60 protein-coding genes and 2 pseudogenes (1 of these 62 running past the window's edge) are annotated in these 53810 nt (G+C 73.4%); 26 read left to right on the forward strand and 36 right to left on the reverse strand.

The window, feature by feature from the left end; translation table 11 throughout:
* Positions 1-262: 262 nt before the first annotated feature.
* Positions 263-373, forward strand: a pseudogene (locus tag IF45_RS32200) (integrase); the annotation flags it as partial.
* Between the two features lie 80 nt (positions 374-453).
* Here the strand turns inward: IF45_RS32200 and IF45_RS0109830 are convergent.
* On the reverse strand, positions 454-1215 hold the full coding sequence (locus tag IF45_RS0109830) for a phosphoglyceromutase (protein ID WP_003948988.1): 762 nt from the start codon (positions 1213-1215) through the stop codon (positions 454-456).
* A gap of 145 nt (positions 1216-1360) precedes the next feature.
* On the opposite strand from IF45_RS0109830, the gene IF45_RS0109835 reads away from it, so the two are divergent.
* Positions 1361-2710: an MDR family MFS transporter gene (locus tag IF45_RS0109835; RefSeq protein ID WP_078842861.1), complete on the forward strand. Its 1350-nt coding sequence runs from the start codon at positions 1361-1363 to the stop codon at positions 2708-2710.
* A gap of 67 nt (positions 2711-2777) precedes the next feature.
* Here the strand turns inward: IF45_RS0109835 and IF45_RS0109840 are convergent, their stop codons facing one another.
* Positions 2778-3989, reverse strand: coding sequence for a lactonase family protein (locus IF45_RS0109840; protein WP_030306832.1), 1212 nt, complete (start codon positions 3987-3989; stop codon positions 2778-2780).
* Between the two features lie 317 nt (positions 3990-4306).
* On the opposite strand from IF45_RS0109840, the gene IF45_RS0109845 reads away from it, so the two are divergent.
* Positions 4307-4561 (forward strand): hypothetical protein, encoded by a 255-nt coding sequence (locus tag IF45_RS0109845; protein ID WP_008415401.1) that lies wholly within the window; start codon positions 4307-4309, stop codon positions 4559-4561.
* Between the two features lie 77 nt (positions 4562-4638).
* On the opposite strand, the gene IF45_RS0109850 is transcribed toward IF45_RS0109845, so the two are convergent.
* Positions 4639-5172 carry a type III secretion system chaperone family protein gene (locus IF45_RS0109850; RefSeq protein ID WP_030306834.1) on the reverse strand — a complete coding sequence of 178 codons (534 nt, stop codon included), beginning with the start codon at positions 5170-5172 and terminating at the stop codon, positions 4639-4641.
* Positions 5165-6544 carry a D-inositol-3-phosphate glycosyltransferase gene (gene mshA / locus IF45_RS0109855; RefSeq protein ID WP_008415402.1) on the reverse strand — a complete coding sequence of 460 codons (1380 nt, stop codon included), beginning with the start codon at positions 6542-6544 and terminating at the stop codon, positions 5165-5167. The genes IF45_RS0109850 and mshA overlap by 8 nt, the downstream gene beginning before the upstream one ends.
* Positions 6545-6731: 187 nt before the next feature.
* Here mshA and IF45_RS0109860 point away from each other — a divergent pair, with 187 nt between their 5' ends.
* The 3 genes from IF45_RS0109860 to IF45_RS0109870 all read left to right on the forward strand — a co-directional run bounded on the left by IF45_RS0109860 (position 6732) and on the right by IF45_RS0109870 (position 10674).
* The gene (locus IF45_RS0109860) at positions 6732-7541 is read left to right on the forward strand and encodes a class I SAM-dependent methyltransferase (RefSeq protein WP_003948994.1); all 810 of its coding nucleotides are present in this window, start codon (positions 6732-6734) and stop codon (positions 7539-7541) included.
* Positions 7542-7802: 261 nt separating this feature from the next.
* Entirely contained in the window at positions 7803-8909 is a 1107-nt protein-coding gene (locus IF45_RS0109865; protein ID WP_026048514.1) for a C40 family peptidase, read from the forward strand.
* Positions 8910-9141: 232 nt separating this feature from the next.
* Complete coding sequence (locus IF45_RS0109870) at positions 9142-10674, forward strand: PP2C family protein-serine/threonine phosphatase (protein ID WP_030306837.1); 1533 nt, start codon at positions 9142-9144, stop codon at positions 10672-10674.
* A 114-nt stretch (positions 10675-10788) separates the two neighbouring features.
* Here the strand turns inward: IF45_RS0109870 and IF45_RS0109875 are convergent, their stop codons facing one another.
* The 4 genes from IF45_RS0109875 to IF45_RS0109890 form a co-directional block, all read right to left on the reverse strand.
* Entirely contained in the window at positions 10789-11133 is a 345-nt protein-coding gene (locus IF45_RS0109875; RefSeq protein WP_008415406.1) for a DUF2516 family protein, read from the reverse strand.
* Between the two features lie 268 nt (positions 11134-11401).
* Positions 11402-12061 (reverse strand): hypothetical protein, encoded by a 660-nt coding sequence (locus IF45_RS0109880; protein WP_030306839.1) that lies wholly within the window; start codon positions 12059-12061, stop codon positions 11402-11404.
* 70 nt (positions 12062-12131) lie between these two features.
* Complete coding sequence (locus tag IF45_RS0109885; RefSeq protein ID WP_008415410.1) at positions 12132-12542, reverse strand: helix-turn-helix domain-containing protein; 411 nt, start codon at positions 12540-12542, stop codon at positions 12132-12134.
* Between the two features lie 65 nt (positions 12543-12607).
* The gene (locus IF45_RS0109890) at positions 12608-13222 is read right to left on the reverse strand and encodes a TetR/AcrR family transcriptional regulator (RefSeq protein WP_030306840.1); all 615 of its coding nucleotides are present in this window, start codon (positions 13220-13222) and stop codon (positions 12608-12610) included.
* Between the two features lie 40 nt (positions 13223-13262).
* Here IF45_RS0109890 and IF45_RS33615 point away from each other — a divergent pair, with 40 nt between their 5' ends.
* Both IF45_RS33615 and IF45_RS0109900 read left to right on the forward strand, forming a co-directional pair.
* Entirely contained in the window at positions 13263-13688 is a 426-nt protein-coding gene (locus tag IF45_RS33615; RefSeq protein ID WP_242534325.1) for a hypothetical protein, read from the forward strand.
* Between the two features lie 48 nt (positions 13689-13736).
* Positions 13737-14534 (forward strand): hypothetical protein, encoded by a 798-nt coding sequence (locus tag IF45_RS0109900; RefSeq protein WP_030306844.1) that lies wholly within the window; start codon positions 13737-13739, stop codon positions 14532-14534.
* A 16-nt stretch (positions 14535-14550) separates the two neighbouring features.
* Here the strand turns inward: IF45_RS0109900 and IF45_RS0109905 are convergent, their stop codons facing one another.
* Together IF45_RS0109905 and IF45_RS0109910 are read right to left on the reverse strand one after the other, a co-directional pair.
* The gene (locus IF45_RS0109905; RefSeq protein WP_030306846.1) at positions 14551-15189 is read right to left on the reverse strand and encodes a maleylpyruvate isomerase family mycothiol-dependent enzyme; all 639 of its coding nucleotides are present in this window, start codon (positions 15187-15189) and stop codon (positions 14551-14553) included.
* 87 nt (positions 15190-15276) lie between these two features.
* Positions 15277-15942 carry a class I SAM-dependent methyltransferase gene (locus tag IF45_RS0109910; RefSeq protein ID WP_051720689.1) on the reverse strand — a complete coding sequence of 222 codons (666 nt, stop codon included), beginning with the start codon at positions 15940-15942 and terminating at the stop codon, positions 15277-15279.
* Between the two features lie 94 nt (positions 15943-16036).
* Here IF45_RS0109910 and IF45_RS0109915 point away from each other — a divergent pair, with 94 nt between their 5' ends.
* The gene (locus IF45_RS0109915) at positions 16037-16891 is read left to right on the forward strand and encodes an alpha/beta hydrolase (protein ID WP_030306850.1); all 855 of its coding nucleotides are present in this window, start codon (positions 16037-16039) and stop codon (positions 16889-16891) included.
* A 30-nt stretch (positions 16892-16921) separates the two neighbouring features.
* Here IF45_RS0109915 and rox read toward each other — a convergent pair whose 3' ends face one another.
* Positions 16922-18361 (reverse strand): rifampin monooxygenase, encoded by a 1440-nt coding sequence (rox, locus tag IF45_RS0109920; RefSeq protein WP_030306852.1) that lies wholly within the window; start codon positions 18359-18361, stop codon positions 16922-16924.
* A 227-nt stretch (positions 18362-18588) separates the two neighbouring features.
* Here rox and IF45_RS0109925 point away from each other — a divergent pair, with 227 nt between their 5' ends.
* Positions 18589-19260, forward strand: coding sequence for a haloacid dehalogenase type II (locus IF45_RS0109925; RefSeq protein WP_003949014.1), 672 nt, complete (start codon positions 18589-18591; stop codon positions 19258-19260).
* Positions 19261-19277: 17 nt separating this feature from the next.
* Here IF45_RS0109925 and IF45_RS0109930 read toward each other — a convergent pair whose 3' ends face one another.
* Positions 19278-19637: a VOC family protein gene (locus IF45_RS0109930; protein ID WP_008415433.1), complete on the reverse strand. Its 360-nt coding sequence runs from the start codon at positions 19635-19637 to the stop codon at positions 19278-19280.
* A gap of 116 nt (positions 19638-19753) precedes the next feature.
* Here IF45_RS0109930 and IF45_RS0109935 point away from each other — a divergent pair, with 116 nt between their 5' ends.
* The 3 genes from IF45_RS0109935 (at position 19754) to IF45_RS0109945 (ending at position 22441) form a co-directional block, all read left to right on the forward strand.
* Positions 19754-20782: a helix-turn-helix transcriptional regulator gene (locus IF45_RS0109935; protein ID WP_008415450.1), complete on the forward strand. Its 1029-nt coding sequence runs from the start codon at positions 19754-19756 to the stop codon at positions 20780-20782.
* A complete protein-coding gene (locus IF45_RS0109940; RefSeq protein WP_003949017.1) occupies positions 20779-21504 on the forward strand; it encodes a class I SAM-dependent DNA methyltransferase in 726 nt (241 codons plus the stop codon). Before IF45_RS0109935 ends, IF45_RS0109940 begins: the two co-directional genes overlap by 4 nt.
* Positions 21505-21799: 295 nt before the next feature.
* The gene (locus tag IF45_RS0109945) at positions 21800-22441 is read left to right on the forward strand and encodes a histidine phosphatase family protein (protein WP_008415453.1); all 642 of its coding nucleotides are present in this window, start codon (positions 21800-21802) and stop codon (positions 22439-22441) included.
* Between the two features lie 177 nt (positions 22442-22618).
* Here IF45_RS0109945 and IF45_RS0109950 read toward each other — a convergent pair whose 3' ends face one another.
* Positions 22619-23518, reverse strand: coding sequence for a TetR/AcrR family transcriptional regulator (locus tag IF45_RS0109950; protein ID WP_256671079.1), 900 nt, complete (start codon positions 23516-23518; stop codon positions 22619-22621).
* 105 nt (positions 23519-23623) lie between these two features.
* Here IF45_RS0109950 and IF45_RS0109955 point away from each other — a divergent pair, with 105 nt between their 5' ends.
* The 3 genes from IF45_RS0109955 to IF45_RS0109965 all read left to right on the forward strand — a co-directional run bounded on the left by IF45_RS0109955 (position 23624) and on the right by IF45_RS0109965 (position 26166).
* A complete protein-coding gene (locus IF45_RS0109955) occupies positions 23624-24610 on the forward strand; it encodes a daunorubicin resistance protein DrrA family ABC transporter ATP-binding protein (RefSeq protein WP_030306856.1) in 987 nt (328 codons plus the stop codon).
* Positions 24603-25346, forward strand: coding sequence for an ABC transporter permease (locus tag IF45_RS0109960; RefSeq protein ID WP_008415458.1), 744 nt, complete (start codon positions 24603-24605; stop codon positions 25344-25346). Before IF45_RS0109955 ends, IF45_RS0109960 begins: the two co-directional genes overlap by 8 nt.
* A 610-nt stretch (positions 25347-25956) precedes the next feature.
* Positions 25957-26166: a hypothetical protein gene (locus tag IF45_RS0109965; protein WP_008415459.1), complete on the forward strand. Its 210-nt coding sequence runs from the start codon at positions 25957-25959 to the stop codon at positions 26164-26166.
* Positions 26167-27091: 925 nt separating this feature from the next.
* On the opposite strand, the gene IF45_RS0109975 is transcribed toward IF45_RS0109965, so the two are convergent.
* From IF45_RS0109975 to IF45_RS0109985, 3 genes are all read right to left on the reverse strand, one after another.
* Positions 27092-27382, reverse strand: a complete 291-nt coding sequence (locus IF45_RS0109975; RefSeq protein WP_030306859.1) for a DUF397 domain-containing protein — start codon at positions 27380-27382, stop codon at positions 27092-27094.
* A gap of 153 nt (positions 27383-27535) precedes the next feature.
* Positions 27536-27742, reverse strand: a complete 207-nt coding sequence (locus tag IF45_RS0109980) for a DUF397 domain-containing protein (RefSeq protein ID WP_003949024.1) — start codon at positions 27740-27742, stop codon at positions 27536-27538.
* Positions 27739-28578 (reverse strand): helix-turn-helix domain-containing protein, encoded by an 840-nt coding sequence (locus tag IF45_RS0109985; RefSeq protein WP_008415465.1) that lies wholly within the window; start codon positions 28576-28578, stop codon positions 27739-27741. The genes IF45_RS0109980 and IF45_RS0109985 overlap by 4 nt, the downstream gene beginning before the upstream one ends.
* A gap of 168 nt (positions 28579-28746) precedes the next feature.
* Here IF45_RS0109985 and IF45_RS0109990 point away from each other — a divergent pair, with 168 nt between their 5' ends.
* Together IF45_RS0109990 and IF45_RS0109995 are read left to right on the forward strand one after the other, a co-directional pair.
* Positions 28747-28926 (forward strand): hypothetical protein, encoded by a 180-nt coding sequence (locus IF45_RS0109990; RefSeq protein WP_008415467.1) that lies wholly within the window; start codon positions 28747-28749, stop codon positions 28924-28926.
* Entirely contained in the window at positions 28923-29144 is a 222-nt protein-coding gene (locus IF45_RS0109995) for a hypothetical protein (RefSeq protein ID WP_008415470.1), read from the forward strand. The genes IF45_RS0109990 and IF45_RS0109995 overlap by 4 nt, the downstream gene beginning before the upstream one ends.
* Before the next feature lie 16 nt (positions 29145-29160).
* On the opposite strand, the gene IF45_RS0110000 is transcribed toward IF45_RS0109995, so the two are convergent.
* A complete protein-coding gene (locus tag IF45_RS0110000) occupies positions 29161-29898 on the reverse strand; it encodes an HAD family hydrolase (protein ID WP_008415472.1) in 738 nt (245 codons plus the stop codon).
* Between the two features lie 118 nt (positions 29899-30016).
* Positions 30017-30646, reverse strand: coding sequence for a flavodoxin family protein (locus tag IF45_RS0110005; RefSeq protein WP_030306861.1), 630 nt, complete (start codon positions 30644-30646; stop codon positions 30017-30019).
* Between the two features lie 217 nt (positions 30647-30863).
* Between IF45_RS0110005 and IF45_RS0110010 the strand changes: the two genes are divergently transcribed.
* Positions 30864-31214, forward strand: a complete 351-nt coding sequence (locus tag IF45_RS0110010; protein WP_030306863.1) for a MerR family transcriptional regulator — start codon at positions 30864-30866, stop codon at positions 31212-31214.
* Positions 31215-31236: 22 nt separating this feature from the next.
* On the opposite strand, the gene IF45_RS0110015 is transcribed toward IF45_RS0110010, so the two are convergent.
* Positions 31237-32241, reverse strand: coding sequence for an asparaginase (locus tag IF45_RS0110015; protein ID WP_030306865.1), 1005 nt, complete (start codon positions 32239-32241; stop codon positions 31237-31239).
* A gap of 99 nt (positions 32242-32340) precedes the next feature.
* Positions 32341-33144 carry an RsiG family protein gene (locus tag IF45_RS0110020; protein WP_030306866.1) on the reverse strand — a complete coding sequence of 268 codons (804 nt, stop codon included), beginning with the start codon at positions 33142-33144 and terminating at the stop codon, positions 32341-32343.
* Positions 33145-33336: 192 nt separating this feature from the next.
* On the opposite strand from IF45_RS0110020, the gene dtd reads away from it, so the two are divergent.
* A complete protein-coding gene (dtd, locus tag IF45_RS0110025; RefSeq protein ID WP_003949033.1) occupies positions 33337-33762 on the forward strand; it encodes a D-aminoacyl-tRNA deacylase in 426 nt (141 codons plus the stop codon).
* 207 nt (positions 33763-33969) lie between these two features.
* Here the strand turns inward: dtd and ygfZ are convergent, their stop codons facing one another.
* From ygfZ to IF45_RS0110060, 6 genes are all read right to left on the reverse strand, one after another.
* Positions 33970-34941 carry a CAF17-like 4Fe-4S cluster assembly/insertion protein YgfZ gene (gene ygfZ / locus IF45_RS0110030; RefSeq protein WP_008415477.1) on the reverse strand — a complete coding sequence of 324 codons (972 nt, stop codon included), beginning with the start codon at positions 34939-34941 and terminating at the stop codon, positions 33970-33972.
* A gap of 79 nt (positions 34942-35020) precedes the next feature.
* Positions 35021-35464, reverse strand: coding sequence for a Fur family transcriptional regulator (locus IF45_RS0110035; protein WP_015507630.1), 444 nt, complete (start codon positions 35462-35464; stop codon positions 35021-35023).
* 98 nt (positions 35465-35562) lie between these two features.
* Positions 35563-36135: a heme-binding beta-barrel domain-containing protein gene (locus tag IF45_RS0110040; protein ID WP_003949036.1), complete on the reverse strand. Its 573-nt coding sequence runs from the start codon at positions 36133-36135 to the stop codon at positions 35563-35565.
* Between the two features lie 274 nt (positions 36136-36409).
* Complete coding sequence (locus IF45_RS0110050) at positions 36410-37273, reverse strand: hypothetical protein (protein WP_030306869.1); 864 nt, start codon at positions 37271-37273, stop codon at positions 36410-36412.
* The gene (locus IF45_RS0110055; protein ID WP_051720683.1) at positions 37270-38064 is read right to left on the reverse strand and encodes a hypothetical protein; all 795 of its coding nucleotides are present in this window, start codon (positions 38062-38064) and stop codon (positions 37270-37272) included. Before IF45_RS0110055 ends, IF45_RS0110050 begins: the two co-directional genes overlap by 4 nt.
* Entirely contained in the window at positions 38061-38942 is an 882-nt protein-coding gene (locus IF45_RS0110060; protein ID WP_030306872.1) for a hypothetical protein, read from the reverse strand. The genes IF45_RS0110055 and IF45_RS0110060 overlap by 4 nt, the downstream gene beginning before the upstream one ends.
* A 129-nt stretch (positions 38943-39071) precedes the next feature.
* Between IF45_RS0110060 and IF45_RS0110065 the strand changes: the two genes are divergently transcribed.
* The gene (locus IF45_RS0110065) at positions 39072-39434 is read left to right on the forward strand and encodes a DsrE family protein (RefSeq protein WP_015507628.1); all 363 of its coding nucleotides are present in this window, start codon (positions 39072-39074) and stop codon (positions 39432-39434) included.
* Positions 39435-39470: 36 nt separating this feature from the next.
* Here the strand turns inward: IF45_RS0110065 and IF45_RS31905 are convergent, their stop codons facing one another.
* The 8 genes and pseudogenes from IF45_RS31905 to IF45_RS0110100 form a co-directional block, all read right to left on the reverse strand.
* Positions 39471-40034 (reverse strand): DUF3099 domain-containing protein, encoded by a 564-nt coding sequence (locus IF45_RS31905; RefSeq protein ID WP_107048041.1) that lies wholly within the window; start codon positions 40032-40034, stop codon positions 39471-39473.
* Positions 40035-40256: 222 nt separating this feature from the next.
* A complete protein-coding gene (locus tag IF45_RS0110075) occupies positions 40257-40544 on the reverse strand; it encodes a DUF1416 domain-containing protein (protein WP_003949043.1) in 288 nt (95 codons plus the stop codon).
* 64 nt (positions 40545-40608) lie between these two features.
* Positions 40609-41448, reverse strand: coding sequence for a sulfurtransferase (locus IF45_RS0110080; protein ID WP_003949044.1), 840 nt, complete (start codon positions 41446-41448; stop codon positions 40609-40611).
* A gap of 250 nt (positions 41449-41698) precedes the next feature.
* The gene (locus IF45_RS34395; protein WP_350495130.1) at positions 41699-41779 is read right to left on the reverse strand and encodes a putative leader peptide; all 81 of its coding nucleotides are present in this window, start codon (positions 41777-41779) and stop codon (positions 41699-41701) included.
* Positions 41780-42019: 240 nt separating this feature from the next.
* On the reverse strand, positions 42020-42748 hold the full coding sequence (locus tag IF45_RS0110085) for an LmeA family phospholipid-binding protein (RefSeq protein WP_003949045.1): 729 nt from the start codon (positions 42746-42748) through the stop codon (positions 42020-42022).
* Between the two features lie 229 nt (positions 42749-42977).
* Positions 42978-44481, reverse strand: a pseudogene (locus IF45_RS31910) (hypothetical protein).
* Between the two features lie 11 nt (positions 44482-44492).
* A complete protein-coding gene (locus IF45_RS0110095; protein WP_003949047.1) occupies positions 44493-44747 on the reverse strand; it encodes a MoaD/ThiS family protein in 255 nt (84 codons plus the stop codon).
* A 707-nt stretch (positions 44748-45454) separates the two neighbouring features.
* Positions 45455-46321 (reverse strand): alpha/beta hydrolase, encoded by an 867-nt coding sequence (locus IF45_RS0110100; RefSeq protein ID WP_030306875.1) that lies wholly within the window; start codon positions 46319-46321, stop codon positions 45455-45457.
* A gap of 477 nt (positions 46322-46798) precedes the next feature.
* Here IF45_RS0110100 and IF45_RS0110105 point away from each other — a divergent pair, with 477 nt between their 5' ends.
* The 5 genes from IF45_RS0110105 to IF45_RS0110125 all read left to right on the forward strand — a co-directional run bounded on the left by IF45_RS0110105 (position 46799) and on the right by IF45_RS0110125 (position 52191).
* Positions 46799-47590, forward strand: coding sequence for a response regulator transcription factor (locus IF45_RS0110105; RefSeq protein ID WP_003949049.1), 792 nt, complete (start codon positions 46799-46801; stop codon positions 47588-47590).
* A gap of 151 nt (positions 47591-47741) precedes the next feature.
* Positions 47742-48764, forward strand: coding sequence for a LacI family DNA-binding transcriptional regulator (locus IF45_RS0110110; protein ID WP_003949050.1), 1023 nt, complete (start codon positions 47742-47744; stop codon positions 48762-48764).
* 111 nt (positions 48765-48875) lie between these two features.
* Positions 48876-49892 (forward strand): S1C family serine protease, encoded by a 1017-nt coding sequence (locus tag IF45_RS0110115; protein WP_003949051.1) that lies wholly within the window; start codon positions 48876-48878, stop codon positions 49890-49892.
* Between the two features lie 74 nt (positions 49893-49966).
* Complete coding sequence (locus IF45_RS0110120) at positions 49967-50707, forward strand: response regulator transcription factor (RefSeq protein WP_003949052.1); 741 nt, start codon at positions 49967-49969, stop codon at positions 50705-50707.
* A complete protein-coding gene (locus IF45_RS0110125; protein WP_030306877.1) occupies positions 50704-52191 on the forward strand; it encodes a HAMP domain-containing sensor histidine kinase in 1488 nt (495 codons plus the stop codon). Before IF45_RS0110120 ends, IF45_RS0110125 begins: the two co-directional genes overlap by 4 nt.
* Positions 52192-52215: 24 nt before the next feature.
* Here IF45_RS0110125 and IF45_RS0110130 read toward each other — a convergent pair whose 3' ends face one another.
* Together IF45_RS0110130 and mmsB are read right to left on the reverse strand one after the other, a co-directional pair.
* Positions 52216-53535 carry an LmeA family phospholipid-binding protein gene (locus IF45_RS0110130; protein WP_030306879.1) on the reverse strand — a complete coding sequence of 440 codons (1320 nt, stop codon included), beginning with the start codon at positions 53533-53535 and terminating at the stop codon, positions 52216-52218.
* A 129-nt stretch (positions 53536-53664) separates the two neighbouring features.
* Positions 53665-53810, reverse strand: the final stretch of a protein-coding gene (mmsB, locus tag IF45_RS0110135) for a multiple monosaccharide ABC transporter permease (RefSeq protein WP_010644975.1). It continues 1093 nt past the right edge of the window; only the last 146 of its 1239 coding nucleotides appear in the window; its start codon lies off the right edge, out of view; it ends in the stop codon at positions 53665-53667.

The raw sequence follows: 53810 nt of genomic DNA on the forward strand, positions 1-53810 counted from the left end.
CCGCTGAACGGGGCAATCCAGGACGGCTCCGACGCAGTGATCACACCAGCCACGCCAAGATCATCTCATCTGTGACCAGCAGTTACGGGACAGCCCTTAAAGCCGTGGAGCCGACCGCCCCAGCCACGACGCACCCCCTCTCTGGCATCAGGCGGCTGATTCCTGTACGCGCGGCACGGGCGCCGGCCGGGCTGGAGCGGGGCGGAGACAGGAGCGCAGGCCCGGCCGGGGGCCGGGCCGCGCGCAGGGAGCGGAGCGAGCCGCCTTGACGCTCCGGGTGTACGCGCACCTGATGCCGTCCAGCCAGGAGCGCACCCGCAAGGCGGTGGCCGCCATCTTCGACACGGCCCGGTCGGAGCCGTCCAGCACCTGACGGCCCAGAGACGGCCCAGAGGCAACGACAAGCCCCCTGCTCGCGGAGAAATCGCAGGCAGGGGGCCTACTCGCGTGCGCTTACTTCTTCTTCCCCTGGTTCTTCACAGCCTCGATCGCAGCCGCAGCCGCATCCGGGTCGAGGTACGTTCCGCCCGGGTTGAGGGGGCGGAAGTTTTCGTCGAGTTCGTAGGCGAGGGGGATGCCGGTGGGGATGTTGAGGGCGGAGATGTCGGCGTCGGAGATCTGGTCGAGGTGCTTGACCAGGGCGCGGAGGCTGTTGCCGTGGGCGGCGACGAGGACCGTGCGGCCTTCGAGGAGGTCGGGGACGATGTCGTCGTACCAGTACGGGAGCATGCGCTGGACGACCTGGAGGAGGGCCTCCGTGCGGGGGCGGGCCTCCGGGGGGATGACCGCGTAGCGCGGGTCGTTGAACTGGGACCACTCGGCGTCGGGGGCGAGCGGCGGCGGCGGGGTGTCGTAGGAGCGGCGCCAGAGCATGAACTGCTCCTCGCCGAACTCCTCGAGGGTCTGCGCCTTGTCCTTGCCCTGGAGGGCGCCGTAGTGGCGCTCGTTCAGCCGCCAGGAGCGGTGGACGGGGATCCAGAGGCGGTCGGCGGACTCCAGGGCGAGCTGCGCCGTGCGGATGGCGCGCTTCTGGAGCGAGGTGTGTACGACGTCGGGGAGGAGCCCGGCGGCCGCCAGCAGCTCGCCGCCGCGTACAGCCTCCTTCTCGCCCTTCTCGGTGAGGTTGACGTCCACCCAGCCGGTGAACAGGTTCTTCGCGTTCCACTCGCTCTCGCCGTGGCGGAGGAGGATCAGCTTGTACGGTGCGTCGGCCATGGGCCCGAGCGTAATCCAAGGCCGGGGGGCGGGCGCGGACGGCCCGTATCGCGAAATCGGATGGCTTTCGGCGACCCCGGGGACGTAATATGCGCGAGCTGGATTCACCACTTACGTACCCGTACACCGCAGCGGAGTCGCGATCATGCCCGTCCCGTCCTTGCCGTCGCCGTCGGCGCTCCTTCCGCGAGCGGTCCGGACGGCGGTGCGGCGCAGCGTCTCGGGGTTGCCCCGCGAGTTCTGGTGGCTGTGGACGAGCACGCTCGTCAACCGGCTCGGCGGGTTCGTCGCGACCTTCATGGCGCTGTACCTGACGCTGGAGCGCGGGCACTCCGCCTCGTACGCGGGGCTGGTCGCGGCCCTGCACGGGCTCGGCGGGGTGATCTCCTCGCTGGTCGCGGGGGTGCTGACCGACCGGCTCGGGCGGCGGCCCACCATGCTGATCGCGCAGGTGTCGACGGCCCTGTCGGTGGCGCTGCTCGGCTTCATGACGCACCCGGTGGCGATCGCCGCCGTCGCCTTCCTGGTCGGCGCGTCGATGAACGCGAGCCGGCCGGCGGTGCAGGCGATGATGGCCGACATCGTGCGGCCCGAGGACCGGGTGCGGGCCTTCTCGCTGAACTACTGGGCGATCAACCTGGGGTTCGCCGTGTCCGCGATGGCGGCCGGGTTCATCGCGCAGTACAGCTACCTCGCCGGGTTCCTCGGGGAGGCGGTGATGACGCTGACCTGCGCGATCCTCGTCTTCGTCAAGCTGCCGGAGTCGCGGCCGGAGCGGTCGGCCCAGGAGCAGGGCGCCGAGGACGCGGTGAGCCTCGGGACGGTGCTGCGCGACAGGCGGTTCATGGGCGTGGTCGTGCTGTCGTTCCTGGCCGCCCTCGTCTTCCAGCAGGGTTCGGTGGGGCTGCCGGTGGCGATGGGGCGGGCGGGGTTCAGCCCGGCCGACTACGGCCTGGTCATCGCGGTCAACGGGGTGCTGATCGTGGCGCTGCAGATCCCCGTCACCCGGTTCATCGAGCACCGGGACGCGGGGCGGCTGCTGACCCTCTCCACGCTGCTGGCCGGGTACGGCTTCGGGCTGACCGCCTTCGCCGGGTCGGTGGGGGTCTTCGCGCTGACCGTCTGCGTCTGGACGCTGGCCGAGATCATCAACGCGCCCACCCAGACGAGCCTGGTCGTCCGCCTCTCCCCGGTCCACGGGCGCGGCCGCTACCAGGGCATGTACACGCTCTCCTGGGCGGTCGCGGCGATGGTGGCGCCGCTGATGTCCGGCATCGTCCTGGACCGCTGGGGGGCTGCCTGGCTCTGGGGCGCGTGCGCCGTCATCGGCACGGTCGCGGCCGGCGGGTACTGGCTGCTCGTCCGGAACCTCGGCGAGGAGAGCCGCCCCACGCCCGCCGCCACCGGTTCGGTCCCGCTGACCCCGGAGCCGGTGGTGGAGCTGACGGCGCCGAAGCCGGACGGGGAGCAGGACGCGCTGCGCAAGCTGGTCTGAGCGGGGGCGGGGCGGCGGGTCCCGGAGGGGAGGGGCCCGGACCGGGACCCGGCGTACGGCCGCCCGGTCAGGGCGCCACGATCCCCTCGCCGCCGACCGCGTTCGGCACGGTGACCGCGTCGGTCCGGGTCAGCCCGCCGTCGGGGCCGATGCGGTAGGTCTCCAGGCCGCCCGTCTCACCGGTCTGGACGTAGAGGTAGTCACCGGCCGGGGAGACCGCCAGGTCGGTCGGGCCCGCGCCGGTCGGGGTGCGCCCCGCCGGGGTCAGGCGCCCGGCCTCGTCGACCTCGAAGGCGCTGAGGGAGTCGCTGCCCGCGTTGGAGACGTAGACGGTCGAGCCGTCGCGGGCGATCCAGCAGGTGGCCATCTCGCCGGTGTCGGCGGAGTCGGCGGGCTTCAAGGTGTTGTCCTTCCAGAGGGTGAAGGTGTTGACCTTGTTGGAGGCGTCGGCGACGACGATCCGGCCGCCCTCGTCGGTGACGAAGGAGAAGGGGACGCCGGGCGCCTGGTCGTTGGTGACCGGCTCGGCGGAGAGGAGGCCGTCGTCGTCCACGTCGAAGACCTGCATCGAGCCGTTGGCCTTGGTGGTGACGATGAGGCGGGCGCCGTCGTCGGTGAAGCCGACCTGGCCGGGCGTCTTCACGTACTGGAGGGGGCCCCGGTCGGTGGAGAGGCCCAGTTCGCGGCGGCTGCCCGCGATCGGCTCCAGGCGGGGGCCCTCGATGGTGAAGCCCTGGACGGAGCCGCCGGTTCCGGCGTTCAGGACGTACGCGATGCCGTCGTGCACGGCGATGCTGGCCGGGAAGCCGCCGCCGGACGGGGTGACCTGGCGCAGCGTCAGGCGCGGGCCGTCGACCTCGAAGACGGAGACGGTGCCGCTGCCGGAGTTGGCGGCTATGAGGATGTTCTCGTCCGGGTCGTAGGCGAGGGAGCCCTGCGAGGCCTGGTGGTCGACCTCCGAGCCGTTCAGCCGGCCGCCGTCGCCGCGGGTGGCGTAGCTGCCCGCCTTGACGAGGGTGCCCTCGGCGGTCCGGGTGTAGGCGACGATCGTGTTCCCGTCCTCGGCCGAGGTCTGCACGAAGACCACGTCGTGCGGTCCCTCCGTCCCGCGCGCCGCCTCCTGGTCCCCGGGCGCGCGCTGCTGGACGGCCGGACGGGCGCCGTCGGGGGCGGCCGAGGCGAGGGCGGCCGGGGTCGCGGCGCAGGCGGTCACGGCGGAGAGGGAGACGGCGGCCGCCTTGGCCGCCGCCCGGGCGGGCTTGCTGGTGGGACGGAACATCGGTCGTCCTTCCTACAGGGCCGACAGGACGGTCCCGCCACAGCGGCCGGACCTGCCCTCACCCTTAGTACGCCGCCGGTCACCCGCCACTCGATCGGCCCCGGCGGCGGACCGCCCGGCGCCGCCTCGACCTGCGTGGACGCCGGGCGCGGCACGGGCGACCGGGTGACGGGAGGGGGCGCGGACGGGCCGCGCGGGGGTTGGGCCTGTCGGGTGACGCGGGCGCGGCGCACCGCTCCGCGCGGCCCCGGGCCCGGGGAAACTCGCCCCAGACCGGGTCCGTCGTCGGGTCCGGTCCTCCGACCGAAAGGCCCACCATGCGCAAGCTCCTGAAGGCCGCCGCCCTCGGCGCCCTCCTCGTCCCCGCCGTCCTGGGCGGCGCCGCCACCGCCGTCGCCGACGCGGGCGGCCCGGCCTACGCCGACGGCTCCCGGTACGCGGGCCCCGACGGCGCCTGGACGAAGACGCGCGGCAGCGGCGTCACCGCCGACGGCGAGGTGTACTACTTCGACGTCTTCCGGGTGGCCGGCCCGCACGGCGCCGCCACGGTCACCACGGCCGCCCACTCCTGACCGCCCGGTACGCCTGACGCCCGCCCCGAAGTCCTCGGGGAGCGGGCGTCAGACGTACCGCTGTGGCGCGCCCCGGCTCAGCGCGGCCCGCGCTCGATCAGGTGCTGGAACGCCTCCAGGTTCCGGGTCGGCTCGCCGCGGGCGACGCGCCAGTCGTACTCCTTGCGGATGGCGGAGGCGAAGCCCAGTTCCAGGAGGGTGTTGAAGGCGCCGTCGGAGGCTTCCAGGACGGCGCCGAGGAGGCGGTCGATCTCGTCCGGGGTGACGGCGGCGAGCGGGAGCTTGCCCGCGAGGTAGATGTCGCCGAGCGGGTCGACGGCGTAGGAGACCCCGTACAGCTTGAGGTTCTTCTCCAGCAGCCAGCGGTAGACGGCCTCGTGGTTCTCGTCGGGGCGGCGGACGACGAAGGCGTTCACCGAGAGCGAGTGGCCGCCGAGGATGAACGAGACGGTGGTCCACAGCTTGCGGCTGCCGGGCAGCTTGACCACGTAGTGGCCGGGCCGCGGGCTCTCCCACTCCAGCTCGGCGCTGTCGAACGCGCCTTCCAGGACACGCCGGTGGGCGGACGCGTCCGGGGACGCGGGGGCCTGGTGGGACGGGGTGTCAGCCATGGTGCGAGCGTACGCGACGGCGGTGTTCCTGGACGGCGGCCGTGTAGACGTCGGCGGTGCCGGAGGCGGCCGTGTCCCAGCCGAACGACTGGGCGTGCCGGGCCGCCGCCGCGCCCATCCGGTCGGCGAGCGTGGGGTCGTCGGCGAAGCGGGCCAGGCGGCGCGCGTAGTCGGCCGGGTCGTGGCCCTCGACGAGGAAGCCGGTCACCTCGTCGCGTACGGCGACGGGCAGGCCGCCGACCCGGGCCGCGAGCACCGGGGTGCCGGTGGCCTGCGCCTCGATGGCGACCAGGCCGAAGGACTCGCTGTACGAGGGCATCACCAGCAGCGACGCCGCCCGGAACCAGTCGGCCAGCTGCTCCTGCCCGACCGGCGGCCGGAACCACACCACCTCGGAGATGCCGAGCCGCGCCGCCAGCTTCTGCAACCGCTCCGGCTTGGCCATGCCCGAGCCGGAAGGCCCGCCGACCACCGGCACGACCAGCCGCGAGCGCAGTTCGGGCCGCTCGTCCAGGAGCACGGCGACGGCGCGCAGCAGCACGTCGGGCGCCTTCAGCGGCTGGATGCGCCCGGCGAAGAGCGGGACCAGGGCGTCCTGCGGCACCCCGAGCCGCTGCCTCGCCGCCGCCCGGGACGCGGGGACGGCACGGGGCTCGACGGCGCCGGAGCGGCGCGGGTCGACGCGGAACAGGTCGAGGTTGACGCCCGGGTGGACGACGGCGACCTTGCCGGGGTCGGCGGCGTAGTGGTGGATCAGCTCGTCGGCCTCGCCGGAGGTGTTGGCGATCAGGCGGTCGGCGGCGTCGACGACCTGCGTCTCGCCGATGACGCGGGCGGCCGGCTCGGGGGTGTCGCCCTCGGCCAGGGCGGCGTTCTTGACCTTGGCCATGGTGTGCATGGCGTGGACCAGGGGGACGCCCCAGCGCTCGGCCGCCAGCCAGCCGACGTGGCCGGAGAGCCAGTAGTGAGAGTGGACCAGGTCGTAGTGGCCGGGCCGGTGGCCGGCCCACGCCTGCATCACGCCGTGGGTGAAGGCGCAGAGCTGCGCGGGCAGCTCCTCCTTGGCGAGCCCCTCGTACGGGCCCGCGTCGACGTGGCGGACGAGGACGCCGGGGGCCAGCTCGACGGTGGGCGGGAGGGTGCCGGTGGTGGCCCGGGTGAAGATCTCCACCTCGATGTTGATCGCGGCCAGCCGCTTGGCCAGCTCCACGATGTAGACGTTCATCCCGCCGGCGTCACCGGTGCCCGGCTGGTGCAGCGGCGAGGTGTGCACACTCAGCATCGCCACCCGCCGGGGCCTGCGGCCACCCCCGGGCAGCCGCAGCCTCGGCTGGGCGGCCCGGCGTGAGAGCCGGGACACGTACTGGGTCACCTGGCGATCCTCCTCGCTGCGCCCGCCTCTGGGGGGCGGGAGTCCGTCGGGGCACACGGGTGCCCCGACGGGGAAACAGCACGGAAGGGGCCAGGCTTCCCGTTTTGCCTAAACGTTACGGGGGCCCCGCGTCGGAGCAGGCGCCCCCGCCCGGCTCCGCCACGGCCGTCGCGGCCATACTCGGACCATGCCGCCCCCGCCGCGCCCCGTGGGCACCGCGACCAGGGGCACCACCAACCCGAACCGCCTGCGCCGCATGGACCGCTGGATCACCGCCACCCACGGCGCGGCCCTGCGCAGGGCGGATCACCCCCTGGCGGTCGATCTCGGGTACGGGCACGCGCCCTGGACGGCGGTCGAGCTCCTGGCCCGCCTGCGCACGGCGGCCCCCGAGACCCGGGTGACCGGCATCGAGATCGACCCGGACCGGGTGGCCGCCGCCCAGCCGCACGCCCGCGAGGGCCTCACCTTCGTCCGGGGCGGCTTCGAGCTGCCGGTCCCGGACCGCCCGCACCTGATCCGCGCCGCCAACGTGCTGCGCCAGTACGACGAGGACGAGGTACGCGCCGTCTGGGAACGGCTGACCGCCCGTCTCGCCCCGCCGGACCCGGACGGCCTCGGCGGCGGGCTGCTCGTCGAGGGCACCTGCGACGAGATCGGCCGCCGCCACGTCTGGGTGGCGCTGGGCCCCGAAGGCCCGCGCACGGTCACCTTCGCGACCCGGCTCGGCTCCCTGGACCGCCCCTCCGACCTGGCCGAACGCCTCCCGAAGGCGCTGATCCACCGGAACGTCCCGGGCGAGCCCGTGCACGCCTTCCTCCGCGACTTCGACCGCGCCTGGGCGGCGGCCGCCCCGTACGCCTCGTACGGGGCGCGGCAGCGCTGGCAGCGGGCGGTGCGGGAGCTGGCCGCCGGCTGGCCGGTGGTGGACGGGCCGGCGCGGTGGCGGCAGGGGGAGGTCACGGTGGCGTGGGGGGCGCTGGCGCCACGGGGGTGAGTCCGGAGGCGGCCGGGAGCCGGCCCGGGCGTCGGCCCGTGTCCCCCGCAGGGGTGGAAAACCGGTACAGCCCCCGGAAGTTGGCGAACCACCTGTGGGTGCTTTTCGCCCGAAGCCGCCGGAGGACGGGCAAAGTGACCTGTGCGGCGGGGGTGCCGCCGAGCCGGTCCGGTGTCGGGTCTGTCGTATCTGGGCCGGACATGGCAGCATCCCCGATGTTACTGACGGGAAATAACTTTGTGGGGGCGGAGAGTGACCGGCATGCGAAGGACGACCCTTGCCGCGGTGGCGCTGGTGTGCGGCATCACCTGCGTCGGCGGACTGGCCTCGGCGGGTACGGCGTACGCCGCCCCGGAGCCCGCCCCCACCACCTCGGCACCGGCCACGCCGGGCACCCCGGAAGAGGACGCGGCCGAGGGGGAGCCGGCCACACCGACCGCCCTCGAAGAGGTGCGGAAGAAGATCGAGAAGCTCTACCACCGCGCCTCGGTCGCCACCGACGCCTACAACGCCGCCGAGGAGAAGGCCGAGCGCCAGGCCAAGGAGGTGGCCCGCCTGGAGCGCGCCGTCGCCAGAGGCCAGGACCGCCTGGCCCTGCTGCGCCACCAGGCCGGCGCCACCGCCCGCGAGCAGTACCGCAGCGGCGGCATCCCCGAGGGCGCCCAGTTCCTCCTCTCCGACGACCCCCGCCTCTTCCTGGACAACGCCAACCGCTTCCAGCGCGGCCAGCACGCCGCCAAGGGCCTGATGTCCCAGCTGCGGACCACCCAGGAGCAGCTGGAGAAGGACGAGGCCGCCGCCTCCGCCGAGTACAAGAAGCTGGAGCGGCACCGCGCCTCCAAGGCGAAGGCCAAGAAGGAGATCAAGAAGCAGATCAAGGCGGCCGAGGAGCTGGAGAGCCGGCTCGCCGCCGAGGAGCTGGAGCGGCTGCGGAAGCTGGAGGAGGAGGCGCAGCGCAGGGCGCAGAGCGCCTGGGTCGACTCCGGCATCCTCGACGCGATCTCCGGCAAGGCCTCCGCCGCCGGCAAGAAGGCCCTGGAGTACGCGGCGGAGCAGATCGGCAAGCCGTACTCCTGGGGCGCCGAGGGCCCCGACTCCTACGACTGCTCCGGGCTGACCTCCCAGGCGTGGGCGTCCGCCGGAGTCCCCATCCCGCGCACCTCCCAGGAGCAGTGGCGCCAGCTGGAGCGCGTCCCGATACGGGAGATGCGCCCGGGCGACCTGATCATCTACCACGACGACGCCAGCCATGTCGGCATGTACGTGGGCGACGGCAAGATCGTGCACGCCCCGCGTCCGGGCCGGCACATCACGTTGGCGGGCGCCGGGACGATGACGATCCTCGGGGTGGTCCGCCCGGACGCGTGAGCGGCACGGGCGCGGGTGGGCCAGGTCACCCGCGCCCCGGCCTCAGGGTGAGCTTCGTCATCACCCCTCCCCCACAAAGGCCCCCAATTCCCTTACATGCCACGGCATATGACTCTGGCCACGGACGCCTCGGCATTCCGTTGGAGGGCCGCCAACCGCTATGGTCCCCGTCGGACAGGGCGTCGTTCGTCGCCCTGTCGCGCCCTCGGGGGGAGGGAAGGAAACCAAGACGATGCCCGTACCCATACCGCGGCAGAGAGTCATCCCCGCCGTGGAGAACGGTCACGACGGGGGCGCCGCACCACGGACGGACCGGCCCACGGGGTCGCCCACCGACATCACCCGGGACTCCGCTCCCGGCGGCACCACCGGCCAGGAGGCCGAGCCGGCCTCGACGGCCGGGCAGACCACGACCGACGCCACCGGCGCCCCGCGGACCACGGGCGGGCCGGACGGCACCGGCGCCACCCCGGGCCCGGCGGCCCCCACGGCCGCCGAGGCGGCGGAGGCGCTGGCCCGGATCGCGGCCGGCTCGGCGGCACATCCCGGCTCCGGCCAGACGTCGACCGCGCTCACCCTGCTGGTGATCGAGGACGACCCGGCCGGTTCGCTCAACATCCCGTCGCTGCTGGACTCGGCCGAGCTGACGGTGCGCGTCCGCACCGCCCGCAACCTCACGGAGGCCGAGCGGCTGCTCACCGACGACGTCCACTGCATCCTGCTGGACCTCGCCCTGCCCGCCCCCGGCCCGCGCCCCGCGGAGGCCGGGGACTGCACCGAGGACGAGCTGGCGGTGCTGCGGCACGTCCTGCGCCTGGCCCCGCGCCACGCCGTCCTCGCGCTGACCGGCGCCGAGAACAGCGCACGCGGCCCGGAGGCGGTTCGCGTCGGCGCCCAGGACTTCCTGTACCGCGACGAGCTCGACGGCCGCCTCCTGAGCCGCGCCGTCCGCTACGCCGTGGAGCGCAAGCGGGCCGACCACGCCCAGCGGCAGCTGACCGAGTCGCGGCTGCGCGCCCAGGAGAACGCCCGCCTGGAGCGCGGCCTGCTGCCGACCCCGCTGCTGGAGGGCGCGCCGCTGCGGTTCGCCGCCCGCTACCGGCCGGGCCGCTCCCGCGCCCTGCTCGGCGGCGACTTCTACGACACGGTGCGCACCGCCGACGGCACGGTGCACGCGATGATCGGCGACGTCTGCGGCCACGGCCCGGACGAGGCGGCGCTCGGCGTCGAGCTGCGCATCGCCTGGCGCGCGCTGACCTTCGCCGGGCTCTGCGGCGACCAGCTGCTCTCCACGCTCCAGAAGGTGCTGGAGAACGAACGCCCGGACGACGAGATCTTCGCGACGCTCTGCACGGTCGACATCTCGCCGGACGGCCGCTCGGCCGGGCTCTGCCTGGCCGGACACCCGTCCCCGCTCATCGCCCGCCAGGGCCACCTCGCCGAACTCCTGCCGTACGACGACAACGGCCCGGCGCTCGGTCTGCTCCCGCAGGCCCGCTGGCCCCGGCGCCAGGTCGAGCTGGGCCGTTCCTGGAGCCTGATGCTCTACACCGACGGCCTGATCGAGGGCCGTATCGGCGCGGGCAACCAGCGCCTGGGCCAGGAGGGCATGGTCGCCCTCGTCCGGGGCCTGCTCGCCCAGGGGCTGCGCGGGGACGCCCTCCTGGAGGCCGCCATGACCGAGGTCCGCGCGCTCAACGGCGGCGAGCTGACCGACGACGTGGCCGTCCTCCTGCTGGACCGAATGGTGCCCACCACCCGCTGAGCCCCGGCGGACGGCACGACGGAGAGAGGCCGGGACCGCGTGGAGCGGTCCCGGCCTCTCGCCGTCGTGTCGTCTCGCTGTCGTCGTCTCGCTGCGCGGTCCTGCGCCCTGGGGTCAGCGGCCGCCGTTGTACGGCCCGTACGGGCCGTCGCTGCTCGACCCTCGGGGGCCGCCACGCCGGGGGCCTCCGGAGACCTCCCGGACGGCGGGCCGCACGTCGACCGTGTAGACGATCACGGCGATGAGGCCGATGATCGGCAGGAAGGACATGATCGGGAAGAGCAGGCTCACCGCCAGCGCGATCCCCAGAACGATCAGCCAGAACGGCTTGGACTGCTTGCCGGCGGCCCGGTAGGCGTCCTCGCGGCGCGTCAGCGCGTCGATGAACGCGAAGGCGGCAAAGGCGGTGAACGCCAGTTGCAGCAGCCCCAGCAGGCTGTTGAATCCCTGTATCAGCACTTCTCCACCACCAGTTTCGACATCACGGCACCGCGGTCACCGCGGACGGGCCGCCCGGCTTCCGCGCCGGACGCCTGTCCCCAGTGTCCCGGACGGCCCCCGGAATCACGGTCCGGTGCGGGCACCTCACACGCGCCCGCACCCAGGACAACGTCCCGGCACCCCGGATCCGTGCCCGATTCCCTGAGGAATACGCCACAGCATCCGGAATGCCCGATACCGCCACCCCGGGGGGTACACCTGGACGCCTACCCCCGACAGGCCCCCGTCAGCTGTCGGACGGCGTGTTCTTGCGCGCCGCCGGCTTCCGGGCGGGCGCCTTGCGCGGCGCCACCGGCTTCTTCGGGGCGACGGGCTTCTTGGCCGCCGCACCGGTCCCGGCACCCTTCGCGGTGGAGGACTTCTCGGAGGTGGCCGGCGCGGCCGGAGCCGGCTCCGGCTCGACCTTCTCGGCCACGTCCACCACGCTGTCGGCGGCCTCGTCGACCAGCTCGGCGACCTGGACGACGCCCTCGGCGGTCTCGCCGCGCCAGGTCCGCACCGCCTGCTCACCGTGGTCGGCGACCTTGTCGTACGCCTCCTTGGCCTTCACCGCGTACTCGGCGGCGACGCCCACGGAACGCAGCGCCAGCTCCTGGGCGCTCTCGCCCAGCTTGCGCAGATCGGTGTCGAGCGAGGCGAAGACCTCGTTGACCTTGGTCTGGACGGCCTCCTGCGCCTCCTTGGCGCGGGCGGTGGCCTTGTCCTGCACGGCCTTCGGGTCGGTGTTGCGGACCGCCTCGATGCGCTCGGGCGCCTCGGCCCGCAGCTGCTCGATCAGCTCCGGCACCTTCCGCGCCTGCTGCACGGCGAGGTCGGCGGTGCCGGCCGCGAAGTACAGGGAACGCGACTCACTCAGGGTCTTGCGCAGGTCGTCGGTGATGGCCATGAACGTGATCCTCCCGGTCTTGCGTCGTTCGAGGGTGTGGAACCTGCCGCGCACCGCGCCCGGCAGCTGTTTACGAGGCGTCCGCCGTCCCGGCGGAGGATGTGCCGCCTTCGCCCGCGGGCCCATCGTCGGCCCCGTAGCCGTTCTCCTTGCGGAACGACTCGTAGATCTGGAGCAGTACCTGCTTCTGCCGTTCGTCGAGCGTCGGGTCGGCGAGGATGACGCCGCGCGTCTCCACCTCGCCGCGGTCCCGCTCGTCGAGGATCCCGGCCTGCACGTACAGCGTCTCGGCGGAGATCCGCAGCGCCTTGGCGATCTGCTGGAGGATCTCCGCGCTCGGCTTGCGCAGCCCGCGCTCGATCTGGCTCAGGTACGGGTTCGACACCCCGGCGGCGTCGGCGAGCTGCCGCAACGACAGCTGCGCCGTACGCCGCTGTTCACGCAGATACTCCCCGAGACCACCGACGTTGAGCGATGCCATGCGCCCACCATGCCCCACCCCCGCTAACTTTTGCAAGCGGGCCGCTTGCAAAAGTAGCGAGCGTCTCAGGCACCCTCCCCCACGAGGGACACCCCAGACGCCAGCGCCCGTGCCGCGGCCGCGAAGAACTCCTCGTCGGCGTCGGGGGCGAGGCCGAGAGGTACGCCCTGGCCGAGGCCGGTGAGCAGGGCCCGGAGGGCGGTGGTCAGGTGCCGTGCCTGGTGCGGGCTGACGGTGCCGCCGGGGTGGGGCCTTCCCGTGAACAGGGCGACCAGCTGGTCCTCCTGTTCGCGGACGGAGGTGGCGAGCCGGGCGCCCAGTTCCGGGTCGTGCAGGGCCATGTCGAGCAGGGTGATCTGGAGGGAGAGGGCCGAGCAGGCGTCCGGGGCGTCCAGGCCGCGCCGGTAGTGCCGGGCGAAGACGTCGACCGCCTCCAGCAGGCCGAGCCCTGCGGGGACGGCCTGCCCGATCTCCTCGTAATGGGGCCGCAGATGCTCGTCGGCCAAGGCCACCACCAGGCCGTTCTTGCTCCCGAACAGGGAGTAGACGGCGCCCGTGGTCAGCCCGGCGCGGGCGACGATCTCGTCCAGCCTGGCCCGGTACCCGTCCCGCGACACCACCTCCAGCGCGGCGTCCAGCAGGGCCCGACGGTTGCGCTCCTTGGCCTCGGCCCTCGTCATTCTCATAAGAAGATTATTACCGTAATCTCGTTACGAGAACATGGGCGGGACGCGACGCGTCGCGAGGGGGAAGAACGTGGACGTACGAGTGAGCCGGGGCACGGCGGGGGCCGTCGCCGACGGGGGTTTCAAGATCGCGCTCGCCGTCGGCTACCTGGTGGGCGCCGTCCCGCTCGGCCGGCTGCTGGGGACGCCGGTCTGGCTGATGGCGGTCGCGGGGGTGGTCCTGCTGATCGGCGGCGGCGTCGAGCTGGCGTACACCGGCAGCCGGTCGATGCGGCTGTACACGCGGCTCATGATCGGCTACGACAGCGGCTGGGTGCTGGCGGCGCTGGCCGGGCTGCTGGTGGCCTGGCGGGGCGGCGGCGCGGGGGGCGAGGTGTGGATGGGGTACCAGGTGGTGGCGCAGGCCGCGTTCGCGGGGGTGCTGATCGCCGGCGGCTCCTCGCGGCGGGGTCCGGGCTGAACCGGCGTCGGTCCGCTCGCTGTCGGTCCCCGTTGCGACACTTCCCCCATGTCCCTCTCCGGCCTCAGCCTCTCCCGTTGGCGCTCCCTCGACCCGCCCGCCGCCCGCCGCCTCGCCCGGCAGGCGGCCGACCGGGCCGGAGGGCAGGTGACCACCGTGGAGACCGTGGAGCACCTGGGGGCGCCGCTGCACCGGGTGCGGATCGCGTGCCGGGGGCGGGAGTTCGCGCTGATACCCGGGGCCGAGGTGACGCTCGGCTTCGACGCGGACGGCCGGCGGCTGCCGCCCGGGCTGGAGGCCGGCTACGCGGAGAGTGCGGAGCAGGGGTACGGCTACGGACCTGACCTGCGGAGCCACCTCGCGCAGGTGCTCAGCCCCCGCCGGACCGTCACCGTGCCCACCGTGCTGATGGCGGTCGAGGCCGAGAAGCTGACCGCGCCGCCCGCCGGAACGCCCGGCCTCCTCGCCGCCGAGGGCCTGCGGATGCCCAGCTCCGACGAGTGGGAGCACGCCTGCGGCGCGGGGGCGGACACACTGTTCCGGTGGGGCGACACGTGCCCCCTGGACCGCATCCCGTACGGCGACGACAGCGGCCCGCACCAGCAGCCGAACGCCTTCGGCCTGCGTATCGCCCACGACACCTACGACGCGGAGCTGACGAGCGAGCCCGGCGCGGTCCACGGCGGTGACGGGGGCGAGTCGGTGTGCGGCGGCTACGGGGCCGTACTGGCCTGGCTGCCGCTGGCCACCGCCCAGCGCAATCCGGCCATGGCGGAGTTCGTGTACGGCCCGGACGGCGAGGAGATGTACGAGGAGTTCTCCACCCGGCCCGTCCTCGCCCTCTGACCGCGCGGGGCGTGGCTCACGCCGCGCCCGCCCCGCACCGGGAGCGCAGCAGCTCCACGCCCTCGCCGTCGAGGTCGTCGCAGCACGCGGTCCGCCCGGTCATCGCCATCACCAGGGCGAGGGTGGGGCCCGAGACGAGCGGACCCGTCCCGCTCGTGAACGGGCCGTCGTCCGCGACGAGCCGCAGCCCGGCGACGCGGCTCCGGGCGACGACCACCTGGTCGGAGCCCTGGTAGTAGGCGGCGACCCGGGTGACGGCCTCCACCGGGTGGTCGCGGCGCAGGCCCAGCGGGCGCCGGATGTCCTCGCCGTGGACGAGCGTCTCGCCGAGCATGGCCACGACGGGCAAGGGGGGCTTGGTGGTGCTCGCCACGACGCTCCGGAACCGCTCCAGCGTCTCGGCCGGGGTCGCGCCCAGCTGCTCGGCCAGCCGCACCGCCACCTGCCGGTCGAAGTCGAACCGGCAGCGGATCACCCCCGCCATCCAGCGCACGGCGTTGAGGCTCGCGCTCGCGGTGAGGTGGGCGAGGACTTCCCGCACCGTCAGCCCGGAGCAGAGCGAGGGGGTGGCCCACTGCTCCTCCGTCAGTCCGGCGAGGTCGGCGGCGAGCGCGGCGCGCTTGGCGTGGATCGAGGCCCAGACCGGGTCGGTCATGCGGGAGGTCTCCTGTCGTGGCGGGTGCGGTGCGGCGCCGGGCGAGCACGCACGTTCACCACGGAAGACGGTGTGCGTGGCGCGAAGTCATCGGTCCCGGGCCATTTCGCTGCCTCTACGCGACCGTACCCGCGCCCGTACCCGGAAGCGCAAGGTGGAGTCGGAGGTGAGGACCTGGCCGTCGGCGGCGAAGACGTAGGTCCAGCGGAAGGTCACCAGGGGGCCGCGCACCTCGCGCAGCTCGACCCAGCTCTCGACGGCGCCGGTGCCCGGGATCTCGGTGGTGTGCCGGGAGGCTTCGGGGGTCCACTCCTCCCAGGCGCGGCGGGCCGGGTCGCGGGTCTCGAAGAGCAGGTGGCCGCCCGCGCGCAGGGCGCCGTACGCCCCGCGCAGGGTGGCGCGCCAGGCGTCCGGGCCGGTGATCTCCTGGGCGGCGTTGGCGGTCAGGGTCGCGAGGTCGGCCCGGAGCGGCGGAAGCCCGGTGGCGTCGCCGCAGATCCAGCGCACCCGGTCGGCGCCCGGCTTGGCCCGGGCCACGTCGAGGGAGGCGCGGGCGGGGTCGACGCCGACGACCTCGATCCCGCGTGCCGCCAGCAGCAGCGCGAACACCCCGGTGCCGCACCCGATGTCCAGCACGCGCCGCGCCCCGAACTCCCCCACCGCCCGCACGTAGGCGTCGAGGTCGCCCCGGTCGGGGTCGAGGGCGTCGTAGACCGCGGCGAGCCGTGGGTGCCGGAAACACTCGTCAGCCATGCGGCCGACGGTAGAGCCGTCCCGGCAGCGGCTCAAGAGATCCTCCAGCGGGGTGACTTGCCGGGTGAGCCCACCACCCTGGAAGCTGAGGCGCATGCCCCTCTCTCCGACCTTCGTCCTCGTCCACGGCGCCTTCGCCAACTCGTTCTCCTTCGCGCCGCTCCAGGCCGAACTGGGCCTGCTCGGGCACCGTTCGGTCGCGGTCGACCTTCCGGGACACGGGTTCGAGGCCACCTTCCCCGCGTCCTACCAGGCGCCGCAGGACTTCGCGGCGCTCGCCGCCGAGCCGGGGGCCATCAAGGGCGTCACGCTCGCCGACAACGCCGCCCGCGTGATCGAGGCCCTGGAGCGGGCCCGGCGGAACGGCCCCACCGTCCTGGTCGGTCACAGCCGGGGCGGCGCCACGATCACCGCCGTGGCCAACGCCCGCCCCGACCTCATCGACCGCCTCGTCTACGTCTCCGCCTGGTGCCCGGTCGACCTGCCCGTCGGCGACTACTACGCCGAGCCCGAGATGGCCTCCGTCGACCCGATGGCCTTCGCCCCCTCGCTCCTCGGCAACCCGGCCGAACTCGGCCTGCTGCGCACCAACTTCCGCACCTCGGACCCGGCGGCGCTGGCCACGTTCAAGGAGGCGTTCGGCGCCGATCTCACCGACGACGAGTTCCGGACCTTCCTCAACACCTTCCAGCCCGACGAAAGCCTCGACGCCGGCACCGAGGCCGACCGCGCCCAGGCGGCGACCTGGGGCACCGTCCCGAGGACGTACGTCCGGCTGGCGGACGACACCAGTCTGACGCCCGCCGCGCAGGACCGGATGATCCGCGAGGCCGACGCGCTCACCCCCGGCAACCCCTTCGACGTGCACACCCTGGACGGCAGCCACCTGCGCTGGCTGGTCCACCCGGGGCCGGCCGCCGCCGTCCTCGCGGGGCTGGCGGCGGGCTGACCTACGCCCGCCCGGCTCCCGGCGGCCGGTTCACCCGGCCGCCGGTTCGCCGAACCACCGCTTCAGGGCGGGGGCCAGCTCCTCCTGGTCGTCCCCGACCCAGGCCACGTGCCCGTCGGGGCGCAACAGGGCCGCGGGGACGTCCAGTTCGTCGAGTTCCGGTCCGGTGTCGACGACGTGGTCGACGCGGTCGGCCCAGCCCCCTGCCGAGAGCCGGCCGGCCGGGTCGAGGAGCAGGCCGCGGCCGGCGTGCGTCAGCTCGTAGAGACGGCCGCGCCCGAGTCGTACGTCGCGCAGGCGGCGGCCGACGAGCGGGTGGCCGCCGCCGAGGTCGTAGCGGACCGCGACGGCGGTGATCTTCTCGATGAGGTGGCGGTTGACCTCCTCGAACTCCATGAGTTCCGCCACCAGGCGGCGCAGGGCGCGCTGCCCGGGGCCGGGGTTCATCAGCTCGGTCTGGGCGCGGGTGTTGTCGAGGACGGCGGCGCCGACCGGGTGGCGTTCGGCGTGGTAGCTGTCGAGCAGGCCGTCGGGGGCCCAGCCGTTCACCTCGGCGGCGAGTTTCCAGCCGAGGTTGGAGGCGTCCTGGACGCCGAGGTTGAGGCCCTGGCCGCCGGTCGGCGGGTGGACGTGGGCCGCGTCGCCGGCCAGCAGCACCCGGCCGGTCCGGTACCGCTCGGCCTGGCGGGTGGCGTCGCCGAAGCGGGAGATCCAGCGCGGGTCGTGCGCCCCGAAGTCGGTGCCGCCGACCGCCCGCAGCCGCGCCCGCAGGTGGTCCAGGGTGGGCGGGGCGGCCCGGTCCTCGCTCGCCCCCTCGTCCGGCACGATCACCCGGTACCTGCCCTCCCCCAGCGGCATCGCGCCGTACCGCAGATGCGTCTTGCGCACCTCGGCGGTGACGGCGGCCAGTTCCTCCGGGGTGGCGGTCAGCGCCACGTCGCCGAGGAGGGTGTCGACGCGGCTGGGCTCGCCCGGGAAGGGGGTGCCCAGCAGCTTGCGTACCGTGCTCCGGCCGCCGTCGCAGCCGACCAGGTAGCGGGCGCGCAGCCGGGTGCCGTCGGCCAGCCCGGCCGTCACCCCGTCCGCGTCCTGCTCCAGCCCCGTCAGCGCGCACCCGCGCCGGAACTCGGCGCCGAGCCCGGTGGCGTGCTCGGCGAGCAGCCGCTCGGTCTCGGCCTGCGGAATGGCGAGCACGTACGAGTGGGCGGTGTCCATCCCCTCCGGCCAGGCGGGCCCGAGCCCCGCGAAGAACCCGCCGACCCGGAACTGCCGTCCCCGCGCCAGGAATTGGTCCAGCAGCCCACGCTGGTCCATCACCTCGGTGCTGCGCACGTGCAACCCCTGCGCCCGCGAGTGCCCGGTGGGCTCGGTGTCCTTCTCCACCACGACGGTACGCACACCGTGCAGCCGCAGTTCGGCGGCGAGCATCAGCCCGGTCGGCCCGGCCCCGACCACCAGAACGTCGATCATCGTCACGCTTCCCACCCGTCCCCGTACATCACGACCTATTCCCGCCATCTCCGCCATCTCCGACATCTCTGCCATTTCCGCAGGTAGCGGCTTCGGCGGGTCATTGTGCGGGAAGAGGGGGGCCTTGCCGCAAGGCCCCCCTTCGGCTATACGTTGAGAGTGGCCAGGAGTAGGGGTCGCGGGAGCTTGAGGGAATAGCGCCTCGCACGCGCCCGGTTGGCTCCCACATGAGCCGACGCCCTGATCCCCAGTTCGTCACCTTCGACATGTACGGGACGCTGACCGACTTCCCCGTCGGTGCCGCCGCCGAGAAGACGATCGAGGCCATCTCCTCCCCCGGGCAGCGGGACGTGTTCCGCCGCCGGTTCGCCGCCTACCAGCTCGACGAGTCGATGGGCGACTGGCGCCCCTACGACGAGCTGATCGCGCGGGCCTTCGAACGGGCCTGCCGCAGCGCCGGCATCCCCTTCCGGCCGGCCGACCCCGCCGCCGTCTTCGACCAGATCCCCACCTGGGGCCCGCACCCCGACGTCCCCGGCCCCCTCGCCCGCCTCGCCGCGCGCCACCCCCTCGTCATCCTCTCCAACGCCTCCGACCAGCACGCGAGCCGCAACGCCGCCCTCCTCGGAGCCCCCCTCCACGCGGTGTACACCGCCGAGCAGGCGCGCGCCTACAAACCCCGGCTCGGCGCCTTCGAGTACCTCTACGCACAGCTGGGCTGCCGGCCGGAGGACACGCTGCACGTCTCGGCGAGCCCGCGCTACGACCTCCAGTCGGCGACCGACCTGGGCGTGCGGGAGACGGTATACCTCAACCGGGGGTACGAGCCGTCCGCCCCGCACTGCCACGCGTACGAGGTCACCACCCTCGCCGGGGTGGCCGAACTCCTCGGGGTCTAGAGCCGGACCGGCCGGGCTCAGTCGAGGGGAGCGACGCGGATCAGGTTGCCGTCGGGGTCGGCGGCGACGAAGGTGCGGCCGAAGACCGCGTCGTGCGGCTCCTCGACGATGGTGACGCCCTTCGCCGTCCACTCCTCGTGACGGGCGTCGACCGAGGCCGGGGCGCCGTCGAGGTTGAGGCAGACCTCGGAGGTGCGCGGTCCCGACAGGTCCTCGGCGGCGCCGCTCCACAGGGCGAGCTGGACGCCGCCGCCCAGCTCGAAGGCGATGAAGCGCGGAGCCTCGAAGACGGGTTCCATCGCGAAGAGGTCGCCGTAGAACCGGGCGGACTCCGGCGCGTCGGAGACGTGGACGATGAACATGTTCGGGCGGGTCATGGCGAAGCAGCTCCTGCTCGGTCTCGGTGGTCGTGCGGTACGGGGGGAAGCCTGCCTGCCATACCTGACAGATCCTGGCGTGTTGCCGCGCGGCGGCCGGGTGAGATCGTGGCCGGGTGACCCCGGACCGCTTCTTCGCCCTGCTCCTCGCCCTCCAGACCCGCCGCGACCCGGTCACCACCACCGACCTCGCCGCCGAGACCGGCGTGTCGGTCCGCACCGTCCTGCGCGACCTGCGCTGGCTCCAGGACGCGGGCTTCCCCGTACTCGTCGAACGGGGCAGGTGGGGCGGGGTGACGCTGCTGCCCGGCGGCGCCCTGGACACCGCGCGGCTCACCCCCGCCGAGCGCGACCAGCTCGCCCTGCACGGCCTCGACGACCGGCAGCGGCACCAGCTGGGGGCCGCCGCCGACGGGCGGCGGGCGCGCGAGAAGGTCGCGGCGCGGGCGTCAGGGGCGGCCGGCCCCCCGCTGCCGCTGAGCGCGGTGGTCACCACCGACAGCAGGCCGTGGTTCTGGTCCGGCGCCCAGGGCCTCGAACCGAGCGCCCTGGTCGGCGACGTCCGGCGCGGCGTCCGGCTCCGCATCCGCTACCGGCGCGCGGCGGAGTCTGCCCCTGCCTGGCAACTGGTCGACCCGTACGGCCTGTTGGCCAAGGCAGGCCGCTGGTACCTGGTCGCCGACCGCTCGGGCACCCCCCGCCTCTACTCCCTGGAACGCCTCACCGACTGGCGCCCCACCGCCGCGCCCCGACGCCTGCGCCCCGGAATCTCCCTCGCCGACGCGGTCGCCGAACTGACCACCGGCTGGGAGACCTCGGCCGACCTCCGCATCCACGGCCTGCTCGCCGCCCGCCACGCCGAACGCGCCCAACGCATCCTCGGCTCCCGCGTGACCGTGCACCGCCCCGGCGAAGGCCCCGCCCTCTCCCCCTCCCCCGGCCCGGACCAGGTCGCCCTCACCCTCTCCTGCCGCAACCTGGAAGAGGTCCGCCAACTCCTCCCCTTCGGCGCCGACTTGCTCATCACCGACCCACCCGAGGCCCGCACCCGCCTACGCGAACTCGCTGCGGAGGTCGTGGGGCAGTACGCGGAGCAGGACGAGGGGGACGAGGGGGCCGGCCCCACGTACCCTCGCCCCTCGTGACCGCCCTCAGCGAGCCAACCGAAACCACCGAGACCGCCGACGCCGCCACCCGCGCCTCCTACGACACCGTCGCCACCACCTACGAACAACTCCTCCGCGCCGAACTGGACGCCAGGCCCCTGGAACGCGCCCTGCTCGCCGCCTTCGCCGAACTCGTCCGGGGACCGGAGTCGGGCCCCGTCGCCGACCTCGGCTGCGGCCCCGGACGGATCACGGCCCACCTCGCCGACCTCGGAGTGAACGCCTACGGCATCGACCTCTCCCCCGGGATGGTCGCGGTGGCGCGGGAACGGCATCCGCACCTGCGCTTCGATGAGGGCACGATGGCGGCGCTGAGGCACCGGGACGGAGAGCTGGGCGGCGCGGTCGCCTGGTACTCGACCGTGCACATAGAGCCGGGGCTGCTCCCCGGGGTCTACGCGGAGATCCACCGGGTACTGGCACCCGGCGGGCGGCTGCTCCTCGCGTACAAGGCCGGGGAGCGGGTGCGGCACCTCGACCACGCATACGGGCATCCGCTCTCCCTCGACGTGTACTGGGTGCCGCCCGGCGAGGTGGAGGGGCTGCTGAGGGCTGCCGGGTTCACCGTGGAGGCCACGATGACGCGGCGTCCCGACGCGGGGGACGGACCGCGGGCAGGGGATCAGGGATTCGTCCTGGCGCGAAAGCCGCTCGCCGTCGCGGGGGCGGAGGCGGCGTCCCTGCCGAAGAGCGGGGCGTGAAGGGTTGCGGCGTACGCCCCCGTGCGCGCCGCCACCACCGCGTGCTCCTGTTCGGCAGTCATGGAACGGCGAGGGGGTGGGCAGTCCCTGTGCGGCCTCGTCGCACCTGCGGCGGGGCCACACCTCGGGGCGAACACCGCGACAACCAGAGGGAGTCGGCAGCCACCCGCACGCGCGGAACCGTGCCTTCCCGGGTCGCAGTCCTGACAACCACCGGCCGTACGACCGGCCTACCGGGCGCCCCCACCAGCACATGGCGCGCCGGTCCGCACCACAGATCCGGAGACCCACACCCATGACCTCCACCGCCGCCACCGGGATGGCCTCCCGCACGCTCTACCTGGCCAGGCACGGGGACGCGCCGGGCGAGGGAGGGCTCTCCGCGCAGGGGCGCAGACAGGCCGCCTTCCTCGGCGAGCGGTTGCGCGGGGTGCCGCTCTCCGCCATCCACCACGGGCCGCAGGCGCGGGCCCGCGAGACGGCCGAGATCGTGGCCGCCCAGCGGGACGACGAGGAGCCCGTGCCCCGTGCCTGCGACTCGGCCGGGGACTACGTGCCCTATCTGCCGGAGCGCCGGGAGGTGGCCTCGGGGTTGCCCGAGGCCACGTGGGAGTGGCTGTTGCAGTTGCCCGAGCGGGAGCGGTTGCCCGGGCCTGAGCTGGCCCGGGACGCCTTGCGGAGGTTCACCGGGGCGGTGCCCGGGGGTGTGGCTCGGCATGAGCTGGTCGTCACGCACAACTTCGTGATCGGGTGGCTTGTGCGCGAGGCGCTGGATGCGCCTGACTGGCGGTGGATCGGGCTGCACCATGCCAATGCGGCGCTCAGCATCATCCATTACGCGCCTGAGGGGCCCTCCTCGCTGATCGTCTACAACGACATCCGCCACCTCCCGGAGGAGCTTCGGTGGACCGGGTTCCCGCCGGGGCTTCGGGTCTAGCCTGGCCTCACTTGCCGGCCCGGCTCTGTGGCCTCAAGCGCCGGCCGGGCTGGGGTGTGGCTGCGCCGCGACTGGGGGTGCCGGTTGTTGCCCGTGCCGGTCACTGACTGGCCTCAAGCGCCGGCCGGGCTGGGGTTTGCCGGGCTCCGTCTCGACCGTGCCGGTCACGGACTGGCCTCAAACGCCGGCCGGGCTGTCAGGTTCGCGGTTCCTCCGGCACGGGGGTGGGGCGGGGCCGCGCCGGGGTACCTCCTCACAAACTGCATGGTGCGAGACGGAAGGGCGGGGACGGGTCGGGGTGCCCCCGCAGCAAACTGCACACACGGCCGCCTTCCGGTGCAGCCCCCAGTCGAAGTCAGCGTCAGCGTCATCCCCTTCGCCCAGCACCTGGGAGGCGAGCAGCCGCCGGACCGCGGGGAACGCCTCGGGACCCCGCTGGTCGGCGAGACGGGTCAGGGTGTGGATGTACTGGCGATGCGTGTCCTCGGCCGAGCGCCCGCTGCGGCGCATCGCCTCGGTGAGGTCGGCCATGAGCCCGGCCTGACTGCGGACGTAGCCGCTGATGAGCATCATCACGCCGAGCTTGGTCGCCTCGTCGAGCCCGGTCCCGTCGAGGGCGTCGAGCCCGGCCTCCATCCAGGCGACGGAGTTGGGGGTGGCGGGCGGGGAGCTGATGGGGATGTGGAGGAGCCAGAGGTTGGCCTCCAGGACGCCTCGGTAGGCGTGCCCGAACCAGGCGAGCCGGGCGCGCCAGCCGGCCGAGGGGGGCGGGGCGTCCTCGGGGGGCAGCCCGGTGGCCGCCTCCTGCATGAGGATGAAGAGTTCGTCCTTGGCGGCGACGTAGCGGTACAGGGACATGGTGGAGGCGCCCAGTTCCTTGGCGACCCGGCCCATGGAGACGGCCTGGAGCCCCTCGGTGGCGGCCAGTTTCACGGCGGCGTCGACGATGCGCTCGACCCCGATGCCGGGGCGCGGCCCTTTGGTGGGGCGCCCGCGCAACCCCCAGGCGGCCTCGACGCTGGCGGGCAGCCCCGTCTCGTCCGCGGGATCGCGCCTCTCGGGCGGTGGTGGCGCCATGCCTGCTCCTCCTACCTGGCCTGTTGACGCCATCCTATTTCTGCGTAACCCTTAAACAGTAGCGCGTATGCCATACGCAGAAGCACTCCACCGGGGGAGACCGCCGTGAGACAGCCACCGCACGCCGCCGTAGAGGTCCAGGGCCTCAGCAAGTCCTACGGCGACCACGCCGTACTCCGCTCCGTCGACCTGCGGGTGGAGCAGGGCGGCGTCCTCGCCCTGCTCGGGCCGAACGGCGCGGGCAAGACCACCACCGTCCGCGTGCTGACCACGCTCACCGACCCGGACGCCGGATCGGTCCGGGTCGCCGGGTACGACGTGGTCACCGAGCGGCGCCGGGCGCAGCGGGCGATCAGCCTGACCGGCCAGTTCGCCGCCGTCGACGAGACGCAGACCGGCGCCGAGAACCTCTGGACGACGGCCCGGCTGGCCGGCCTGACCCGGGCGGCGGCCCGCAGGCGCGCCGCCGAACTGCTGGAGCGGTTCGCGCTCACCGACGCCGGGGGCCGTCTCGTCCGTACGTACTCCGGCGGGATGCGGCGCCGGCTCGACCTCGCGGCCGGACTGGTCGGTGAGCCCCGGGTGCTCTTCCTGGACGAGCCGACGACCGGCCTCGACCCGCGCAGCAGGCGGCAGTTGTGGGAGGTGGTGCGGGAACTGGCGGCGGCCGGGACCGCCGTACTGCTGACCACGCAGTACCTGGAGGAGGCCGACCAGCTGGCCGACCGCGTCGCCGTCCTGCACGGCGGGCGGATCGCGGCCGAGGGGACGCCCGAGGAGCTGAAGGCGTCCGCCGGGCAGACCGTGCTGGAGGTGACGGCGGCAGACGCCGCGGCCTTCGCCCGGCTGGAGGCCCGCACCCCGCACCCGGTGGCGCACCGCTCCCCCGAGACGCTGACTCTCTCCTTCCCCACCCGTGGCGACGCCCGCCACCTGCGCACCCTGCTGGACGAACTCGACCCGGGACGCGACGAGATCACCGGCTTCAGCGTGCGCCGCGCCACCCTGGACGACGTGTTCATGGCCCTCACCGGGGCCCCCGCGACGGAGACGACCGGCACGACCGACGCGAAGGAGCCCAGCCATGTCTGAGGCGCTCACCCTGGCCGGCCGCTGCCTGCGGATGAACCGCCGCGATCCGGAAGCCCTGTTCATGGCGATCCTGCTGCCAGTCGCCCTGATGCTGGTCTTCGTCTACTTCTTCGGCGGCGCCATCGACACCGGCAGCGCCTACGTCACGTACGTCGTCCCCGGGCTGCTGGTGCTCTGCGCCGGGTACGGGTCGGCCGGGACGGCGATGCGGGTCACCGAGGACATGCGGACCGGGGTCGTCGACCGCTTCCGGAGCATGGGGGTCACCGGTACGCCGATGCTGGCCGGGCACGTCGCCGCCAGCGTCGTCCGCAACATCCTGGCCACCGCGATGGTGCTCTCGGTCGCCCTGCTGATCGGCTTCCGCCCGGCCGCCGACCCGCTCGCCTGGCTGGCGGCGGCGGGGCTGCTCCTCGCCTACCTGGTCGCCGTCTCCTGGCTGGCGGCCGGCGTCGGACTGCTGGCCAGGACGCCGGAGGGGGCGAGCGGGTTCACCTTCTTCCTCATGTTCCTGCCGTACCCGAGCAGCGCCTTCGTACCGATCGAGACGATGCCGACCTGGCTGCACGGATTCGCCGAGCACCAGCCCGTCACCCCACTCATCGAGTCCCTGCGCGCCCTCCTCCTGGACGAGCCGCTCGGTTCGGCACCCTGGACGGCACTGGCCTGGTGCGGCGGCATCCTGCTGATCGCGGTGGCCGCCTCGAACGCGCTGTTCCGGTTCCGGACGCGCTGAGGGGCTGAGGCGCTGAGCGCGAGCAGCGTCCTCGGGCGACTGCCGAACCGCCCCGTCGCAGCGAGCGGCGGGGCGTTTCGGCGCGTCCCGCCGGGAGGACACGGCGCCCTCGGCCCGGCCGCCACCTCAACAGCCGGTGCCGACACCGGGTTCACCCGAGAACCCGGGGGAACCCTCAACTCCATGACAGCTGACGGCAAGGCGTACTACTACCTCGCCGACGAAACCGGCGCCAAGACCAACACCTACGCCTACAGCCCCCGAGGCGTCACCCACACCACCCACACCACCGAAAAGATCCCCAGCCCTACCTCTACGCCGAAGGCGACCCCGTCACCCCCAGCGGGTTGGCCTGGTACTCGCCAATCGCCTCGGCAGCAAAATCGCTCATCAGAGGGGCGAAGCCCGCGCCCGCATTCTTCGTGGCGTGCTACACGTACAACTCGCTCACGGATGACGGGCCGAAGACGGAACCCCGAAGGAAGAGGACGGAGACCTGTGGGAGTGCACGAATCCGTTTTCAAGGCTCCAAAGGCCATAAGAGTGGAGCCGGCCACAGAGGACGTCAAGTCGCCTATTGGCTTCTGACATCTCCACCTCAAGGAGCGACATGACAACCATAATCCTCCTGCTGGTGATGGGTATCGCCCTCATCCTTTCGAGGAATATTTTCGCGCACTTCGCCAGTTCGCAGAACACGCCCTTCGGGCGGGCTAACGCGAAACACCCGAAGGCCACATCGCTGGGCCCTGCGGCGATAGGTTCCATTATGATCATCGCGGCGATTCTGGGAATCTTCGGCGTCCTCGAACCACACTAGAGTAGAGCACCTAAAGGCGACTTCGCGGTTTCTTCACCGAGGGCTGCCCCCGTGAACGATTGGGGCAGCCCTGGGTAGACGCCCTCCATGCAGGCATGAAGGGTAGACGCCCTCCATGCAGGCATGAAAACTTCTACGGATCGACTCGGCGCGGAGCCGCCACCTCCTAGCGGATTCATCGGGATCGGCGCAGCAGTCGGGTGCATCGCCGCAACTCCGCCAAAGAAGAGAGAAACCTAGAAGATGTCCAAGCGTTTTTTTCTCATCAGCGCGATCATCTGCGTAGCCACAGGGTCGATCCTGGCTATTTCAGGAATATCTACGTGGATGGCGATGGCCATTGGGGTGGCACTGGTCGGGGTAATTGCATTCGCGTACCTGCGCCCCAAGGGCAAAGCTGACCGCTCTCAATGAACGGCCAGGGGTGGCGGGCTCGCAACAGGAACCCTGCGCATAGGCGTCGGAGATTTCGCCGAAAGAGAATTCCAGGCACAGGAAGAGGGGAAGTCTCGCATGATAGGTCCACTATCCCTCGGCGTGGCGGGGGCCGCGTGCATCCTCGTCGGGCTCTACGCGTCCAAAGCTCAAGGGAAAATGGTGTCACGCAGAGCGGGAGGACGAAACGCCTCTGCGGCCCGCAATGCCACGCGGGTTGTATGGATGGCGGTCGGCGTCGGGTTTCTCGCGGTGGCCGTGATTGGCGCAGTAGGAGAAATCTCCAGATCCTAGATCATCGGCAATACCCGGCGAGAAGGTTGACCGAGAAGTGACGGGCGGCAGAGGAACCGATGACCCGCGCCTGTGGGCGGGTGGTCACGGGCGCGCGGGTGCAGGGCGGGCCAGGACGGATGTCCGGAGCGTGCGACGGTGAGCCGGCCGGTGTTCCCGCCGTCATGCGGGCGCGGCAGCCGGGAACCCGTTTCGTTCAGGCGGAGCGGAACTCGCCCGCCTTGATGCCCGCCACGAAGGAGGAGAAGGCGGTGGCCGGGAAGGTCAGGACCGGGCCGGACGGGGTCTTGGAGTCGCGGACCGGGACGAGGTCGTGGGTGGGGAGGAGGTTGGCGGCCACCTCGATGCAGGCGCCGCCGTTGCTGCTGTGCGAGGACTTGAACCAGTCCGGGGAGGCGTCGAGGGCCGGGGGGATGTGGACCTCGACGCAGTCCCCGCCGTTCGAGCTGTACGAGGACTTGCGCCAGTAAGGGGAGTTGGGGGTCATGGGGGTCCCTCTCGTAGCCCTGGGCACGCTTCGGTCTCCCTCGATCGTACGGACGAGGTGGGCGTCGGTCAGGAGGCACGATCCGGACAGCGGGCCGCCCCGCCGCAGGAAGCGACGGGGCGGTTCAGCGGTGGCCCGAGGGGGCCGAATCGTTCAGGCAGAGCGGAGGGTGCCCGCCTTGACCCCTGCCACGAAGGAGGAGAAGGCGGTGGCCGGAACGGTCAGAACGGGGCCGGACTGCACCTTGGAGTCGCGGACGGGGACGATGCCGTGCGGGGCAGCGAGGTTGATGGCGACCTCGACGCAAACACCGCCGTTGTTGCTGTAGGAAGACTTGAACCAGTGGGGTTCGGACGTCACGGGGTGCCCTTTCGTAACTGGCTGATCATGGCCACGGACGCAGCCTGGGAGAGCGCCAGAGCCTGTAGCTGATGGTAGGCCGTGAGCAGGGGAAGAACTGAAGTACTTTCCCTGTCGAGATGACCCCTCTGGGCCGACTCCGCGTACGACATGAGCTGCCGGTCAGGCATGGTCAGGATGTAGATCGGGAGATCGAAGGGACGACGTGCTCCCAGGTCGAAGGGGGCCACCTGAACCATCGTGTTCGGACGATCGGCGAACTCCATCAGGTACTCAAGCTGTGCGTTCATGATGGTGGGCTCGCCGACTGGCCGACGGAGGCAGCTCTCGTCGAGCACGACAAAGACCATCGGAGGCGACCGACGACTCAGAGCCTCTTGCCGGTCAGCGATCATCTGCACGCGCTCGGCTGCCTGTTCCTCGGTGATCGAGCCTCGTAGCACAGCGCCCTCAGCCAGAGTGAGGGCATACTCCGGCGTCTGAAGAAGCCCAGGCACGACGCCGACTTCGTAGAGCCGTATCTCTGCGGAGCGCGCCTCGCATCCCATGTACTCAGGCGCCCCCTCCAGCAAGCTGCCCTGCCGGATCTCCCTCCACTGCCGCTCGAACGAGTCTTCCGTGTTCGCCGTCCCCAGCGCTTGGTCCACCTGACGCGAGAACCGCAAAGTCGGCACTTTGCGACCAGTTTCTACGGATGAGATGTGGCCGCACGTGTATCCCATCGCGCTGCCGAGCTGATCCTGAGTAAGCCCTTGCGCTTCCCTGACCACCCGCAGCTTCGCCCCGAAGGCCGCGTGCGGGCTTGCCTCCGGGTTCAACTCCTTGCGATTGACCACCCCGTGCCCGTCCTTTCTTGCCCACCTGCCACGTTGAAGGCATCTCGACCCTAGGTCACGCTGATGCCCCTTGGTAGCGGAATCGCTACGGAGTGGAGTGAACGCCGGGGCGTATTCACGGGTGTTCACGCCCCCGGGGCGCTTCCCTCGACGAAAGGAGGCATGCCCATGAGTGCTGCCGACTCCCCTCACGGGAAAGGCGCCCAGCCCTGTTCCACCTGCGAGTCGTGGAGGCTGGCCGAGGCGGTCGCCAACGGCCAGCGGGACTACAGCAAGGCCACCGACTGCCGGGTCCTGCTCAAGCGGCACCGGGAGAGCGCCGAGTGCCGGGCGGGTGGGGAGGGATGAGCGCGGGGTACGAGCCGCCGGGGAAGGCGTACCGCGAGTTCGACCCGTTGCGCTTTCCGCCCTGTGCGTGCGAGGGCTGCCGGCGTCGGGCGGCGCTGGAGAGTCAGGCCCCGCCGCCCACCGAACCCGTTCCCGCTCCCGAGCAGCCCCGTTACGTCCGCTGCCCCATGCTCGGCTGCGGGCGGCTGCACCCCGCGCTCCCCGACGACCCCGGGTGAGGGTGCCGTACCGGAATCACCGCCGGGGCAGGTTCAGCTCCCAGACGGCCTGGCGTACGGGTTCGAGGGTGCCGGTGACCAGGGGGGCGCCGGCCGCGCGGAGGCGGTCGTAGGCGGGGAGGTCGCGGGCGTAGCCGAGGAAGGGGGCGCCCGCGTCGCGGGCGGCGCGGAGGTCCTCGGGGGTGGAGCCGAGTACCAGGGCCTCGGCGGGGTCGGCGCCCAGGGCGGACAGGGCGCGCGGCGGGGCGTCGTGGCCCAGGTGGGTGAGGCCGTCGGTGCGGCCGTACACGTGCGGGCCGAAACAGGCGGTGAGGCCGCGTCCGGCGAGGTAGGCGTGGACGGCGTCGGCGGAGTGGCCGGTGGCGACGGCGAGCCGGGTGCCCACCGCCGACCAGGTGCGGACCAGGTTGTCGGCGTAGGGCGCGGGGCGGGCCGTCAGGGTGGCCGCCACCTCGGAGCCGGTCAGCAGCTCGTCCAGGGCTGTGCTGAGCGCGGGGTCGTCGTCGAGGGCGCCCAGGGTCAGGGAGCGGAGCAGGGCGAGCGGGGTGCGGCCGGGTACGTCGCCGGCCGGGACGCCGTGCTCGGCGAGGAGCGCGGTGAGGGAGTCGGCGGCGGTGCGCGCGGTGAGCGGGTCGTAGAGGCGGCAGAGGGGGCCGTCGAAGCCGACGATCACCGTCTTGGCGGCGGCGACCAGGTCGCGGAGGCCCGCGAGTTCGTCGGCGGTCGGCTCGGGAGGGTGCGTGCTGGAGGTCACGAGGGGAGTGTCCGCTTCGCTCGGCGGGGAGACCAGGGGGCGTGCCGGGCAGCGTACCGCCGAGTGGGCCGCCGGGGGAGGTCCCGGCGGCCGGATCTGTGGCGGGTCCCCGGGCGCCTCACGCGGCCTCGGCCGCCTCCTCGTGCGGGAAGCGGGCGAGCGGGGTGGGGCCGGCGAAGAAGGTCTTGGCGCGGCGCTGGGCCCGCTCGTCGACGGCGACCTGGCCGGGGCGGGAGCCGTTGCCGAGGAGGATGCCGCCGTACCCCATCTTCAGGTAGGCCGCGGTGTGGTGGAGGGAGGTGTCGAGGCCGCCGGCGACCACCTCGTCGCGGTCGGCCATGACCGTGACGCCCCAGAGCCTGCGCCCGGCCATACGCGCGGCGAAGTCGGAGCCGGGCAGGGTCAGCCAGCCCGACCAGTAGTCGAGGTAGCGCTTGGTCTGGGCGGAGAAGGAGTACCAGTACAGCGGGGTGGCGATGACGATGTCGGTGGCGGCGACGGTCGCCTCGTGCAGGGTCGCCTCGGCCTCGCCGGGCTGCCAGCGCTCGCCCTCGTGGCGGCCGTCCTGGAAGTCGGGGAGATCGAGGTCGTTGAGGTCGATCCAGCGCCGGCCGTAGGCGGCGGGCAGGTGCTCGGCGGCGGCCCGGGCGAGCTGCGCGGTGTTGCCGTCGGGGCGCGAACTGCCGAGGACGAAGAGGAACGAGCGGTCCTGGTTCTGGTCCGGGGCCTGGGTCGGGAAGGAGGTCACGGCTGCTCCTGCGGTGCGGGGCGGGCGGGCGGACGGCCGGGGGCGCTGCGGTCGGGGCCGCCGCCCCTTCCCCCGTGGACGGGCGGCGGCCCGGGCGGTCCGCCCTCCCCCCGGCGGGGCGGAATGCCGCTCTGGAAAAGGACGTTAAGGCTTCACATCAGTGAGAAGGTCAAGCCGGATCTCTCCCCGGCGGGCCGTGAGGAGACGGGGGCGTCACATGCTGATCGGAGAACTGTCCCGCCGGACCGGCGTCAGCAGGCGGCTGTTGCGCTACTACGAGGACCAGGGCCTGCTCCAGGCCGCACGCGGCACCAACGGCTACCGCTCGTACGGAGAGGACGCGGTCGCCGTGGTGGGCCGGATCAGATTCCTGCTCGACGCGGGGCTGACCACCGAGGTCATCCAGGCCGTGCTGCCCTGTGTCGACCAGGACACCTTCGACAGCGGCATCGACTGGTGCGGCGAGCTGCGCGACCTCCTCGCCGGTGAGCTGGCCGCCCTGGACGAACGCCTCAACTGCCTCCAGGAACGCCGTACTTCGCTTGCGGGCCTGCTCGGCCGGAGCTGACCCGCGCCCCCGTCGGCCGTCCTCAGAAGGCGGCCCGGATCTCCCCGACCCGGACGGCGCCGCCCATCAGCGGCGCGCTGCCGATCCGGGTGGCCGTCTCGCCCGCGTACCCGAGCCGTTCCAGGAGACGGGCGAGGACCGGGCCGAGGGCGCGGGTGGCGCCGTCGTCCACCTTGAAGGCGAGGGCGCGGCCGTCCGGGAGCGCCACCGCCTGGACCGCCTCGGCGCCCATCTTCGACAGGGCGCCGGGGAGGGCGCGCATGAGCCAGGTGTCCGGGCGGCGGGTCCCGGCGACGTACTCGGGGTGGGCGCGCATGGCGTCGGCGACGCGGCGCTCGGGCGTGCCGGGCTCGGCGCGGACGAAGGCGGCGAAGGCGCGGGCCAGGCCCGGCAGGGTGAGGGCCATCAGCGGGGCGCCGCAGCCGTCGGTGCCGAGGGCGGCGACGGGCTCGCCGGCGGCGGCCTCGGCGGTCTCGCGGACCAGGAGCTGGAGCGGGTGAGCGGGGTCGAGGTAGCTGTCGAGCGGCCAGCCGTTGCGGGCGCAGGCGGCGAGCATGGCGGCGTGCTTGCCCGAGCAGTTCATGGTGAGGGGGCGGCGGACCTGGCCGGAGGCGAGGTACTGCTCGGCCTCCACCGGGTCGAGCGGCAGGTCGGGCGGGCACTGGAGGGCGTCGGCGCTCAGGCCGAACTCGGTGAGCATCCGCTCGGCCAGCTCCAGGTGGAAGGGCTCGCCGGAGTGGCTGGCGGCGGCCAGGGCGAGCCGTTCGCCCGCGAGGTCGAGGCCGGCGCGGAGGATCGCGGCGGCCTGCATGGGCTTGTTGGCGGAGCGCGGGAAGACCGGCCGGTCCGGGTCACCGAGGGACCAGGCGACGCTGCCGTCGGCCTCCAGCACCACGACGCTGCCCCGGTGGACGCCCTCGACGAAGCCGGAGCGCACCACCTCGGCGAGGACCGGGGACGGCCCGGCGGGCGGCGGGGCGGGGGCGTCGGCGGCGGGACGGGGCGGGACGGGCTGAGCGGGGGACATCGGGCGGCCTTCCGGAGCTGGGTCCTCCCATTCTCGGCATCCGCGGCCGGACCGCGCGGCCGGGGTGGTCGCGGGGCGGCGCCCGGCCACCGGCCCGGCTCAGGCCAGCAGGTCGTCGACCTGCGCCTCGCCCTCCCGGTACCGGCGGGTGATCTCCGCGCCGCAGGCGTCGGCGGTGCGCTGGAGCTGCGCGCGGCGGCGGGAGACCTGTAGCTCGTAGCGGCCGAGGCGGGCGGTGGCGGTCTCCAGCTCCTCGTCGGTGAGGGCGGAGAGGTCGGAGAGCTCCACCTCGGAGAGCATCTCGGCGGCGAGCCGCCGGGACTCCTCGCCCTGCGGCACGGAGACCGTGACGTGGCGGGCGGAGGCGCGGTGCCGGGTGGGGGCGTCGGCGAGGATCTGCGAGAGGCGCGCCACCACCGGCGCCCCCACGACCAGCCGCCGTCCCGCCCCGGTCAGCCCGGCCCCGAAGCCGAGCGCCAGACCGGAACCGGAACCGGAGACGGTGCCTTCACCGGCGCCGGTGGCCCCGGCCGGGCGCGGGCTGCCCGCCTGGGCAGACCCGGAAGCGGAATCGCTCCCGGCGGCCGCCGTCCGCTCGGCCCTGCGGGTCGCCGCCTCGGCCCGCAGGATGTCCAGGCGGCCCTGGAGGATGCGCCGTACGTAACTCAGGTCGCCCTCGTCGCGCAGGGCCGTACGGCGCACGGTGCGCAGTTCGGCGAGGGAGAGGAGGACGAGGTCGCGGGTGGGCTCCCCGGTGGCCGACAGGCCGGCGCCGGGGGCGGGGCTGTCGGTGCGCTGGGTCGGCGGGCGCGCGCTCCCGTAGACGCCGCCGGAACGTTGCTCCGGGGCCAGTCGTCCGGTGCCTGCCGTGGTCGGCGTACTCGATGTGCTCGACGTGCTCATGTCTCTCGTCCGTCCCCTCGAACCGGCGGCGGGCTGCACCGCGTGGGAGCATCGTGCCACCCCGGATGACCGCAACGTGCCGGAGTGCCCGATTTCGTGCCCGTACGGCGGTACCGTTCCGGCCCGGCGTGGGGCGTGAGGGGCGCGCGGGCGCGTACGCGGCACACGCCGGGCGCACGGCATGATGGGTCCATGCGAGCAGTGGTGCAGCGGGTCGACGGCGCGAGCGTGGTGGTCGACGGCGAGACGGTCGGGGAGATCAGCGGCGAGGGGCTGTGCGTCCTGGTGGGTGTCACCCACGACGACACCGGGGAGAAGGCGGCCCAACTGGCCCGCAAACTCTGGTCCCTGCGCATCCTGAACGAGGAGCGCTCCTGCTCCGACACCGGCGCCCCGCTCCTGGTCATCAGCCAGTTCACGCTCTACGGCGACGCCCGCAAGGGCCGCCGCCCCACCTGGTCGGCGGCGGCTCCCGGCCCGGTCGCCGAGCCCTTGGTCGAGGCGGTCGTGGCGCACCTGCGCGAGCTGGGCGCGACCGTGGCGACGGGCCGGTTCGGCGCCAAGATGCGGGTGGGGCTGACCAACGACGGCCCGTTCACGGTCCTGCTGGAGGTCTGACCGCGCCCGCGCCCCACCGTCCGCCGGCCCCCGCCGGGGACGCGTTCCGCCACCCCGGGCGGGCGCGCCATCGCCACCCCAGGGCGCACCTGGGGGCACGGACGGCGCACGGCGACACACGGGGCGCACCGGCCTCACCGGGCTCCCCTGCGGCCGTACAGAGCCCCAACAGCCCTACGGCTGCCCTACGACTGCCCTGCGACTGTCTTACGGCTCGACCACGACCTCCTGCGCCGCCGCCGTCGACTCCGCGATCAGCTCCGCGTCGACCGGGACGTTCCGCTTGACCAGGGCCAGGGCGATCGGGCCCAGTTCGTGGTGGCGGGCCGAGGTGGTGACGAAGCCCAGCTTCCGCCCGTCCGGCCCGTCGGCGGCCAGCCGGACCGGCGTACCGGGACCCGGCAGGTGCACCTCGCTGCCGTCGAGGTGGAGGAAGACCAGGCGGCGCGGCGGCTTGCCCAGGTTCTGCACGCGGGCCACCGTCTCCTGGCCCCGGTAGCAGCCCTTCTGGAGGTGGACGGCGGTACCGATCCAGCCCAGCTCGTGCGGGATGGTGCGGTGGTCGGTCTCGAAGCCGAGCCGCGGCCGGTGCGCCTCGACGCGCAGCGCCTCGTGGGCGAGGACGCCGACGGCCGGGCCGTGCGCGGCGGCGAACTCCTCCAGCCGCCCGCGCTCCAGGAAGACGTCCCGCCCGTACGGGGTCTCACGGACCGCCGCCGCCTCGCCCTCGGCCAGGCTCACGATGGACCCGGCGGGCAGGTGGACGAGGGCGAACTCCTCGGTCCGGTCGGCGGCCTCGACCCGGTAGAAGAACTTCATGCTCTCCAGGTACGCGAGGAGCGCGCCCTGCGTACCCGGCTCGACGTGCACCCAGGTCGTCGTCCCGTCGTCCACCAGGTAGAGCGCGTGCTCGATGTGGCCGTTGGCGGTGAGCACCAGGGCCTCGGTGGCGCGGCCGGCGGGCAGCTCGCTGACGTGCTGGGTGATCAGCAGGTGGAGCCAGCTCAGCCGGTCGTCGCCGGTGACGGTGAGGACGCCGCGGTGCGAGAGGTCGACGAAGCCCGTGCCGTCGGCGAGGGCACGCTGTTCGCGGAAGAGGTCGCCGTAGTGCGCGGCGACGCCCTCGTCGGGGCCCTCGGCGGGCACGGCACCGGGCAGGGACAGCAGGGGACTCTTCATGGACACACAGCCTAGGACGCCCGGTGGGGCCCTGAATATTCCGCCCGTACGAGCCCGGGTACGAGCCCGGGGGCGCGGGTCAGTCGCGGGCCGCCGCCTCTTCGCGCTTGCGGGTGCACGCCTCGCACCGGCCGAAGATCGCGAAGTGCTTCATGTCGGTGTCGAAGCCGAAGCTCTCGCGGAGCTGGGCGGTGAAGCCCTCCACCACCGAGACGTCGGCCTCGATGACCTCGGAGCAGTCGCGGCAGACCAGGTGGATGTGGTGGTGGCGGTCGGCCAGGTGGTAGGTGGGGGCGCCGTGGCCCAGGTGGGCGTGGCTGACCAGGCCCAGCTCCTCCAGGAGCTCCAGGGTGCGGTAGACCGTGGAGATGTTGACGCCCGCCGCCGTCCTGCGGACCTCGCCGAGGATGTCGTCCGGGGTCGCGTGCTCCAGCTTGTCGACGGCCTCCAGCACCAGCTGACGCTGGGGCGTCAGTCGGTAACCGCGCTGTCGCAGATCGCTCTTCCAGTCGATACTCACCACACGGCCCAGTGTAGAGGGGGCCTCAAGCGCCGGCCGGGCTGTCTATAGCCCGGCCGGCGCTTGAGGCCACGAGCCTGCCCGGCGTTTGAGGCCACCCCTTACTTGAAGAAGGCGATCCCGTCGTCCGGGAGGTCACCGAGGTCCTTGGCCCAGGACTCGACCTCGCCCGGGGTCACGACCTTCTTGAGCTGCGCGGACATGTAGGGCCGCAGCGGCACCTCGGGGGTCTGCTTCTCCCCGACCCACATGAGGTCGCTCTTGACGTACCCGTAGAGCCGCTTCCCGCCGCTGTACGGCCCGGAGGCCGCCGTGCGGGCCACCGCGTCCGTCGCCAGGTCGATCTGCGGCTTCTGGTCGGCCAGCTCGCCGTACCAGACATCGACGACCCCGTCGTCGCGGGTCATGACGACCTCGACCTTGCGGTCCTTGTCGATCCGCCAGAAGCCCGCCTCGGACTCCAGGGGCTTGACCTTGTTGCCCTCTTCGTCGAGGACCCAGGTGTGCGAGTGGTACTCCAGGAAGTCCCGGCCGTCGTGGCTGAAGGACACCTCCTGGCCGAAGTTGCACTTCTCGGCGCCGGGGAAGTCGAAGACGCCCGCGCCCGCCCAGTCGCCGAGGAGGAAGGTCAGCGGCACGAGGTCCGGATGGAGGTCGGACGGAATCTCGATCATGAGCGGCTCACGCGTTTCGTCGCAGGGGTTCGGTTCGGGCGGGGCAGCCGGGTCAGCGCTGGCCCTGGTACAGCTTCTTCACGCTCAGGCCGACGAAGGCGAGAACGCCGACGCAGACCAGGACCAGCAGGGCGGAGAAGAATGCCTCAAGCACGGGGTGCTCCTCGGTGACACGTGGATGAGCGGATACGAAGCCGCCTCCAGCTTAGACGGCCTGGCCCCGGCTCTCTCGGCGAGGGCGGGCCGGGCCCCGTACCCGGCCCCGCCGCACCCCTCAGCTGAGCAGCTGCGTCTGGAGAACGACCGTCTGGTGGAAGGGGACGCGGTCCGCCCCGCCCTTCTTCTCGTGCACCACCATCCCGAGGGTGTCCCCGGCGACGATGTACGCCACCCGGGTCTGGACCTGGTCGTCGCCGTAGGGGGCGGGCTCCTCGTAGGCATAGACGGAGGTGGTGTCGGGGACGCCTCGGCTGGTCCACTGCTTGTCGATCGAGGTCTCCTCGGCGTGAGCCAGCGAGGCACCGGTGGTCGAGCCGAAGTCGAGCCCCTCGTCCCGGTACAGGTCGGTGAGCCCCGACGACGGGAACCGCAGCAGGTGGACGCGGGCCTCGGTGCCGTCCGGCATGGTCCAGGCCCGCGAGGCGGCGTGCCGCAGGGCGAACTCGTGGAGCTTGTTCCCCAGCTCGCGGCGGTCGCCCTTGGCGTACTCGGCGAGGTAGGCCGAGGCGGGCGTCCAGTCGCCGGTCAGCTTCGCGTCCGGCTCGGCGGCGCCGGGGGCGGTGACCAGGAGGTCGCGGAGGTCGGCGTGGTGGATGCCGGCGGCGTTGTCTGCGTGGTCCGGGCGCGGGGCGTCGGCGGGCAGGGCCGGCAGCTTCTGCCGGGGGAAGTCCCAGCGGCCGTCGGAGGCGGTGGCGAGGCCCGGCAGGTCGGTGCGCTCCTGGGAGGTGACGAACGCGGCCGTCCCCACGCCGAGGCCGCCCGCGACCACGACGGCGAGGCTCCAGCGGGCGACGGCGCGCAGTACGCGGCGCTCCCGCAGGGGCTTGCGGGGCGGCTCGGCCGGCGCCGCGAAGGGCCCCGCGGCCGCGGCCGGGGCGGCGGGCTCCTCGGGCGTTCTGGGCAGGGTCTGCTCGGTCATACGTACTCCCCCGGTGAGGCGAGGTGGTCCAGTTGGGCGGCGAACAGCTCGGCGGGCGGCTTCACGGAGCCGTCGCCGGGCAGTTCGGCCGACATGGAGACGAAGTGCTTGCCTTTCGCGGCCGTGCAGTACAGCTCCTGCACGTCCTTCTTCCGCTCGCCCTTGAACCGGAAGCACGCCGCGTCCCGGTGACCCTTGACCTTCGGCCCCTTGTCGACGTCGAGCGACCGGAGCAGGCTGGTCACCCTCCGGTACCGGTCCCGGATGACCTGGGTGTCCTTGACGACGCTGATGTTCATCTCGGCGAAAAAGGTGTCGTTGTCGGTGCGGGCGTAGGTGCGCATGGCGGCGCCCTCGACGCCGCTGCGGTCGAGTTGCTTCTCCATGTCGCGGCGGAGCTTCTGGGGCAGGCCGCGCAGCGTCTCCTTGACGGCGGCGACCGCCTCGGCACCGTCCACCTCGGTGTCGTTGCCCCGCTCGCCGCTGTCCGGCCCGAGAGCGTAGTCCGAGGCGGGCAGCAGGAGCTTGCTCAGCGCGGTGTCGTGGCGGCCCTCGTAAGCCCGCTCGGCGGGGTCCTTGCCGGGCTCGGCCAGCTCGCCCCAGCGTTCCGTCGACACCTTCTTGTCGGCTCTCTCCACCATTCCCGAGACGCCGGTGACCGTGCCGACGCAGGCGCCCGCCACCAGGCCGACCGCCACGATGCGCAGGATCCGGCCGCGTGAGAACCGGGCGGGCTTCTTGCCGGACGCGGGCGCGAGCGCCGTGGTGTCCGGCTTTCCGGAGTCGGTCACAGGCGCTCCAGCTGCTTCAGGGCGAGATCCTTGATCGCCTTCTCGGACAGGGGCTTGGTGTCGCTGAAGTGCAGGTCGAACATGACGTCACCGCGGTAGCCGACGGCGCGGCCCCCGTAGACGGTCAGGTAGCCCGGCTTGGAGTCCGGCTCGTAGACGAAGAAGCCGGCCCCGCTGCCCGCCTTGACCTCACGGCCTTCCTCGTGACCGGAACGCGTGCGGTTCGCGGCGTCCCGACGGCTGCTCTCCGCCTCGGCCTGGGCCTCCGCGACAGCTCCCGGCCGGAACTGCACCAGCCGCACCGCGACGTACTCGTACTCGCCGCGCTGCCAGTTGGCCGCCGCCACCCGCCGGATGCCGTTGCGCACCGAGTCGACCAGCACCTCACCGGGCTCGGTGTACTCAAGGCTGCGCCCACCCGGCGAGAGCCAGCCGTCCTCGACGCCGACCCCGTTGACGAAGTAGCCCGTGGCCTCCCGGAACCCCTTCGGCTTCCCCACCAGCAGCTTCCGCAGATCCCCGTTGGCCTTGACCGCCGTGTCGTGCTTGGCCGGGAGCGGCGCGGGCCGCTTGCTCTCCGGCAGGGCCTTCTTCGGGTAGGCCAGGTCCGCCTGGGAGAGCGGGGGCAGGGGGGTCGGCTCGCGCTCGGCCTGGATCGCGTAGCCGGTGGCGGTGCCGCCGACCACGCCGACCAGGGCCGCACAGGCCACGATGAGCGTGGTGAGGCCGCGCGGGCGTCGGCGTGGGGCCGGGGTCTCGGCCGGTGGTTCGGCCGACACCTCGGACGGCGCCTGGGCCGGCGCCTGGGCGGGCGCCTCGGCGGAGGGTTCGGCCGGGGTGGCTTCCGCCCCCGGTCTGCTCGGGTCTGACGTGTCCAAAGAGGTCCCCCCAGGGTCCGCGAAGTCGAGGATCAGGCTCCGGATGTGTGTGTACGGTGCATGATCAGTTCGCACAGGTGACCGGCCAGGCGGGTCCGGGGTTGCCCCGGGGTTCATTACGATTCGGGCATGGCGAAAAAGCTCGTGATCAAGGTGACGGCCGGGGCGGACTCCCCGGAGCGGTGCTCGCAGGCGTTCACGGTGGCGGCGGTGGCCGTGGCCAGCGGGGTGGAGGTGTCGCTCTGGCTGACCGGTGAGTCGGCGTGGTTCGCGCTGCCGGGGCGGGCGGCCGAGTTCGAACTCCCCCACGCGGCACCGCTGCCGGAGCTGATCGAGGGGATCATGGCGGGCGGCGGGATCACCCTCTGCACGCAGTGCGCCGCCCGCCGGGACATCTCGGAGGGCGACGTCATCGAGGGCGTCCGGATCGCCGGGGCGCAGGTCTTCGTCAGCGAGATCATGGAGGACGGGGTGCAGGCGCTCGTCTACTGAGTCCGCCGAATCCGCCAACTTCCGCGCCCCGCGCGGCTACTCCTCCGGCCAGGGCCCCGGCCGGCGCGGATCGCTGCCGTGTCCGGGCGGGCCGGGCGGGCCGTCCCCGCCGCTGCCCCGCCGGTCAAGTTCCCGCCACCACGCCTCGGACTCGGGGTCGCTGCCCTTGACCCGGTCCTGGTCGGAGAGGGGCCCCCGGCGTCCGGCGTGACCTCCGTGGCCATGGCCGTGTCCGTGCCCGGAGCCGTGCCCGCCGGATATCCCGGTGGAGCCGGACGCGCCCCGCTCGGAGGGCGGCTTCACCGGTGGCGTGCCGGGGCCGTCCCTCGGGTCCTTCTTGCGGACGTGGGTCGGCGGGGTGGGAGAGGCGTCGCCGTCCTGGCCGGGGGCGGAACCGGCGCCGGGGTCGTCGTACCAGCGGTCCTCGGGCCCCTTGCGGTTGGCGACGATCGCGGCGAACGGCGGGATCACCATCGCCACCACGCACATCGCGACGGCGGCCGGTACCGACCACAGGCGCACGACGGCGCACGCCACGACGAAGAGGCTCAGGCAGAGGCCCATCATGGCGAAGTACACATGTCGCCTTCGCGCATACATGGTTCCAGCGTAGGCACGTGGGCCCGCCCCGCACCCCGGCGGACGGCCTCGCGCGAAACTGCCCGAAAAACGCCCCTGACCAGGGGAAACGGCGACGCCGGTGGGTAGCGGTCCGGACACGGACAGGCCGCAGGGCCGCACTCCGTCCCGGTGGCGTCCAACCCCCTGGAGTGCGGCCCCGCGGCCTGCCCGGCGCCCGCCGTCCGAGGACGGCGGGGCGTCTCAGACGGCGATGGCGACCTCGGCGAGGCCGCCCTGCTGGGCGACGACCGTGCGGTCCGCGGAGCCGCCCGGGACCAGGGCGCGCAGCGTCCAGGTGCCCTCGGCGGCGTAGAAGCGGAACTGACCGGTGGCCGAGGTCGGGACCTCGGCGGTGAACTCGCCGGTCGAGTCGAGCAGCCGCACGTAACCGGTGACGGGCTCGCCGTCGCGGGTCACGCTGCCCTGGATGGTGGTCTCACCGGGCTTGATGGTCGAGGCGTCGGGGCCGCCGGCCTTGGCTCCACACATTCCTGCATCCGTCCTTCGCTGGTGCGGTGTGCCCCCGCCGCCGACGGGCGGCGGGGGCGGGGGGTCACTTGTTGGCGCCGAGCTCGATCGGCACGCCGACCAGGGAGCCGTACTCGGTCCACGAGCCGTCGTAGTTCTTGACGTTCTCGACGCCGAGCAGCTCGTGCAGGACGAACCAGGTGAGCGCGGAACGCTCACCGATGCGGCAGTAGGCGATGGTGTCCTTGGCGAGGTCGACCTGCTCGTCGGCGTAGAGCGCCTTCAGTTCCTCGTCGGACTTGAAGGTGCCGTCGTCGTTGGCGTTCTTCGACCACGGGATGTTGCGGGCGCTCGGCACGTGGCCGGGGCGCTGCGACTGCTCCTGCGGGAGGTGGGCCGGGGCGAGCAGCTTGCCGGAGAACTCGTCGGGGGACCGCACGTCGACCAGGTTCTGGTTGCCGATGGCGTTCACGACGTCCTCGCGGAAGGCGCGGATCGCGGTGTTCTGCGGCTTGGCTTTGTACTCGGTGGCCGGGCGCTGGGGGACCTCGGCGACCAGGTCGCGGGAGTCCAGCTCCCACTTCTTGCGGCCGCCGTCGAGGAGCTTGACGTTCTCGTGGCCGTAGAGCTTGAAGTACCAGTACGCGTACGAGGCGAACCAGTTGTTGTTGCCGCCGTAGAGGACGACGAGGGTGTCGTTGGCGATGCCCTTGGCCGAGAGGAGCTTCTCGAAGCCCTCCTGGTCGATGAAGTCGCGGCGGACCGGGTCCTGGAGGTCCTTGGTCCAGTCGATGCGGATCGCGTTGCGGATGTGGTTCTTGTCGTACGCGGACGTGTCCTCGTCGACCTCCACGACGGCGACGTTCGGGTCGTCCAGGTTTTCCTGGACCCAGTCGGCGTCGACCAGGACGTCACTACGGCTCATGGTGCATTCCTCCGGGGCAGTTGCGGGGCTGGTACGGCGGTGCGTGCGTGCGGTGCGGGGCTGTCCGGGGTGCCGGTGCGCGGGGGGCCGCCCGTCTCCGGCCGGTGCGGTCCGGTGGCTGCGGTGTCCGCGATACGGACAGGATGCGGGATCGTGGCGCTCGCGCGGGCTTCCGGGCTTCTCGGCGGGGCGGTAGCGGGCCGGTCCCGTCACGGACGGGGCGGGCCCAGGCGTACGGTCCCCGCGCTGCTCAGCCGCGGCGACAGAGCATGGCGGCGACGCGGCACAGGTCGACTGCCCGCCGCTTCGTGAGGTCCGCCTGTCGCTTCATGGGTCCGATCGTAGGGACGAATCGGCGGCGATGTCACCGACGTTTCACCATCCGAGACGAGATCGTCCGCGATACGGGCATCCGGGTCGGCCCCGGACAGCGCGGAACCGCCCCGGCCCCTCGTGGCGAGGGCTGAGGCGGTCGCGAGCGGCCCGGGCGGCCGGAATCACGGACGAGGGCGTCTCGCTCTGCGGACGGCGCGCGGGCCGGTGGACCCGGATGCGCGCGGCCGTCCCCGTCCTACCCGGCGAGGCGGACCGACGAACCCTCGACGCTGATCTCGACGCCGTCCTTCGCCGGGGTCACCTTCGACAGCTCGATGCCACCGGGCAGACCGCCGACCTTCTGCTGGAAGTCGGTGATCTCGCGGACCTTGTCCTCGGCGACCTTGATGCCGAGGCTGGGCAGCGCGTCGGCCTTCACCCGCACCTCGCCGTCCTGGACGGTCGGCGTGGAGAGGACCTCCAGCGGCTTGGGCAGGGTCGCGCCGAACACCTCCGCCTCGATCTCCACCTTGATCTTGCCGTTGCCGCCGTCGGAGAGGCCGACGACCTTGGCGGTGACACCGGGGGCGACGTCGATCGGGTCGGGCCTGGCCGCCTTCAGCAGGTCGGCGTAACCGATCCGGGCGGTGCCCTCGGCGGTCTTCGCGGTGGCCTGGCTGAAGCCGCCGGAGAACTCGACGCCGCGCAGGTGGGCGTTGAGGCCGGCGATGCGGACGCTCTTGCCGTCGGTGGTGGCGTCGAACTCCTTCACCGAGACCTCGACGTCCTCCAGGCCGCTGCCCACGACCTGGGTGAGGAAGGGGAAGCCGTGGATGGTGACCTCCGGGTCGGTGTTCATCGACCCGCTCGCCTTGAGCCGGTCGGCCACCTCGCCCTCGGCGAAGTTGACCGCGAGGCGGTCGGCGATGACGAAGAGTCCCCCCAGGACCACGACGACGATCAGGAGATTGCGTAGTGCGCGCATCGTTCGGCTTCCCCCACCAGGTGGACTTCGCTCCCGGCACCCCGCTGGGCACCTGGCCGCGAGCGTAACCCGGACGGCCCAACGACCTGATCGTCTGCGCACGAGTGTGTGCGACCTGATACGTCCCGACGACCGGAGGCGACCGGACGCGTTCGTTCACGTACGGAAAGCCACCGCGCCCCCGGCCGGGAGGGGCCGGGGGCGCGGTACGCGTCGCGAGGTGGGCGGGTCAGCCGGTGACCACGCGACCCAGCAGGTAGACGGCCGGGACGGCCGCGGTCAGTGGCAGGGCGACGCCCGCCGTCATGTGCACGAACCGCGACGGGTAGTCGTACGCCGCGACCCGGTGGCCGATCACCGCGCACACCGCCGCGCCCGCGCCGATCAGCGCGGCCTGGGTGCCGAGCCCGGTCAGGGCGCCGCCCACCGCCCCGGCGCCCGCTCCCGCGAGGACGGCGACGGCCATCGAGGCGGCGGCGGGCAGCGGCAGCGAGCGGACGAAGACGGCGACGGCCACGGAGATCCCGCCGACCACGACGGCGTCCGCCTCGGCGGCCAGGTACCCGGCGGCGAGGATCGCCAGCGCCGCCGAGGCAACGGTGGCGAAGAGGCCGTGCAGGCGGTCGTCGGCCGGGGCGTTGCTGCGCAGTTGCAGGACGAGGCAGAGCAGCACCCAGACGCCGAGCGTGCCGACGACGGCGGCCGGGCCGTTCTCCCGCCCGGCGACCAGCAGCACCGCGTCCGCGACGAGCGCGCCCGCGAAGGCGAGGGCGATGCCCTGCCGGGCGGGCCACATCCCGTTCAGCCGGAACCAGCCGGCCGCCGTCAGCCCCTGCAGCACCACCAGCGGCACCAGCAGCCCGAACCAGCCGAGCGCCGCCCCGCCCGCCATCAGCAGGCCGAGCGCGGCGGTGAGCAGCGCGGGCTGCGTCCCCGGGTCGATGATCGGCGAGCGGCCCTCGGCGCGGGCGCGCTGGGCGTCGGTGATCCGGGTGTTGCCGGTGACGGTGGCCGGACCGTAGGCGGGCCCGTCGGCCGCCGGCTCCTCGGCGGCCGGGGCGGCCCGGTGACTGCCGGTCCCGGCGGGCGCGCGGTGCCCGCCCTGCGGCTGGGGATGCGGCTGCGGCTGAGCCGCGGGCATCGGCCCGGCGCCGGTCACCGGCGGGATCAGGGCCGTCTCCTCGTACGGGGCGGGCCCGGCGCCGGTCACCGGCGGGATCAGGGCCGTCTCCTCGTACGGGCGGGCCCGTCGGTGTGCCGCCCGAGGTGGCCTGCGGCATCATCGCCGTCTCCTCGTACGGGGAGGGGGCGGGCCGGCCCGGGGCGCCCGGGGGCGCGGGCGGCGCCGGGGGCGGCCCGGCGGCCGGGGTGGGCGGCATGAGCGCCGTCTCCTCGTAGGGGGAGGGCGCCGCCGGGCCGGGGTACTGGCCCGAGGGCTGGGCCCCGTACCCCTGCGCGGGGTGTCCCTGCGCGGGGTACCCCTGCTGGCCGCCGTACGGCTGGCCGCCGTAGGAGCCCTGCGCCGGGTCCGGGTGGATCGTGGGGTGGCTCTGGCTCTCCCAGGTCTGGCCCTGCCAGGTCTGGGCCTGGCCGCTCTGGTCCTGCGGGGGTTGCGGGGGCTGCTGCTGGTACGGGTCGTGGCCGTACTGCGCGGCGTTCGGGTCGTACGGCTGGCCCTGCGGGGGCTGCTGACCGTACGGGTCGTAGTACGGCTGCTGCGGCTGATTGCTCATGCTGTGGGGAGTCACCCTCCTGCGAACGGCGGGAGCACCTCGACCGTGCCGCCCTCGGCCAGCCGTACGGTCTCATGGGCGCGGGTGCCGACGGGGTCGCCGTCGACCAGGAACGAGCAGCGCTGAAGCACGCGGACCAGCTCGCCGGGGTGGGCGCCGCGAACGCCGTCCAGGGCCTCGGCGAGGGTGGCCGCGTCGTACGGCTCCTCGGCGATCCCGGCGGCGGCCTTGGCGGCCGCCCAGTAGCGGATCGTGCCGGTGGGCATCGGGGGTCCTCCTCGGCCGGGTGCGGGACGCCGGCCCTCCTTGTCGCTCGGCGCGGTCCGCGGGCGCGCCCCGCACGCAAGGTTAGGCCCTCGCGGGGCGGGGGTGACTCTGCGCTGTCCCGGTGCGCGGGGGCGGGGCTCCTTGTGCCCTGTGGCGGGGGCTGGGGGTGCCCTTGCGGGCGGGCGGGGTGGGTTTGGGCTCGGGGCTCGAGCGCCCCTGGGGTGTCCTCAGGCGCCGGACGGGCTTGATCTTGTCCTCAGGCGCCGGACGGGCTGAGGTGTCCTCAAGCGCCGGACAGGCTGAGTGTCCTCAAACGCCGGACGGGCTTGAATCAGCCCGCTGGGCGTCGAAGTCTCTCGGCCGGTCCTCGCGCGAGCTTGGCCAGGTCGGGGCCGGGTCCCCGGCTCAAGCGGTGCGTGCGGGATCTCAGCAGCGTCCGGCAGAGGCTCGACGGGTCCGCGTGGGATCTCAGCCGGTCCGGAGGCACCCCGACCCGGCCCCGCGAGATCTCAACCACGTCCGGGCGCAATCTCAGCCTGTCCGGCGCTTGAGGACACTCAGCCTGTCCGGCGCTTGAGGACACCTAGCCCGTCCGGCGCTTGAGGACACCCAAGCCCGTCCGGCGCCTGAGGACACCCCAGCCCGTCCGGCGCCTGAGGACGCACACGGCCGCAGGCCGGTGTCACGAGGGGCACCCCCAGCCCTCTCACCCGCCCGGCGCCCGCCGGGCCGCCCAGTCGGCGATGCGGGCCAGTAGCGCCTCGTCGGCGGCGTTCTCGGCGTGGCCCATGCCGGGTTCGAGCCAGAGGTCGGCCTGAGGGCCGGCGGCGGTGGCGAGGGCGCGGGGGTGGTCGAGGGGGAAGTACGGGTCGCGGTCGCCGTGGACGAGGAGGAGGGGGGTGGGGGCGATGCGGGCGGCGGCCTCGGCGGGGTCGAGGGGGACGGGGTCCCAGTCGGAGGTGTGGATGCGGGTGCGCAGCCCGTACCGGCCGACCGCACGCCCCAGCGGCCGGGTGACGACCCAGTGGAGGCGGCGCATGGCCGCGGTGCCCCGGTAGTACCAGCGGGCCGGGGCGCTGACCGCGACCACGGCATCGGTGTGAGCCGGGCCGTGCGCGTCGGCGAAGCCGGAGCCGTGCCCCTCAGCGGGACCGGAGCGCCGCCCGTCGGCGTGGCCGGAAGCCTGGGCGTCGGGTCCCCCCGCCGGGTACAGGGCGGCGTGGCGGAGGACGACCGAGCCGCCCATGGAGAAGCCGACCGTCCAGACCGTGCGGTGGCCCAGCCGCCGGGCCCAGGCGACGGCGGCGGCGAGGTCGAGCACCTCTCGGTCGCCGACGGTCGAGCGGCCGCCGGAGGCTCCGTGTCCGCGGAACGAAAAGGTGATCACCGCCCCGTAACGGCGGAAGACGGCCGCGGCCCGGCGGACGTGCGGCCGGCCGGCGCTGCCGGTGAAGCCGTGGGCGACGACGGTGACCGGCACCCGCCCGGCCGCGTCATGGGTCACATCCGCGTCAAAATCGGCGGGCTCGTGGACGGCCTCGATGGCGACCCCGTCGGCCGCCAGCAGCACCACCCGTTCGGCCCCTTCGGCGAAACCGTCCTGACCTGCGGGAAAGGGGGCCGGCCGGGGGCCGCGAGCACCGCCGCCGGGCCCGGGCTCCGGCCCGTCCGCACGGCCCTGCGAGGGCACTCGGGAGGCGGCCGGAGAGGGGTCCGGGCGCACGCCGCGCCCTGCCGTAGGCGTACTCATGTGGGTTATTGTGCTGGGAAGAGGACTCGGGCAGCGACGCCCCCGGGTCCTTTCGTGCTTTCCGGCACGTTGTATACGACCGGGACTCCCGGTCGCGTCCTGCGCTCCGGGAAGCCGGCGGTCCCCAGGGCGCGGGGGTCGTGGACGTATCCGTACGCAGTGCCGCAAGTCCGTCCGGCGCGCCACTCCGGACGGACTCCCTCTCGCAGGGAACCGAGGAGGAACCGACGTCATGGGCGAACGATCCAACCCCCACCATCCGAGCTGCCGAGACTCCCGCCACGGGGCGGGTGAGCGCCGATGAGCTCCCTGCTGCTGCTCACCAACGCCCTCCAGCCCTCCACCGAGGTGCTGCCCGCACTGGGGCTGCTCCTCCACCAGGTCCGCGTCGCCCCCGCCGAGGGCCCCGCCCTCGTCGACACCCCGGGCGCGGACGTCATCCTGATCGACGGCCGCCGCGACCTGCCCCAGGTCCGCAGCCTCTGCCAGCTGCTGCGCTCCACCGGTCCCGGCTGCCCGCTGGTCCTGGTCGTCACCGAGGGCGGCCTCGCCGCCGTCACCGCCGACTGGGGCATCGACGACGTGCTGCTGGACACCGCGGGCCCGGCCGAGGTCGAGGCGCGGCTGCGGCTGGCCATGGGCCGCCAGCAGATCACCACCGACGACTCCCCCATGGAGATCCGCAACGGCGACCTCTCCGTGGACGAGGCCACCTACAGCGCCAAGCTCAAGGGCCGCATCCTCGACCTCACCTTCAAGGAGTTCGAGCTGCTGAAGTACCTGGCGCAGCACCCGGGCCGGGTCTTCACCCGCGCCCAGCTCCTCCAGGAGGTCTGGGGCTACGACTACTTCGGCGGCACCCGCACGGTCGACGTGCACGTACGGCGGCTGCGCGCCAAGCTCGGCCCCGAGCACGAGTCGCTGATCGGCACCGTCCGCAACGTCGGCTACCGCTTCGTCACCCCGGAGAAGCCCGAGGCGAAGGAGAAGGCGGCCAAGGAGCAGGCGCAGGAGGAGGCCGCCGAGAAGGTGCGCGAGTCCCGCGCCGCCTCCGGTTCCACTGTCACGGAGAAGGCGGCGGCCAAGCCCTGAGCCGCCCCGCTCCGTGATCACGCCCGTACTCCGCCCGTCTCCCGGCCGTCCCGCACGGCGGTCCGGGGAGGCGGGCGGAGGGGTGTCCCGGCCCGGTATTGAAGGGCGGACAGCCCTTAGGGAGCGGCCTCGACCCGCGTAGACTGCCGCCGTGGCCAAGGTGACGCGGGACGACGTGGCGCGACTGGCGGGGACATCGACCGCCGTCGTGAGCTACGTGATCAACAACGGACCCCGGCCGGTCGCCCCGGCCACCAGAGAGCGGGTACTCGCCGCGATCAAGGAGCTGGGCTACCGGCCCGACCGGGTCGCGCAGGCGATGGCGTCCCGGCGCACCGACCTCATCGGCATGATCGTGCCCGACGCCCGGCAGCCCTTCTTCGCGGAGATGGCGCACGCCGTGGAACAGGCCGCCGCCGAGCGCGGAAAGATGGTCCTGGTCGGCAACTCCGACTACCTCGACGAGCGCGAGGTCCACTACCTCCGCGCCTTCCTCGGTATGCGGGTCTCCGGCCTGATCCTGGTCAGCCAGGGCCCGAGCGAGACCGCCGCCAGTGAGATAGAGGCGTGGGACGCCCGGGTCGTCCTGCTGCACCGGCGGCCCGACGCCATCGACGACGTCGCCGTGGTCACCGACGACGTGGGCGGCGCCCAGCTCGCCACCCGCCACCTCCTGGAGCACGGCGTCTCCTACGTCGCCTGCCTCGGCGGCACCCCCAGCACCCCCTCGGTCGGCGACCCGGTCTCCGACCACGTCGAGGGGTGGCGCCGCGCCATGGCCGAGGCGGGCCGCCCCACGGAAGGCCGCCTCTTCCAGGCCCCGTACAACCGCTACGACGCCTACGAGGTCGCCCTCACCCTCCTCGCCGGGCCCGACCGGCCGCCGGCCATCGTCTGCGCCACCGACGACCAGGCGATAGGCGTCCTGCGCGCCGCCCGCGAGCTGCGCATCGACGTGCCCGGGGAACTGCTCGTGGCCGGCTTCGACGACGTCAAGGAGGCCGGGCTCACCGACCCGCCCCTGACCACGGTCGCCTCCGACCGCACCACGATGGCCCGCGCCGCCGTCGACCTCGTCCTCGACGACGCCCTGCGCGTGGCCGGCTCCCGCCGCGAACGGCAGAAGGTGTTCCCGTCACGCCTGGTGGTCCGGCGGTCCTGCGGCTGTTCGTGAGGCGGGCGGCCCTCCCGGCGGGGCCGCCTTTATACCGGGCATACAGGATTCTCCCCCGCTTCTCAGCCCCTTCTCAGCTCGCTCTCATGCGGTGGCCGGATCGTCGGAGACATGACGGAGAGCTACCGCCACGACGGCGCACCCAGTGAGTACCCGAGCGAGTACCCGACGACGTACCCCGAGGCTTCCGGCGGGGCGGGCGCGTGGCCGGCGCCGCCCGCCTACCCGCCGCACACCCCGCGTCACCGGCGCCGCCTGCGCGGTCCGGCCGGGCTGCTCGCCGCGGTGGCGGTGGCCGCGGCGGCGATCGGCGGCGGGACGGCGTACGCCTTCCAGGAGCTGACCGGGGGCGGGGCCGGCGGGTCGGGCTCGCAGGTCAACGGGACGACCGTGGCCGCCTCCAGCAAGGGGACGGTGGCCGGGGTGGCCGAGGCGGTCGGGCCGAGCATCGTGGAGATCAAGGCGGCGGGGTCGTCCGGCCAGTCGACCGGCTCCGGGGTGATCATCAGCGAGGACGGGGAGATCGTCACCAACAACCACGTGGTCTCCGGGGCCTCGCAGGTCCAGGTGGCGACCAGCGACGGGAAGACGTACAGCGCCGAGGTGGTCGGCACCGACAGTTCCAAGGACCTGGCGCTGATCAAGGTCCAGGGCGCCAAGGGGCTGAAGGCGGCCTCGCTCGGCGACTCGGACAAGGTGGCCGTGGGGGACGACGTGGTGGCCATCGGGTCGCCCGCCGGGCTGACCGGGACCGTGACCAGCGGCATCGTCTCCGCCCTCGACCGCGACGTGACCGTCTCCCGGGACGAGAGCCAGGGCGGCAGCGGGCAGGGCGGCGGCCGGGAGTGGCCCTTCGAGTACGGCGGGGAGCAGTTCAACGGCGAGACCGGCGAGCAGACCACGACCTACCAGGCGATCCAGACCGACGCCTCTCTCAACCCGGGCAACTCCGGCGGCGCCCTGATCAACATGGACGGCCAGATCATCGGCATCAACTCGGCGATGTACTCGGCCGGTTCCTCGCAGGGCCAGTCCTCCGACGCGGGCAGTGTCGGCCTCGGCTTCGCCATCCCCGTCAACGACCTCAAGGCCGACCTCGACACGCTGCGCTCCGGCTCCCAGCGGTGACCGGCGCGCCCGGCCTCGCGCGTGCGAGGCTGGCCGCACCGAGACCCGTACCCCGAGCACCCAGGGAGTCCGCCATGCCGGCCGCCGAACCCCAGGAGCAGGAGCGTGAGCAGCGCATCCTGATCGTCGACGACGAGCCCGCGGTCCGCGACGCGCTCCGCCGCAGCCTCGCCTTCGAGGGGTACGGCACCGAGGTCGCCGTCGACGGCCTCGACGCGCTGGAGAAGGCGGCCTCCTACCGGCCCGACCTGATCGTCCTCGACATCCAGATGCCCCGCATGGACGGGCTGACGGCGGCCCGGCGGGTCCGGGCCGCCCAGGACACCGTGCCGATCCTCATGCTGACCGCCCGCGACACCGTCGGCGACCGCGTCACCGGCCTCGACGCGGGCGCCGACGACTACCTGGTCAAGCCCTTCGAACTGGACGAGCTGTTCGCCCGCGTCCGCGCCCTGCTCCGCCGCTCCTCGTACGCCGTCGAGCAGGCCGCCCCGGACGACGACGGGGACGTGCTTGCCTTCGCCGACCTGCGGATGGACCTCTCCACCCGCGAGGTGCTGCGCGGCAACCGGCCGGTCGAGCTGACCCGGACCGAGTTCACCCTGCTGGAGATGTTGCTGGCCCACCCGCGCCAGGTGCTGACCCGTGAGCAGATCCTCAAGGCCGTCTGGGGCTTCGACTTCGAGCCGACCTCCAACTCCCTGGACGTGTACGTGATGTACCTGCGCCGCAAGACCGAGGCGGGCGGCGAACCGCGCCTGGTGCACACCGTGCGCGGCGTCGGCTACGTGCTGCGTTCCGGGAGCGGCGAGTGAGACGGCTCGGCGCGCTCCCGCTGCGGGCCCGCCTCGCCCTGCTGGTGGCGGCGGCCGTGGCGCTGGCGGTCGCCGCCGTCTCGGTGGCCTGCTGGTTCGTGGTGCGCGGCAAGCTGTACGAGGAGATCGACTCCCAGTTGCGCGCGCAGAACCAGCCGCAGCCCACCGCCGCCCTGCGCGACCTGCTCGCCGACTGCCCGAGCGAACCGGCCGCCACCGGGCCGGGCGGCTTCGGCCGGGCCCAGCCCGAGCTGTACCTCCAGCTGGTCACCGCCGACGGCCAGGTCTGCGTCGCCGAGGCCTCCGCCGGGGTGGTCGAGCCCGACGCGGCCGACCTCGCGGTGGCGGCGGGCGGCCCCGGCCACGAAGCCGAGCCGCACGACGCGACCGCCGCCGACGGCACCGAGGTCCGCGTCCTGGCCGCCCCCGCCCTCGGCAAGGGCCCGCCCCCGGCCCACTTCCGGAACACCGCGATCGTCTACGCGTACTCGCTGGAGGAGACCCGGGACACCCTGGACGACCTGGCGCTGCTGCTCCTGCTCGTCTCCGGCGTCGGGGTGGTGGGCGCGGGCGGGGCCGGGCTGTGGATCGCCCGGTCGGGGCTCAGGCCCGTCGACCGGCTGACCGAGGCCGTCGAGGAGGTGGCCCGCACCCGGGACCTGACCGTGCGCATCCCCGTCGACGGCGACGACGAGATCGCCCGGCTCTCCGCCTCCTTCAACGCGATGACCAGCGCGCTCTCCGACTCCCACGATCTCCAGCAACAGCTCATCGCCGACGCGGGGCACGAACTGCGCACCCCGCTGACCTCGCTGCGGACCAACATCGAGCTGCTGGCCCGCAGCGAACGCACCGGACGCGCGCTGCCCGCCGAGGACCGGGCCGCGCTGCTCGACTCGGTCAAGGCGCAGATGACGGAGCTGGCCGCGCTCATCGGCGACCTCCAGGAGCTGTCGCGCACCGACGGCGCGCAGCAGGGCCGCCTGGAGGTGGTCGCCTTCCACGAGACGACGGCGACCGCGCTGCGCCGGGCCCGCCTGCGCGGCCCGGAGCTGACCTTCACCGCCGACCTGGCGCCCTGGTACGTCCGCTGCCGCCCGGCCGCTCTGGAGCGGGCGGTGGTCAACATCCTCGACAACGCGGTGAAGTTCAGCCCGCCCGGCGGCACGGTCGACCTCCGCCTCCACCGCGGCGAACTCACCGTCCGCGACCGGGGTCCCGGCATCCCCGAGGACGAACTGCGCCACGTCTTCGACCGCTTCTGGCGCTCCCCGTCGGCCCGCGCCCTGCCCGGCTCGGGACTGGGCCTGTCCATCGTGGCCCGCACCGCCGAACAGTGCGGCGGCACGGTCGCGGTCGAACGGGCCGAGGGCGGCGGGACCTTGGTGCGGCTGGTGCTGCCGGGGGCGCCCACGCCGCCGCCGGGGGCGGAGCGTACGGGCGCGGGCGAGGACGAGGGGGACAGAGGCCCGGAAGCGGACTGAGCCCTGCGCTCTCCCCGCTGCCGCCTACTTGCCGAAGCTGACCCCCGTCCCCTCCAGCCGCACCAGGATGCCGTCCGGTTCCACCCGTACGTCGCGCAGGCGTACGTCGCCCTCGCCCGGGAGTTCGGGGAGGGTGAAGCCGAGGGTGAGGCGGTCGGCGAGCTGGGGGCGGGTGAGGCCGGTGAGGGCGTCGAGGAGGTTCGGGTCGATGCCGAGGCGGCGGAGGACGTCGGGGTGGGCGGCGGCGAGGTCGACCAGGTTGACGGCGAGGAGGTCGTCGACGACGGCCGGGGTGCCGAGGAGGTCGGCGAGCTTGCGGTCGTTGTCGAGGGCGGCGCGGATCTGGGAGTCGGGGACGCCGAGCGCGTGGACGATGGCCGGGACCGAGAGCAGGGCCTTGGCCTTGGTGGTCTCGTCCGTCAGCTTCTTCAGGCTGCTCGGGGTGAGGTGGAGGCCGTCGTTCGGCCCGGTGCCGGGGCGGAAGACGGCGAGGTCGCCGATGTCCAGGCGCATGCCGGTGACCTCGGTGGAGACGCCCCGGTCGCCGTCGCGGCGGATCAACGCGTCGGCGCGCAGGGCGAGTTCGTGGCCGGCCACGGGCAGGGTGCCGCGGGCGAGGACGCGGTCGGTGCCCTTGCCGGTGAAGGTGACCTGGGAGGCGCCGAGTTCGCGGCCGAGGTCGTCGAAGGAGAGCCGGACCTCGCCGTCGACGCCGCCGATGTCGGCCCCGTCGACGCCGGTCAGGCCCTCCCCGGATATCCGCACGTCGTGGCCGGTGGCGGAGACCTCGGCGAGCGAGACGCGGCCTGCGGCGACGTCGGGGACGGTGAGGTGGACGGTGTCGAGGCGGCGGGCGGCGACCTGGGTGAGGAAGGGGAAGCCGTCGATGTCGACCTCGGGGGCGGCGGTGAGGTTCATCGAGTTCTTCAGCGACTCCTCGGCCTTGTTCTCGGCGTAGAGGACGGCCCAGCGGTCGCCGAGGGTGAGGAAGGCGGCGAGGACGAGGACGCCGACGGTGATCTTGGCGCCCCGGCTCAGGTGTCCCAGGGCCCGCCGGAAGGGGCCGCGTCCGCGCGGGCGGCGGCGCCTCGACGGGGCGGGCGGGGGCGGCTCGTAGGCCGGGGTTTCGCCGGTCTCGAAGGTGTCGAAGGCGTCCGGGTCCTTCTGGAGGAAGGTGTCGACGGCCCGGTCGTCGAGCCCGGCGAGCTGCTCGTACGGGTTGTCCCACTCGGGGTTGGAGTCGTACGGGCCGTAGCGCGGGGCGGGGGTGGCGGGCGCGTCGGTGGGGGCCGGGGCCTCGGGTGAACGGTCGGTGTCCTGGGTCATGCGGTGGGGGGAACGCATCGCGTCATCCCACCACGCACCCCGCCACCACCCGCAACTTCGGCTCCCGGTACCCCGGCGAATGCGAGGTATTCCACACGGCCCCCGGCACGCGGGGGTACCGCGTGCCGGGGTACGGGACCGGTGGCGTCAGCCGCCCGCGCGGCGCTTGTTCCAGACGTCGAAGCCGACGGCGGCGAGCAGCACCAGGCCCTTGATCACCTGCTGCCAGTCGGTGCCGACGCCGACGAGGTTCATGCCGTTGTTGAGGACGCCGAGGACCAGGCCGCCGATGA

This window comes from Streptomyces albidoflavus (assembly GCF_000719955.1).
Lineage (GTDB): Bacteria > Actinomycetota > Actinomycetes > Streptomycetales > Streptomycetaceae > Streptomyces > Streptomyces albidoflavus.

Coding starts and splice junctions, on each gene's coding strand:
- IF45_RS0109885 (WP_008415410.1), bottom strand. CDS start 12,542: ATGGCATCGCTCAACGTCGGTGGTCTCGGGGAGTATCTGCGTGAACAG.
- IF45_RS0109910 (WP_051720689.1), bottom strand. CDS start 15,942: ATGGCTGACGAGTGTTTCCGGCACCCACGGCTCGCCGCGGTCTACGAC.
- IF45_RS0109950 (WP_256671079.1), bottom strand. CDS start 23,518: ATGGCGCCACCACCGCCCGAGAGGCGCGATCCCGCGGACGAGACGGGG.
- IF45_RS0109860 (WP_003948994.1), top strand. CDS start 6,732: ATGCCGCCCCCGCCGCGCCCCGTGGGCACCGCGACCAGGGGCACCACC.
- IF45_RS0109960 (WP_008415458.1), top strand. CDS start 24,603: ATGTCTGAGGCGCTCACCCTGGCCGGCCGCTGCCTGCGGATGAACCGC.
- IF45_RS0109850 (WP_030306834.1), bottom strand. CDS start 5,172: ATGGCTGACACCCCGTCCCACCAGGCCCCCGCGTCCCCGGACGCGTCC.
- IF45_RS0109965 (WP_008415459.1), top strand. CDS start 25,957: ATGACAACCATAATCCTCCTGCTGGTGATGGGTATCGCCCTCATCCTT.
- IF45_RS0109995 (WP_008415470.1), top strand. CDS start 28,923: ATGAGCGCGGGGTACGAGCCGCCGGGGAAGGCGTACCGCGAGTTCGAC.
- IF45_RS34395 (WP_350495130.1), bottom strand. CDS start 41,779: ATGAAGCGACAGGCGGACCTCACGAAGCGGCGGGCAGTCGACCTGTGC.
- rox (WP_030306852.1), bottom strand. CDS start 18,361: ATGATCGACGTTCTGGTGGTCGGGGCCGGGCCGACCGGGCTGATGCTC.
- IF45_RS0110040 (WP_003949036.1), bottom strand. CDS start 36,135: ATGATCGAGATTCCGTCCGACCTCCATCCGGACCTCGTGCCGCTGACC.
- IF45_RS0109945 (WP_008415453.1), top strand. CDS start 21,800: ATGACCTCCACCGCCGCCACCGGGATGGCCTCCCGCACGCTCTACCTG.
- IF45_RS0110010 (WP_030306863.1), top strand. CDS start 30,864: ATGCTGATCGGAGAACTGTCCCGCCGGACCGGCGTCAGCAGGCGGCTG.
- IF45_RS0109930 (WP_008415433.1), bottom strand. CDS start 19,637: ATGACCCGCCCGAACATGTTCATCGTCCACGTCTCCGACGCGCCGGAG.
- IF45_RS0110115 (WP_003949051.1), top strand. CDS start 48,876: ATGACGGAGAGCTACCGCCACGACGGCGCACCCAGTGAGTACCCGAGC.
- IF45_RS0109865 (WP_026048514.1), top strand. CDS start 7,803: ATGCGAAGGACGACCCTTGCCGCGGTGGCGCTGGTGTGCGGCATCACC.
- IF45_RS33615 (WP_242534325.1), top strand. CDS start 13,263: ATGGGCGGGACGCGACGCGTCGCGAGGGGGAAGAACGTGGACGTACGA.
- IF45_RS0110075 (WP_003949043.1), bottom strand. CDS start 40,544: ATGTGTGGAGCCAAGGCCGGCGGCCCCGACGCCTCGACCATCAAGCCC.
- IF45_RS0109835 (WP_078842861.1), top strand. CDS start 1,361: ATGCCCGTCCCGTCCTTGCCGTCGCCGTCGGCGCTCCTTCCGCGAGCG.
- IF45_RS0110095 (WP_003949047.1), bottom strand. CDS start 44,747: ATGCCCACCGGCACGATCCGCTACTGGGCGGCCGCCAAGGCCGCCGCC.
- IF45_RS0109905 (WP_030306846.1), bottom strand. CDS start 15,189: ATGACCGACCCGGTCTGGGCCTCGATCCACGCCAAGCGCGCCGCGCTC.
- IF45_RS0109845 (WP_008415401.1), top strand. CDS start 4,307: ATGCGCAAGCTCCTGAAGGCCGCCGCCCTCGGCGCCCTCCTCGTCCCC.
- ygfZ (WP_008415477.1), bottom strand. CDS start 34,941: ATGAAGAGTCCCCTGCTGTCCCTGCCCGGTGCCGTGCCCGCCGAGGGC.
- IF45_RS0110105 (WP_003949049.1), top strand. CDS start 46,799: ATGAGCTCCCTGCTGCTGCTCACCAACGCCCTCCAGCCCTCCACCGAG.
- IF45_RS0110120 (WP_003949052.1), top strand. CDS start 49,967: ATGCCGGCCGCCGAACCCCAGGAGCAGGAGCGTGAGCAGCGCATCCTG.
- IF45_RS0109975 (WP_030306859.1), bottom strand. CDS start 27,382: ATGACCCCCAACTCCCCTTACTGGCGCAAGTCCTCGTACAGCTCGAAC.
- IF45_RS0109890 (WP_030306840.1), bottom strand. CDS start 13,222: ATGACGAGGGCCGAGGCCAAGGAGCGCAACCGTCGGGCCCTGCTGGAC.
- dtd (WP_003949033.1), top strand. CDS start 33,337: ATGCGAGCAGTGGTGCAGCGGGTCGACGGCGCGAGCGTGGTGGTCGAC.
- IF45_RS0110085 (WP_003949045.1), bottom strand. CDS start 42,748: ATGCGCGCACTACGCAATCTCCTGATCGTCGTCGTGGTCCTGGGGGGA.
- IF45_RS0109990 (WP_008415467.1), top strand. CDS start 28,747: ATGAGTGCTGCCGACTCCCCTCACGGGAAAGGCGCCCAGCCCTGTTCC.
- IF45_RS0109870 (WP_030306837.1), top strand. CDS start 9,142: ATGCCCGTACCCATACCGCGGCAGAGAGTCATCCCCGCCGTGGAGAAC.
- IF45_RS0110065 (WP_015507628.1), top strand. CDS start 39,072: ATGGCGAAAAAGCTCGTGATCAAGGTGACGGCCGGGGCGGACTCCCCG.
- IF45_RS0109925 (WP_003949014.1), top strand. CDS start 18,589: ATGAGCCGACGCCCTGATCCCCAGTTCGTCACCTTCGACATGTACGGG.
- IF45_RS0109840 (WP_030306832.1), bottom strand. CDS start 3,989: ATGTTCCGTCCCACCAGCAAGCCCGCCCGGGCGGCGGCCAAGGCGGCC.
- IF45_RS0109880 (WP_030306839.1), bottom strand. CDS start 12,061: ATGGCCATCACCGACGACCTGCGCAAGACCCTGAGTGAGTCGCGTTCC.
- IF45_RS0109900 (WP_030306844.1), top strand. CDS start 13,737: ATGTCCCTCTCCGGCCTCAGCCTCTCCCGTTGGCGCTCCCTCGACCCG.
- IF45_RS0109830 (WP_003948988.1), bottom strand. CDS start 1,215: ATGGCCGACGCACCGTACAAGCTGATCCTCCTCCGCCACGGCGAGAGC.
- IF45_RS0110130 (WP_030306879.1), bottom strand. CDS start 53,535: ATGCGTTCCCCCCACCGCATGACCCAGGACACCGACCGTTCACCCGAG.
- IF45_RS31905 (WP_107048041.1), bottom strand. CDS start 40,034: ATGTATGCGCGAAGGCGACATGTGTACTTCGCCATGATGGGCCTCTGC.
- IF45_RS0110080 (WP_003949044.1), bottom strand. CDS start 41,448: ATGAGCCGTAGTGACGTCCTGGTCGACGCCGACTGGGTCCAGGAAAAC.
- IF45_RS0110020 (WP_030306866.1), bottom strand. CDS start 33,144: ATGAGCACGTCGAGCACATCGAGTACGCCGACCACGGCAGGCACCGGA.
- IF45_RS0110015 (WP_030306865.1), bottom strand. CDS start 32,241: ATGTCCCCCGCTCAGCCCGTCCCGCCCCGTCCCGCCGCCGACGCCCCC.
- IF45_RS0110050 (WP_030306869.1), bottom strand. CDS start 37,273: ATGACCGAGCAGACCCTGCCCAGAACGCCCGAGGAGCCCGCCGCCCCG.
- IF45_RS0109915 (WP_030306850.1), top strand. CDS start 16,037: ATGCCCCTCTCTCCGACCTTCGTCCTCGTCCACGGCGCCTTCGCCAAC.